The sequence below is a fragment of the Cohnella sp. 56 genome (genome assembly GCF_037963805.1).
Lineage (GTDB): Bacteria > Bacillota > Bacilli > Paenibacillales > Paenibacillaceae > Cohnella.
Genome location: NZ_JAZDQE010000002.1, coordinates 576715 through 634385, shown reverse-complemented (window position 1 = coordinate 634385; position 57671 = coordinate 576715). Strand labels below are relative to the sequence as shown.

Genomic DNA, 57671 nt, shown 5'->3' with positions numbered 1-57671 from the left:
GCTCTGCTCGGCGGCCGTGCGTTCCGTGTCCGCCGTATTCTGCGCGAGCGTGTCCTTGAGCTGACGCGTCTCGGCGGACAGCCGCTGCTCCTCGCTGCGGTGGCGGCCGGACTGCTCGGCGATGGACGCCCGCTCCTGCTCCATGCGGGCGATCGATACCTTCAGCTCGGTCAGCTGCGCCTGCAGCTCTTCCTTGGCGCTCGCGCTGCGCCGCTTGAGCTCCTCGGCCTCGCGGATCGCGCGCGAGAGCCGCTCCTCCTCGGCCGTGTGCTTGGCGAGCCGGACTTCGGCCTCGGTGCGCGCAGCGGCCAGCTCGGCCGACTCGCGGCCAAGCCCGCCCTCGTCCCCGCCGAGCGCGGCGAGCTGCGCCTCGAGCTGCTCGCGCTCCTCCGCGTGACGCTGCCGCCGGGCGGTTGCCTGCTGCGCCTCCATCCGCGCGCGCTCGCCGGCCTCCCGCAGCTGCTCGATGTTCTGCTGCGCGAGCGACAGCTCCTTCTTCAGATCGTCGAATTCGGCGCGCAGCTTGACCCTGGCCTGCTCCGCGGCCGTGATCTCCTTCGCCAGCTCCTCGAGCTGGCGCTGGCGGCCGAGCAGGTTCGAGGACTTGCGCGCCAGGCTGCCGCCCGTCATCGAGCCGCCCGCATTGACGACATCGCCGTCGAGCGTCACGACCCGGTAGCGGTACTGCAGCCGCGAGGCGATCCGGTTCGCGTGCTCGAGCTTCTCGGCGATCATCACATTGCCGAGCATGCTGCCGACGATGCCCGCATACCGCGGCTCGAAACCTACGAGCTCGGACGCCACGCCCACGAAGCCTTCGGATTCGGTCACGCTCCGGCGGTCGCCTTCACCGACATTGCGCGGCTTGATGACGTCCAGCGGCAGGAACGTCGCGCGTCCCGACTGCCGCTGCTTCAGATATCCGATCGCGGCGCGCGATGTCGCTTCGTTTTCCATGACGATATTTTGCAGCGCCGCCCCGAGCGCCGTCTCCACCGCGACCTCGAGATGCGCGGGCACGGTCACGAGCTCCGCCACCGCGCCGTGCACGCCGTGCAGATGACCGCGCTTCGCGGCCTTCAGCACTTCGCGCACGCCGTGCTGGAAGCCGTCGTAGTCGTTGGCCAGCTCCGCGATCGTATCGCGCCTGGACACGAGCGCCTCGCGCTTCTGGTCCCAGCGCCGACCTTCGCCCTGCGTCTCCTCGAGCCGCCGCTGCAGATCGTTCGCGCGCGCGCCCTCGGCGATATAGCGATCCCGCATGTCGGACACTTGCGCGCTGCTGGCGGCGACCGCCGCCTCAAGCTCGGCGCCGCGAAGCTTCAGCGCCTCGCGCTGCTCCTCGAGCTTCGCCCGCTCGCCGGCCGTGCGCGCCGTCCTGCGCGCGAGTTCCTCGCGCTGCTGCTCGCAGTAGCGGATATCGTTGCGCGCCTGGGCCATCGCGTTCATCGTCTCGAACAGATCGGTCTTCAGCCGCTCCTCGGCATCCTCGCTGCCGTCCGCGATCGCGAGCTTCACTTCTTCTTCGCGCAGCTTCGTCTGATTCGTCTCCAGCTCGCCCTCGATCTCGGCCAGGCGCCGCGCGAGCTGTTCGCCCTCGGCCTTGGCTACCGCCAAGCGTTCGGCGGCCAGGGACAGGCTCTCCTCGAGCTGCGTCCGGCTGCGGGCCAGGTTGGCCATCCGCTCGGTCAGCAGCTCGCCGTAGCCTTCGCTTTTCTCCGTCTCCTCGGTCGTGCGCAGCAGATGGTCCTGCAGCCGCTCGAGCGCCTCCTCCAGACGCTGCAGCGTCTGGCGCTCCTCCTCGAGCTGGGCGTCATGCGCCGATACGACCGTCGCCAGCTCGAGCTGCTCCTTGCGCAGCCGGTCGAGCTTGCCGTTCGTCTCCGCCCACGTCTTGTGCACCGTATCGATCTGATGCACGTACAGCGCGATTTCTTTGTTCTTGAGCTCTTCCTTGAGCAGCTTGAACGACTCGGCCTTGGCCGCCTGCTTGCGCAGCGGCTCAACCTGGCTCTCGAGCTCCACGACGAGGTCGTTGATCCGCAGCAGGTTGCCCTCGGTGTCCTCGAGCTTGCGCTGCGCTTCCTTTTTGCGCGACTTGTACTTGACGATGCCCGATGCTTCCTCGAAGATGCCGCGCCGGTCCTCGGAGCGCGTGCTCAGAATCTCCTCGATCCGGCCCTGGCCGATGATCGAATACGCTTCCTTGCCGATGCCGGTATCCATGAACAGCTCGGTGATATCTTTGAGACGGCAGGGCTGCTTGTTGATCAAATATTCGCTGTCCCCGCTCCGGTGAACGCGCCGCGTCACCGTCACCTCCGCGAAGTCGAGCGGGAGCGCCTTGTCGCTGTTGTCGAGCGTGAGCGACACTTCGCCGAAGTTGACCGCCTTGCGGGCGTCGCTGCCGGCAAAGATGACATCCTGCATGTTGCCGCCGCGGAGGCTCTTGGCGCTCTGCTCGCCGAGCACCCAGCGGATGCCGTCCGAGATGTTGCTCTTGCCGCTGCCGTTCGGACCGACGACCGCCGTGATGCCGCGTCCGAATTCAAGCTGCGTGCGGTCCGCGAACGACTTGAACCCGGCCAGCTCAATGCCTTTCAGATACATGGGAATCCCTCACCTTTACTCTCTCGCTGCCTGCGCCGCCCGCCTCCGCATCGTGCCGCAGCTGACGCAGCGCCTGCGCCGCGGATTGCTGCTCGGCCTCCTTCTTGGAGCGTCCGGTGCCCTGCCCGAGCCGGCGCTCGCCGATCCGCACCTCGACGACAAACTCCCGGTCATGCGCCGGGCCCCGCTCCTCGAGTATCCGGTAATCGAGCGTACCCAAGCCGAGATGCTGCACGCGCTCCTGCAGCTCGGTCTTGTGGTCCTTGATCGGCGCCTGGCCTTCCTTGGGCAGATGGGCAAACATATGCTCATCGAGGAACCGGTTCACCTCAGCGAGCCCCTGATCCAAATACAACGCGCCGACGAACGCCTCGAAGGCGTCGGCCAGCAGAGACGGACGGCTCCGGCCGCCCGTCTGCTCCTCCCCTTTGCCGAGCAGCACGACCTGCCCGAATTCGAGCGCCTCGGCAAAACGGACAAGCGACGGCTCGCAGACGATCGCGGCTCTAAGGCGCGTGAGCTCGCCCTCCGGCCGGTCGGGGTACATCCGGTACAGCGCTTCCGATACGGTCAGCTGCAGGACGGCGTCGCCCAGAAACTCCAGGCGCTCGTTGTGCTCGACACGCGAGCCCCGCTGCTCGTTCACATACGACGTATGGGTAAAAGCTTGCCTGAGCAGCGATATGTTGCGGAACCGGACCCCGGCCCGCTCCTGCAGCCGGTTCATGACTTCGCTCATGCGCGGCATCCTCCTTCGATAACTCCCTTGCCAACGTCGATTCTTAGAAAAAACGCAGGCGGCACGCCGCCTGCGTCATAGCCGATCGCTTAACTTCAAGCCTCGTATTTGCGCAAAATAATCGTCGCATTGTGCCCGCCGAAGCCGAACGAATTCGACAGCGCCACCTTGACGTCCGCTTGACGCGGCACGTTCGGCACGTAATCCAGATCGCACTCCGGATCCTGGTTGTCGAGATTGATCGTCGGCGGCAGCACGCCATTCTGCAGTGCGAGACCGACGATGACGGCTTCGACACCGCCAGCAGCGCCGAGCATATGGCCCGTCATCGACTTGGTCGAGCTGACGGCCAGCTTGCCCGCATGCTCGCCGAACGTGCGCTTGATCGCCTCGGTCTCCGACTTGTCGCCGACCGGGGTCGACGTGCCGTGCGCATTGATGTAACCGATCTCCTCCGGCGAGATGCCGGCGTCCTTGATCGCGCGCGCCATGCAGCGCGCGGCGCCGTCCGGATCCGGCTCGGTCATATGGTGGGCGTCGCCGCTCATGCCGTAGCCGACCACCTCGGCGTAGATGTGCGCGCCGCGTGCGGTCGCATGCTCAAGCGATTCGAGGATCAGCACGCCCGCGCCTTCGCCCATGACGAAGCCGTCGCGGTCCGTGTCGAACGGGCGGCTCGCCTTTTCAGGCTCGTCGTTGCGCGTGCTCATCGCCCGCATATTCGAGAAGCCGGCGACCGCGATCGGACGGATCGTCGCTTCGGCGCCGCCGCAGATCATGACGTCGGCGTCGCCGCGCTGGATCAGCTTGTACGAATCGCCGATCGAATGCGTGCCGGTCGCGCAGGCCGTCACGGCCGTCGTATTGGGACCCTTCGCACCGGTGACGATGGAGATCTGTCCGCTCGCCATGTTCGCGATCATCATCGGGATGAAAAACGGACTGACGCGGCGCGGGCCCTTTTCCATCAGGATCGTGTGCTGGTCCTCCCAGGTGCCGAGTCCGCCGATTCCCGAGCCGACGCTCACGCCGACGCGGTCGGCTTCGGCATTGACGCCGATCTCAAGTCCCGCGTCCTTCACGGCGCTGAGCGAAGCCGCCAGGCCGAACTGCACGAAGCGGTCCATCCGGCGCGCTTCCTTCTTGTCGATGCCGTGCGCCTCGGGCTCCCAGTTCTTCACCTCGGCGGCGATCTTCGTCGGATAATCGGCGGTATCGAACGCCTCGATCAGACTCACGCCCGACTTGCCGGAGAGCAGGTTGTCCCAAAATGTATTCAGATCCGTGCCCAGGGAGCTGACGACTCCCATGCCGGTTACTACTACTCGATGTGCCAAACCAAGCTCACCTCTTCAGCCAAAGCGTAAGCGGATGCGCCATCTGATAGCGCAGCATGCCGCTTCGCGTAGAAATCCGGGCCATTCGGACCTGTCGGAGCATCCGAATCCCCGGAGCGTTGATATTCGGTCTCGTTCGACCGGACCCGTACCGACAGCGGTCCGGATCCCGTCATTTATTGCAGCGATTCGTCCGGACCGGAAGAATCGTTCTAATAAATACGGAGTCCGCCGCGGCAACGCATACGGTCCGATACAGGCGGCTGCGGCCCGGGACCGTCCGCACGCGGATGGCCGCCGGGCCGCAGTTCCAAATCGATGCATAATGCGGAGAAGTCCCGCTATTCGAAGCGGGACCTGTCGGATCAGTTAGGCATGAGATTGTATGTAATTTACGACTTCTCCCACCGTCGTGATCTTCTCTGCATCCTCATCGGAGATCTCCAAGTCGAATTCGTCTTCGAGTTCCATTACCAGTTCGACGACATCGAGAGAGTCGGCGCCCAAGTCATCCTTAAAGTTCGCTTCGTTGGTGACTTCGGCCTCTTCTACGCCCAGGCGTTCGACCACGATGCGTTTAACGCGATCATATACATCGGACATCCGGTTCACCTCCCTTTTGGTATTATACGAGATCGATGGACAAAAAGCCAGCGCGTAAACGGTTCCGCGAAGCTCTCGTCCGGGTGCGCCGCACGCCCGCGGCCGGAAGCCGCCGGGGTACGGCAGCCTTTTACATGTACATGCCCCCGTCGACATGAAGCGTCTGCCCGGTCATATAGGAAGCGCTGTCCGAGGCCAGGTAGACCACGCTCAAAGCGATCTCCTCGGGGCGTCCCATCCGTCCGAGCGGGATGTCCTTAAGCATCGCCTCGCGGATGTCCGCGGGCAGCTTGTCGGTCATATCGGTCTCGATGAAGCCGGGCGCGACCGCATTGACGGTAATGCCGCGAGAGGCCAGCTCCCGCGCCGCCGACTTGGTCAGGCCGATGACGCCCGCCTTGGCCGCCACGTAGTTCGCCTGCCCCGCATTGCCCAGTACGCCGACGACCGAAGAAATGTTGATGATGCGGCCGTAGCGCTGCTTCATCATGGGACGGGTGACGGCCTTGATGCCGTTGAACACGCCCTTGAGGTTCGTCTCGATGACGGCGTCGAATTCTTCTTCCTTCATGCGCATGATCAGGTTGTCCCGCGTGATACCGGCGTTATTCACGAGAATATCCAGCTTGCCCAGCGTCTCGATCGCCGTCTGCACCATCGCTTCGAACTCCGCAGCCTTGCCGACGTTCGCCTGCGCCAGTACCGCCTTGCGTCCGAGCGCTTCGATCGCATCCGCAGTCTCCCGCGCAGCGGCCTCGCCGCCCGCATAGTTCACGACGACGTCGCAGCCCGCCTCGGCCAGCGCGATCGCGATCGCCCTGCCGATGCCGCGCGAGGCGCCCGTCACGAGCGCCGTCTTGCCGCTAAGATCAAACTCCGCCATACTATTACCCCTCTCGCGTTAGACATAATCACGGGCTGCGGCTCGGATTGGCCGCCGTCCCGTCGTTATCCGAGCTCGGCCTCGCTGACGGCCGCCGCGGAATTCACGGATATCGTGCGCGCGGACTTGTCGATCTTCTTGATGAGACCGGCCAGCACCGCGCCCGATCCGATCTCCACGAATGTGTCTACGCCCTCGCCGAGCAGATAGCGGATGCTGTCTTCCCACAGCACTGGAGAGTAGACCTGCTCTACGAGCAGGTCGCGCAGGCGCGCGCCCTCGGATACCGCGGTCGCGGTCACGTTGGCGACGACGGGCACTTCGGCGTCGCGGAAGGCGACTTCGTCGAGCTTGGCCGCGAGCCGTTCGGCCGCAGGGCGCATGAGCGACGAGTGAAACGGGCCGCTCACTTCCAGCGGGATGACCCGCTTGGCGCCGGCTTCCTTGCCCCGCTCGACAACCTGGGCCACGCCGGCCGCCGAGCCGGAGACGACGATCTGTCCGGGGCAGTTGACGTTGGCGAGCTCCACCTGCGCGCCGGACGCCGAGACGTCGCGGCATAGCGCCTCGAGCGCGTCGCGCTCGGCGCCCAGCGTCGCGGCCATGGCGCCCTGCCCGCTCGGCACGGCTTCTTCCATGTACGTGCCGCGCGCACGAACGAGCCGGATCGCATCGGCGAAGTCGAGCACATTCGCCGCGACGAGCGCGCTGTATTCGCCGAGGCTGTGCCCGGCAACGAAGTCAGGCGCGATGCCGCGGGCCTTGAACGCCTCCAGCAGCGCGACGCTCGTCGCGAGCAGCGCGGGCTGCGTGTTGGCTGTCTGGCGCAGCTTGTCCTCGGGCCCTTCGAAGCACAGCTCCGATACGGAAAAGCCGAGCGCCCGGTCGGCCGCCTCGTAGACGCGCCTGGACGCCTCGAACGCTTCGGCGGCATCCTTGCCCATGCCGACCGCCTGCGCCCCTTGACCTGGAAATACGAATGCAATCTTGCCCATACGTAAATTCAGCCTCCTCTATCCCTTTACCAGACCAGTACCGAAGCGCCCCATGTAAGGCCGCCGCCGAAGCCGACGAGCGCGATCGTGTCGCCAACGCTTACGCGCCCTTCCTCCGCCGCTTCGGCCAGCGCCAGCGGGATGGACGCGGCCGACATGTTGCCGTAGCGGTCCACGTTGATGACGCATTTGTCCGCCGGCAGCTCGAGCCGCTCAAGCGAAGCCTGGATGATGCGGATATTCGCCTGATGCGGCACGAGCAGGTCGATCTCGGATTTGTCCACGCCCGCCTTGCGGAGCGCTTCCTCGGCCGCGTTGCCCATGATCCGGGCCGCGAACTTGAACACCTCGCGCCCGTTCATCTCGATAAAATGCCGCTTGCCTTCGATCGTCTCCGCCGACGACGGATTGCGGGAGCCGCCGCCCTGAATGCGCAGATGGGGGCCGCCGGAGCCGTCCGCGCCGAGCTCGAACGACTTGAAGCCGCGGCCTTCGGGCACCTCACCGATGACGACGGCGCCGGCGCCGTCGCCGAACAGCACGCAGGTGTTGCGGTCCGAGTAGTCGGTAATGCGGGACAGCGTGTCGGCGCCGATGACGAGCGCGTACTTGTACGTGCCGAGCGCGATGAAGCCCGATGCGTTGGCAAGCCCGTAGATGAAGCCGGAGCAAGCCGCGGACAGATCGAACGCCGCCGCTTTTTTGGCGCCGAGCCGATCCTGCAGAATGCAGGCCGTCGACGGGAAAAACATGTCGGGCGTGATCGTCGCGACGATGATCAGATCGAGCTGATCCGCCGATATATTCGCGGAAGCCAGCGCGCTCACGGCCGCTTCGTACGCCAGATCGCTCGTCGCCTCGTGCGCCGCAGCGATCCTGCGCTCGCGGATGCCGGTGCGGCTGACGATCCACTCATCGTTCGTATCCACCATTTGCTCGAGCTCCTGGTTCGTCAGGCAGCGCTCCGGCGCGTACTTGCCGATACCCAGTATACCCACGGGAATTCCATTCATCGTCTTCTCTCTCACTTTCCGCCGAATTCCTCGGCCAATGCGGGGATAAGTCCGTTGTCGATCGCGGCCACCGTATGGCGGATCGCGTGCATCGTCGCGGTGGCGTCCGAGGAGCCGTGGCTCTTGACGACCAGACCGTTCACGCCGAGCAGCGGCGCGCCGTTGTATACTTTGTAGTCCATCATCTTGCCGACGCGCCTGAAGTTCGGACGCAGCACGGCCGCGGCGAGCTTCGAGCGCAGGCTGCTCGTCATCTCCTGCCTGAGCAGGCCGAACACCGTCTCGGCGGCGCCCTCGATCGCCTTGAGCAGGATGTTGCCGGAGAAGCCGTCGCATACGAGCACGTCGCAGCTGCGGCCGAGCACGTCCCGCGCCTCGACGTTGCCGACAAAGTTGATCGGTGCCGTCTCGAGCAGCTCGAACGCGGCCTTGCTCAGCTCGTTGCCCTTGGCCGCCTCGGTGCCGACGTTCAGCAATCCGACGCGGGGCCGGTCGAGCCCGTGCACCTTGTGCCTGTACATGCTGCCCATCAGCGCATACTGCAGCAGATGCTCCGGCTTGGCGTCCATATTGGCGCCCAGATCGAGCGTGAGCACACCTTTGCCGTCCGTCGTCGGGAACAGCGAGGTGAGGCCCGGCCGGTCGATGCCCTTCAGCCTGCCCAGAACGAGCAAGCCCGCAGCCATCAAGGCGCCGGTATTGCCCGCGGAGATCATCGCGTCGGCACTGCCCTCCTTCACCATCCGTGCAGCCACGTTCATGGAGGCGTCGGGCTTGCGCCTGACGGCGCGCACGGGCTCGTCGTCAGGCGTGATCACGTCGGCCGCCGGCACAATCGATATGTTCGCCGGCCTGCCGGCCGCGAGCAGCGGCTCCAGCGCGTCCGGCCGGCCCACGAGCAGCAGCTCCGCCTTCGGCCATTGGCCGGCCGCGGCGAGCGCGCCCTCTACCGTCGCGCGGGGCGCATGGTCGCCGCCCATCGCGTCAATGGCAATTTTCATGCCTCTCCTGCTCCCTCCTCGTCCGCAGCCCCTGCGGAGCGATAGATCACAAAATTGCCCTGGAACACCATCTCGTCGCCGACGTAGGTGAACACCTCTACCTTGGCTTTCCCCTTCTGAACGCCGCTCGACCGCACATACGCTTTTGCGATACATTTCTCACCGAGCCGGGCCGGACGGATGAAGCGGATGTCCGCCGAGGCGGTCAGCGCGATCTCGTCGTCGATGACCGCGACCGCGAGCGAGTTCGCCTGCGCGAACACATGATGTCCGCGGGCGATGCCGCTGCGGGAGAAGACATGCTCGTCCCGGATCTCGAACATCGAGATGCCGCTCTTGTCGAGCTGCAGGTCGAGGATGTCCCCGATCACCTCGTGCAGCGGGAGCGAGCGTACCGGGTCGTAGGATCGCTCCGCCATCAGCTTCAGGCGCTCGCGCAGCTCCGGAATCGCCAGCTCCAGCCGGTCGAGCCGGATCGTCTGAATACTGACCTTGAGCAGACGGGTCAATTCCCGGTCGGTCAGGAACGGATTGTCCTCGATGAGGCGGGCGAGCTGCTGATGGCGTTGCTTTTTGGGCATGCGTTCCATGGGCGACACCGCCTTATATGTTCATACTGATACCTGGTGCCAATCAGCGGATAAAGAAAAACGCGCCTTGACGCTAGTCACGCCGGGACGCGTTATTTCATTATTGCTTGATGATTTCGCGGGATTTGTACGTGCCGCAAACCTTGCACACGCGGTGCGAGATTTTCAGTTCTCCGCAGTTTTCGCATGCGACCAAACCTGGAACGACCAACTTGAAGTGCGTCCGACGCTTGTTTTTGCGGGCTTTGGATGTTTTGCCAAAAGGTACTGCCATGTTCCCACCTCCTTACCAGAGTCGAAAGCGAAAGCTGCCTTTTATCGGCATTCCTATTTCGATGTCGTTATGAACGTTCGGGATCGAACCAGCCTTTGAGCGCCTCCAGCCTCGGGTCGATCTTGGCCGGCCGCGACCGCTCGGGCTTGCCGTTCAGGTTCTCGCCGGTCTCCGGGTCGAGTCCTCTGCAGTCCTCGCTGCAGGTCGGCGACAGCGGCAGATTGAGCAGCAGTTCGTCCTGCAAATAAGGCCGAAGCTCCAGTCGATCGCCGTGGAACGGTACAAAATCCTCGTCGTCCTGTTCTCCAAGCTCCGCCACTTCCTGCGAGACTTGCTTGAAGCGCTCGCCGTACGGAATGTGAAGCGGCTCTTCGAACGCGGTCAAGCAGCGTACGCATGTCCATTCGAGATTGCAGTCAAGCGTGCCGTTCACTTCGACGAACTCGCCGAGCGGCTCGGCCGTGACGTCCGCTGCGAGCGGACCGGCCGGACGTACGCCAGGCACCTGCGACAGCAGATCGGCGACGTCAATCGTCTCGTGAAGGGCGATCTTGGTCTTGCCTGCCCTCAGTTCCTGTACATTGAGCAACATAATAATCACTCCAAACAAACAAAAATAATTATAGACGCGCGGGAACGCTTTTGTCAACATTTTACGCGTTGGGCCGGTGTCCGCTCCACAATCGGGAATAGGCGGGTGCTTCATGGTATCATAACATTAATTGACGCTTCAAAGGAGACTATCGTTCATGTCCACCGTCGGCCTCGTCGTCGAATACAATCCGCTTCACAACGGTCATCTCTATCATATACAACAATCGCGCAAAATAACGGATGCGGAAAGCGTGATCGCCGTCATGAGCGGCCATTTCCTGCAGCGCGGCGAACCGGCGGTCGCAGACAAGTGGGCGCGGACGGAAATGGCGCTGCGCGCGGGCTGCGACCTCGTGCTCGAGCTGCCGGTCGCCTACAGCGCCCAGCCTGCGCAGTGGTTCGCCTACGGCGCGGTGGCCGCGCTGGATGCGACCGGCGTCTGCGACGCCCTCTGCTTCGGCAGCGAGAGCGGCGACGTGCGCGCGCTGGCGCGCATCGCCGACCGGCTGGCCGCCGAGTCGGAAGCGATGCGGCTGCGCCTCGGCGCGCTGCTCAAGGAGGGGCTGCCGTACCCGACGGCGTACGCCTCAGCCGCGCGCGAGCTGCTCGCGGCTGAGGGCGACGCCGACGCCGCGTTCGGGCTTGCCGAGCCGAACCATACGCTCGGCCTGCATTACTTGCTCGCGCTGCGCAAGCTGGGCAGCCCGATGGCCGCCCACTCGATCCGCCGCGAGAAGGCCGGCTACAACGAGACGGCGATCACCGATGCGGCGATCGCGAGCGCCACGGCGCTGCGCAGGCTGATCTTCGAGGCGGGGGGCGCGCTGGACGGGCTGGCGCCCTTCGCGCCGTCGTCCACGCTCGCGGTGCTCCGCCGCGAGGCGGCCGCAGGCAAGGCGCCGGTCGGGTGGGAGGCGTTCGCCCGCCCGCTGTTCCACCTGCTCGGCGCGCTGCCCGCTGCGGAGCTGGCGTCGTACGCCGAGGTGACCGAAGGGCTCGAGCACCGCATCAAGGGTGCGCTGCGCGAGCTGCGGTCGTGGCGGGTGGACGAGCTGCTCGACCTGCTCAAGACCAGGCGCTACACGCGGACGAAGCTGCAGCGCATGCTGGCGCGCATCCTGCTCGGCCATCGCAAGGAGGAGCTGACAGCGGACAGGCTGGCGGGAGGCGTGCAGTACATCCGCGTGCTCGGCTTCACCGCGCGGGGCCGGGAGCTGCTGCGGCGGATGAAGAAGACGGCCGCCGTGCCGGTCGTCCAGTCGGCCGCGGACGGCGACTGGCCGTACCTGGCGATGGACGCGCGGGCGACCGCCGTCTACGCCGCGGGCTGTGCCTCGGCGCGGCCCGCGGACGCCTGGCGGGACTATACGGAGCCGCCGGTGCGGATCTAGCGGCGCGGAGTTGCTGAGTTGACGGAGGCGCGGCGGTGCGGTGGTACGGAGTTGCAGTGGTACGGAGTTGCAGTGGTACGGAGGTACGGAGATACGGAGTTGCGGTGGTACGGAATTGCAGTGGTACGGAGGCGCGGGTGCGGAGTTGCGGCGGTACGGAGGTACGGCGGTACGGCGGTACGGGCGGGCGTTGGCGGCCGCCCGCGATTCAACCATTCCGTACTTCCTCACAGCACCTTAATCTCCGATCTTTGTCACAACACCTTAAACCCGACCTTTCTCACAACCATTCTACCGCCGTGCCTTTTCACACTATTTTTGTCTTCGCATATTTTTCACCGCAATCCATCTGCGTTTGATACCGCGCTTCTCCCCGCCACCGCCACCGTACAAAAGATGCAAATCAGCATTTTTTTCATCCCGTTTTGCGCCAATCGTAGCGGATAGCTGCAAATATGCATCTAACGGCCGATCGGCGGCCCGAAATGACCGATCCCGGGACCAATCAGATGCTTTTTTGCAGTTATCTGCAAGGAAGCGGCGGTGCCGAGCAAAAATTACTGCTTTTCTGCATTTATTTCTATACATCCGGGGCCGGTTAAGGCCGCTCGCCCGCCTGACGGACAAGGCTGGTCTACCGCAGGACGGGCCCGCGTACATTGTACCATGTCCCATTCAGCGGCCGGCGCCTCGCCGCGCGCATCGCGCGCCATGCGTCCCGTCTGCCGGCCGTTAGTTCCGAATGGGCGCGAGGAGGACGCGCCATGCCGGGAACCGCTGCGCGCAAAAGTTCCTTTATCATCTCTCTCCTGCTCGGCGGCTGCGCGCTGACGCTTGTCGTCGGCATCGTCCGCTCGCCCGAGGAGGCGTTCAGAGCGTCGCTCGGCGGGCTCGGGATCTGGTGGCAGACCGTATTCCCCGGTCTGCTCCCGCCCTTGATGCTGGCCGAGCTGCTCGCGGCCTCCGGCCTGCTGCACGGCGTCGCCGCCCTGGGCAGCCCGCTGATGCGCCGGCTGTTCAGGCTGCCGCCCGCAGCGGGATGGGTCGCCGCCCTGGGCTGGACGGCGGGCGTGCCGGCCGGCGCCCGCGAGACCGCCCGTCTGCGCGACCGCGGACTGATTCGGGGCCGGGATGCCGAATCGCTGCTCGTGCTCTCGCATATGCCGAACCCGTTCCTCGTCATCGTCGTGGTCGGCAGCGGCTTCCTGCAGGCGCCCGTCTACGGCTGGACGATCGCCGCCGGCTTGTGGCTGTCCGGCATCGCCGCGGGCATCATCTGGCCGAGATTGTCCGGGCGTGCGCCTGCGCCGGAACAAGCGGACGCTCCCGCCGTTCGCACCCGGCCGCAGGCGGAGTTGCCCGGCCGTCCCGGTGACGCGGCAGCCGCCCCCGGCGCGGACGCGAACGCCACCGACGCAGCGGATGTCCGATCGGGCGGCCCCGACGATCTGTGGCTGCCGGATCGCCTTCAGGGCGCTCCGCTAAGACGGGCCTACCGGGCGATTCAGGAGGCGCGCAGCGCCGATCAGCGTCCGTTCGGCAAGCAGATCGCGGATGCCGTCACCCATGCGGTCGCCACGCTGTTCGCGATCGGCGGCCTCATGATGATGAGCGCCGTACTGCTGCGCATCGTGCAGACCGTGCTGCCCGGCACCGACGCCTGGCTGACGATCCCGAGCCTGTACGAGATGCACCTGGGCGCCTATGCCGCCGGCCGCTCCGCGCTGTTCGAGGCGGCGCCCGCCAAGGCCGCCGCCCTCATCGCCGCGGCGCTGGCCTGGAGCGGGGTCAGCGGGCTCCTGCAGGCGCGGGCCGCCTGGAGCGGCGGCGGACGGTTCCCTTGGCCGCCCTTCATCGCAGGGCGTCTGCTGCATGCGGCGCTCGCCCTGCTGTGCACCTACCCGCTCGCGCTCGCCGCACAGCGCGGCTGGCTGTCCGGGCTGACGCCGGTCTGGCAGGCGCTGGCCGGCCCGGCCGCCTCGTCGGTACCGGCGGCAGGACCGCTGCCGACGGGCTGGGCGCTGCTGCCGGGGACGACGCTGGCCGCACTCGCCTCGCTCGCGATATTCGTCCTGCTCTCCCTGCTGGCCGCCCTCATCTCGCCCCGCCGCCGCGGGAGCGGCAAGCGCCCCAAATAGCCGCAGCCCGTCCGACCGGCGGCCGCCAACGACGAAGGGCTCTACTGCGGATTCGTCCGCCGTAGAGCCCTTCGTTGTCGCCGCTTGCCCGGCTATCGCCTCGCCTCGCGTATATCCGCTTGCCGTCGCCGATTGCGATGCCGCTTTTCATTTGCCTACGGCAGTCTGCCCGCTCTCCGCCTCAGTCCCGCTCCTTGAACTTGCCGCGCAGCGCCGCCTCGACCGCCGGTGGCACCAGGTCCTGCACGGCGCCGTCGAACTTGGCGATCTCCTTGACGATGCTCGAGCTCAAGTACGAGTACTTGGGGTTGGTCATCATGAAGATCGTCTCGATGCCTTCGTCGAGCTGGCGATTGGTCGAAGCCATCTGCAGCTCGTACTCGAAGTCGGTGACGGAGCGGATGCCGCGCACGATGACCTGCGCCTGCTGCGAACGCATGTAGCGCACGAGCAGGTCGCGGAAGCTGTCGATCTTCACGTTGGGCAGATCCTTGGTCACCTCGAGCAGCAGGCTCGTCCGCTCCTCGACGGAGAACAGCGGGCTCTTGGTCGTATTGTTGAGCACCGCGACGATGAGGGTGTCGTACTGCTTGGCCGCGCGCCGGATAATGTCGAGATGGCCGAACGTGACCGGATCGAAGCTGCCCGGATACACCGCGATGCGATGCTCGCCTTCGGGACGGCTGGACTTGAGATTCACCTATGCTTCTCCTCCGTATCTGTAGATGGATATGGCGGTCTCGCCGTACCGGGCGAGCCTCCGCCGTTCGAACGGACCGATGCGCTCCCCGTATTCGAAGCCGGATTCGTGCTCGACGACCGCTACCGTATCTTCGTCGGCGAGACCCCGCTCCACAAGCTCGAGCAGCAGCGCGTCGCCGTTTTTCATCGCGTACGGCGGATCGAGGAAGACGAGCCCGAACGGCTCTGCGCCGCGCTGCTCGAGCAGCCTGATCGCCTTGCCCGCGTCCTGCCGGAACACCTCCGCCCGGGCCGCGAGCCGCGTCGCCTCCAGGTTGGCGCGCACGACCTCTATGCTCTTTGCGTTCGCATCGACGAAGACCGCATGCCCCGCGCCTCGGCTCAGCGCCTCGATCCCGAGGCCGCCCGTCCCTGCGAACAGATCGAGCACCCGCTCGCCGTCGAAGTACGGTCCGATCATGCTGAACAGCGCTTCCTTGACCTTGTCCGTCGTCGGACGGGTCGTCTGGCCGGGCACCGCCTTGAGCGGACGCCCCCGCGCCTCGCCGGATATGACTCTCATCAGAAGCTCGACCCCCGTGCGTATAATGCCAAAACTACAGCCGCGGATTTCGCCCGCGGCTTTCGATGGAGCTAATGTTACCATATCCCGCCGTCTCCGGGAAGCCCGTCCTCACCGTCGCCGCCCGGTCCGACCGCCGCTGCTTCGTTCCCCTAAAATGTGGGCGAGCGCACGTATATTTCCGCACGCACCGGCTATACTGTGACTACCGGCGTCGCGAGATGCCGGGGATAACCGCGGAGAAGGCTTACGTTTCCCCATAAGTTCTTCGTCCGGTTTCTCCTCTCCCATGTGACCTCCGTCGAAAGACGGGGGTCGTTTTTTTTATAAAATAAAAAGCTTGACTTCCGGTCCGAATAACCCGGGGCCTTGACAGCCGTATGCTATATTTATAATGAAAATTCGGGCGGTCGGGCAGCGCGGCGTGTGGCTGCCCCGCTGCTCCCTGGCAAGGAGGCGTTCGATGTATCAGCACAATCAGCAAAACTATGAAAACGTACCGTTCGGCAGTCAGGATTTAAGATACGGCGAGCTGGTCGGCTGCACGTTTACCCGCTGCACGTTCGCCGGCGGCTCGCTGGAGGAGCTGACTTCGGTCAAATGCCGCTTTGTCGCCTGCGATTTTCGCGGCGCTTCGCTGAACGGCTCCGTCCATACGGAATCCGCATTCGAAAACTGCAGCTTCGACAATGCCGATCTTTTCGCCTGCAAGTTCGACCGCTGCAAAATGATGGGCTCCACGTTTTCCGGTGCGACGCTGGACGGGATCACCATTGTTCAAGGCGACTGGTCCTATGCAAACTTGCGGAATGCCCGATTGGCCAAGCAACACTTGCGCGGGGTTAAATTTTACGAAGCGGACCTGTCCGGCGCCCAGCTCGAGAAGGCCGATCTGAGGGACTGCGATCTGTCCATGGCGTCGCTGTCCCAAGCCCGCCTGCAGGGAGCCGACGTGCGGGGCGCCAACATGCAAGGCGTCGACTTCAAGCAATTCGCCGTCGTCGGCCTGCGGATGGATCATGAGCAAGCCATATTGTTCTCGCAGTCGCACGGGGCCAAAGTCGGTTAGCCACAAAGCCGTCATTTCATTTCCTTCCCGCTTGTCCTGTATAATAGAAGCATTACGTACGGGGCGGTGAATCGACTGTGAACGGTCCGAAGGCGGTTGCGCTCGTGCTGGGCTATTGTCTGGCTGTGTTTTTGTTTGTCGTTGCCATTTACTTGACGATCCGCTTCTCCGCCTGACGCGCGGCGCTCATGCGGCCGGCCCTCGGGCGAGGGAGCTTGAACGGCCAGATCAAGCCTGGAGAAGGCATCTGCCCCCTGCTGCAGGGCGGATGTCTTCTTTGTTATGCGGGAGACGGCTTAAATTGCGGCGTATTGTGTCCGCCGGCGATTCAAGCGCCTGCATTCCGTGTAAGAAATTTATAACAGCACTGGCATGAAAGGAGGTGTGATGACGAATGAAGCAGCAACGTCTCTCTCTCAGAAACTATCTGGCGTTCTTGGTGACCGAGGTGTCGGAAACGCTGAAGCAAGATCCGCAGACCACGCCGCGTTCCCGTCGCTGATTCGTCATCGCCCTCTTATAATTGAAGCCGCCGGATTCCGGCGGCTTTTCGTCATGTGACGGCGCCGCCCCCCTTGGCGCGTCCAACAAAAATTGTCATCGGGCCAGGGACGGATAGACGGCTCCCCCCGCTTTTGTGGTAAACTAAGCAAATCAAAACCGTGCTTGAAAGGACGAACGCCCATGAACCAAGCCGCGCAATTCGCGGTCCCGATCCTTTTGGTCGCCTTCATCATGTATCGCCGGATCCGGCGGACAGTCGGTTTTCAGCTGCTTCGTCCGAGAAGGCTCCAGGTGCGGATCGGCATTTTTTCCGTCATCGGAATCATTCTGATCGCAGCCGGATTCGTCCACCCGATCGTCTTGGCCGCGGATGCGGCCGGCCTCGTGCTAGGCGGCGTGCTGGCCTGGTTCGCCATCCGCCACAGCATCGTGGAACGGCGGGCAGACGGGCTGTACTACCGGACCCACATCGTCATCGAATCGGCGGTCATCGCGCTGTTCATCGGCAGAATCGCCTATCGGCTCCTGTTCGCGATGCAGAGCACGCAGGACGCCGTCAATGCGGGCGGCCAGGCAGACACCCTTCAGCAGTACGGGCGCGATCCGTGGACGGCAGCCATCTTCTTCATCCTGATCGCCTATTATGCGGGCTACTACATCTATGTGCTGCGGGCCGCTCCCAAGCGGGCGGCCTGACGCGGCACTGGCGCAAGATTGCGATCTTTTGCGGCAAAGGAGCATCAACATTGAGAACGGCGGATCAAGTCAAACGCAAGTATCACGAGCTCTCGACGCGCAAGCAAGCGGTTGGGGCGTTGTACGCGGAGGCGGGCGACGAGGCCCGCCCCGAACTCCAGGCACAGTCCGAGCGCCTCGAGGAGCAAATGCTGCTGCTCGAATGGGTGCTGAGCGAGCCAATCGGCAGCTATCACGGCTGATCGCGCCACAACAGGCGGGTGCTGCCATTCATGGAGGATGGCAGCCTTGGCGGCAAAAGGTCGTGGCAGCTACGACGTCAGCGGCAATGACATCGCAGAACAGACAAGCCTTGCAATCCTTCCTCGAAGGTTGCAAGGCTTGTTTGCGGACAGCACGTCGAGCCCGGTGCCATGTCTGCCGCTCGGCCGCCCGCGCAAGAAACACAAACGATTAGAGCTCGACCATCGCTTTGATGACATGTGTCTCAGGCTTCAGCCAATCCGCGAACCGTTCGATCATGCTGTCCAGGTTGGCGCGATGCGTAATATACCGCCCGACGTCGAGGTTCCCGGCTGCCATGGACTCCAGCACCCACTGAAAATCCTCCCGGGTCGCATTGCGGCTGCCCATGAGCGTCAGCTCGCGCTTGTGGAATTCCGGATCGTGGAATGCGATGTCTGCGCTGACCAATCCGACCAGGACCAATCTGCCGCCGTGCGCCGCATAGCCGAAAGCGGCGGTCATCGATTGTGCATTGCCCGTAGCGTCGAACACAGCGCCGGGCAGCTCGCCGCCGTTCGCCGCCAGCAGGCGTGCCAGCGGGTCCTCAAGCGCCAGTACCGTCGCATCTGCACCGGTCCATGCCTGGCAGAACGCCAGACGATCCTCGTCGATGTCCATGGCGATGACCCTGGCGCCCCGCGCCTTTGCGAACGCCATGACGCCCAGCCCGATCGGACCTGCGCCGATGACGAGCGCGGTCTCTCCGGCCGTCAGGCCCGACCGGCGCACGGCGTGCGCGCCGATCGCCAGCGGCTCCAGCGTTGCCGTCTGGTCGAGCGTCAGATCGTTGGCGGCGATCAGATGTGTCGCCGGCACCGCGATTCGCTCCCGCATGCCGCCGTCAATGTGGACGCCGAGCACTTGCATATGCGTACAGCAGTTTGTCTTGCCGCTCCGGCAAGCGATGCAATTGCCGCAGTGCATGTAAGGAATAATGCCGACCTGATCGCCGACCTTCAGCTGCTCCTCGCTTGGATCGACCGCCTCCACGACGCCGGCCAGCTCATGCCCCAGTATGCGCGGATAGGAGAAGAACGGCTGCCTTCCCCTGAAGGCATGCAGATCCGTCCCGCAGATGCCGAGCCGCCGGATCGCGACGATAGCCTCCCCCGGCCCGCGGATGGGCTCTGGCAGATCGTCGGCCAGGCGGAAGCGTCCGATCTCCTCGCATATAATCCCTCTCAACTCGCCTCGCCTCCGATCTGCCGGTTGTATTCGGCACGTCCGCTCGGCCAGGTCAGGTCGCGCACAGGCGCCAGAATCTCGAGGACCTCCGCCAGCAGCTGCTCGTCGATCGGCTCCTCGGTCCATGCGGCGTTGTTCGCGATATTGACCGGATTCGCCGTGCTGACCAGCGTTGTCGGGATGCGCTCGTTCGCCGTCGAGAACTGTACGGCCAGCTTGGCGATGTCCGCTCCCCGATCCGCGCAATGCTGCGCCGCCTTCAGGCATGCCGCTTTGATATCGGGTCCGGCCGGATGCCAGTCCGGCGTGCCGCGCGTGCTCAGCAGCCCCATCGAGAGCGGCGAGGCATTGACCAGTCCGACGCCGCTCGCTTCGAACAAAGGCAGCAAGCTCAGCAGACTCGAATCGTTTAACGCATAATGGCAATAAGTGAGGATGCAGTCTACCTGAGCGCGCGGTACAAAGGTCTCGAACAAGGCAAGCGGAAGGCCCGAGATGCCGGCGAACCGGATCTTGCCGTCTTCCTTCAGCCGCTGCAGCGCGGGCAGCGCCTGTTCGAATATGATGTCCGCCGGTACGAACTCGATATCGTGCAGATAGAGGATGTCGATCTCGTCAACATGCAGTCGCGCCAGACTCTCTTCCACACTGGCGAATATCCGGCTTCGGGAAAAGTCGAATGCGTCTTCGCCGTAGCGGCCCGCCTTGGTCGACAGCAGGAACTTGTCGCGGGCGATCTCCTTCAACGCTCTGCCCAGCACGGCTTCTGCCCGAGTCGCCCCATAATAAGGCGAAACATCGATATAGTTGATTCCGGCGTCGATCGCGGCATGCACCGTCCGGATGCCTTCGGATTCGTCGGTGCTGCGGAATACGGAGCCGAGCGAGGAGGCTCCGAAGCTTAACGCCGAGACATCAAGCCCGGTGCGTCCCAATTTGCGATATATCACGTTGTACTGCCCCCCATTCTCAATTGTTGCAGTCAATAGAACGCCTACGCCGCCTAAGCGATGACGAAATGAAGCGATGCAAGCGTTCTCCTTTTATATTAACATCCGATATCAAAACTAAAATTGCTTAAGCTTGCACATTTATATCGTTTTTTGATATTTTGAGTATAAATCGCTTGTGTGCGAGGTGGAACGGATGAAGCCGGTTTACAAGCAGTTTAACGTTCCGCCGTCGTTTCCGTTTTCTATGGTGTACAGGGATACCAAGACCGAGCAGCGCGAACTGCCGGATCATCTGCATGACTGGCACGAGCTGGTCTATGTCCACAGCGGCAAAGGCACCTTCTTTATCGATCGAACCTTTTACGACATGCAGCCGGGCAGCCTCTTCATCGTGCCTGGCAACACCATTCATCGCGCTTTTCCCGACGCTGTGGAGCCCGTCACGTCGACCGCCGTCTTCTTCCAAGCTCCGCTTGTGATGCAGCCTTCGCTCGGCGAGCCGTTCTCCTATTTGCAATGCCTCGAGTGGAGCCGGATGAACCGGCGGCACCACCTCCCGTGCGGCACGGTTCTGCAGGCTGAGCTCGAACGCATCCTGCGTGAGATCGACGAGGAGCTGCGTGCATCGGAGATTGGGGTACGGCACGCCGTGACCCTGCTGACGCAGCGGATATTGCTGCTCGCGAGCCGGGAGCTCGGGGCGGCCGGCGTCGCGCAGACGAGCCCGCCGAAGGCGGTCAGACCGCACTGGATGCGGGACGCGCTGCTGCATATCGACGAGCACTATACGGGGAAAATCGGACTGAGCGAGTTGAGCGAGCGGGCATCCGTCAGCCCCGCGCACTTCAGTCGGGTATTCCGGCAGCTCACCGGCATGAACGTCACCGGCTTCATCGCCGCCAAGCGGATCGTGAAGGCCAAGCAGATGCTGCAGGAGACCGGCCACACAGTCGCCTGGATCGCCGCCGAATGCGGCTTCGACAGCTTGCCTCACTTTCACAGCCTGTTCAGACGCGCGGTAGGCCAGACGCCGGCTGCCTATCGCCGTGCGGCCGATCAGGATCCGCCTCGCTATCCGTGACGGGGGCGGCTCACCGCCATACTTGGTAGCGGCTGTCTCCAAAGCCTCGCATACGGGGATGGCGGGCGCGCAAGCCGCTCACGGCTTAACCGCCCTGCGAGATGAATGCCGACACCCTCCAAGCAATAGGCTCATATCTCCGATTTCTTTCTGGCCCGATATTGCTGAGGCGTTACGCCGACCGTTCTTTTGAATAAGTTGGAGAAGCTGCCCAGGCTGGTATAGCCTACTTTTTCCGCAATGCCGGTTATTCTGTATTCCGTTTCCTCCAGGAGCCGCTTGGCCTCTTGAATTTTTTCCTGGATGATGGCATCCGACAGCGACAGCCCCGTCTCCTTCTTGAACATCCGCGACAGATACGCCGGATTCAGATAGACATGGGCCGCCAATTCCTGCCGGGAGATCTCCTGGCTCAGACGCGAGCGAATGTATTGTTTTATTTTAACCACTGTGGATGAGGACAGGCTGTCGCTCTCCCTCAACAGCAGCACGGTTGCATCGAGACATTGCTTCGTCCAGCTTTGCAGCGCCGGCGGCTGTTTGGGGTAGTTCATCTTGTCCGTCAAGCTTTTTAGCGTCTCGGAGTCCTGAACGCTCAGACCTTTTTTCGCCAAGATCGTGTGGATGATCAACAGGATGCCGTGTGTGAATTGATCGTGCATTTCCTTCGTCCAGGCGTTCGCGCCGCGATTGCCGAACCATAGTCTCGTGCGCCGATCCAGCTCCCCGGCTTCGCCGAGCTCCAGAAGCGTGGCCCAATCGGCGAACATATCCATGGGAGCCGCCGTCGGCGTCCGTTCGGCAATGGAAGCGGGGGCAGCTTGTACCGGCATGAATACTTGCCCGCAGCGATTCATATTGCGCTGCTCCCGCTCGGACACGAAGGCGTAGGCGCCAACGAGATCGGGCAATCGTACGGACGGACTGATGTAGATGGACAAGGCGCATTGCAGCAGGCGCTCGCACTCACTCAGAAATTGTCGGCAATTGCGCTCCAGCGCGCCGACGCTCGCGGCCCCGTCGTTCCTCTCATATACGATCGCTAAATTATGGCCTGCATGAGTTTGAAAAACAACGCCGTCCAGCCCGCTTAAAATGAGCTCCCCGGCCATATTGCGAAGCGCGTACTCCATGATCGCTTCATCCCGTGCGCTCAGATTCTCCTTCCACTGCTCCACCCCGATCAGCACCAGCGTAAACCGGGCGTCCGGCTCGAACTGCAAACCGCTGGCCTCGGCCGATCTTCGCAGCGATTCGGGCAGCAGCGAAGTGCGCTGGCTAACAATATCCTGCCAGAAGCGCTCTACCAGCACCGGCATATGCCGGTCCCATTTGCTGCGATATTCTCGAATCAGCGCTTCGAACGTCCGGCGCTCCCGCTGCCGGCCGATCTCGGCCAGAGCGTCGCTTGCGACGCGTGTCAATTGATCATAGTCGACGGGCTTGAGCAAATAGTGGAACGCCCCGTGATGGATCGCGAGCCGCGCATATTCGAAGTCCGCATGACAGGTGAGCATGATCGTCAAGGTATCCGGCGAATGCTGTTCGGCCCATGCCAGCAGCTCCAGCCCGCTCCGCCCCGGCATCTCGATATCGCAGATCAGCAATTCGACGCCGTGACGGCTCAGGCATCCGATCGCTTGCTCCACGTTTTCCGCCAAGGCGACATCCGTGAAGCCCAGCTGGCCCCAGTCCACCCCGTGCTGCAAACCGATCAGGGCATAGTATTGATCGTCTACGATCAGAACCCGACACACCGCGGCATTCACTCCTTCCGCTGACAAGGTATTTTCATCTCCACAATGGCTCCGCTCTTCGAATCGTTGCTGAAGCTCAGAGTCGCCCGTTCGCCGTACACCATTTTCATACGTCTGCGTACGTTCCAGATGCCCAACTGCCGATCTGTCGGCTCATGCTCGTGCCACCTGTGATTAAGCATGTCGAGCTGCTGCGCGGACAAGCCGGCGCCGGTGTCCCGGATATGGATGACCATGCGCGACGACGGCTGCTGCCCGGGTTCTTCGCTCACCGTGACGCCGACGCTGAACGGGCGAAGGTTATTCGTAAATCCGTGCTTCATGGCATTTTCCACGAACGGCTGGATGAGCAGGGGCGGCACGAGCGCGCGCTCGAATTGCTCCGGCAGTTGTTCGTCGTAGGTCAGCTTGTCCGGGTACATCACCCTTTGGATCTCCATATAGTTGCGTATATGGTTCAGCTCGTCGGCCAGCGTGATCCAGGTATCGTTGGTGCTCATCGCAAATCTGAAATAGGAAACGAGGTGACTGACCATCTTCTTAATGAGCGGGTAGCGCTGAAGCTCTACGAGATGATAGACGACATTCAGAGAATTCATGAAAAAATGCGGATTGATCTGGGCTTGAAGATGTTTAAGCTCCGCTTGCTGCGCCTTCATCTTCTCCTCGTAGACGTCGATCTTCAGATGGCCGATCTGTGCCGCCATCCGATTGAACTGCTGCGTGATCAGCCGAAACTCCCTGGCGTTCTCCTCCCTCAGGCGGAACTCCAGCTGTCCCTTCCCGAGGATGCGCATGCCGCTGGCAAGCTGCTGGATCGGCTTGAATACAAGCCGGCTCAGCAGCATGAGCAATATCGCGAGGATTACGATGACAACCGCCGGAATCGCTTGAATGACGCGCTGGAACAGCGGGAGCTCGGCGAGCAGCGACTTCTCGTCCAGCAAAATGAAGACGTTGAGCGCGGCAAACTGCGAAGGTTTATTGACGAACAGATAGGCGTTGCCATCCTGCAGGCGGATCGATCTGCCTGCCCGATTCGACGCCCGGCTCAACCGTTCGCGGATGCGATCCAGATCCTCGCCGGCGAACTGTCCCCACAGCTGCCGGCCGTCGCCCGAGAGAATGCCGACCAGCTCGTCGCTTCTCGCCGACTCCAGCTGCAGCAGCGGCTGGGCCAGCGAATCGATGCTGACGAGCACACCGATCAGCAGCCTGCCGGTTTTGTCCTGCAGCGCCTTGAACAGCACCGGTTCGCCGCCGATATTTACGATCTCCCATTTCAAGGACGGCGGCGGCGCGAAGCTTCGAAGCCGGGAGGACAGTCCCGAACGAATATGTTCTTTTTCCCGGTAATACTCCTTGTGGCTGCTGAGAAACAGCTCGTCCCGCTCGAAGTGGTATACGAATACGGTGCGAATGACGGAATAATAGCTGACATCGCTGTACCACTGATCCATCAGCTTGCGGATCGAGACGTAATAATTGACGCTGTCCGGGTCGCTCTCCGAATACAGCTCCAGCAATGTGCTCTCGTTGGCCGTCCGGAGCAGATAGGTGCCGGTCTGCTCCAGCAGCTCGTCGAGCGCGCCCAGATGAAGCGTCAGCGTATCCGATGCGGACTTGGCCACCTGCTCGCGCACGACGTTCGTCGAATAAATATTGGTATAGTAGAGGAAAAGAAAAAGCGGCGTCACCAAGACGAGAACGAGCGCGCTCACTTTGAATCGCAACGAAAATATCATGGTCTGTCCCTTCCCCGTCCCCAAGACGCCTGTCCGCGCGAAAAAGGGGAGCCCGATTCGGCTCTCCCCTCGCCCGCTTAGGGCTGCTTCGTCTTCCACTCATCGTATTGCTTCTGAACCTCGGCGCGCACCTTCTCGATGCCGTTCGCCTTGAGCTTGGCATTGTATTCGGTCAGTACCCGATCCGCATCCAGGCTGCCCGTCTCCAGAATCGGCCGATATTCCGTAATGATGTTATTGATGACGGACACTTCTGTCTTGACGGGATCTGTATTGAAGCTGAAGCCGAACGACTTCACCTTGTGGGCGCTCTCGTTGTACGCCTTGAACTTCTCCCATTTGTCCGGGCTCTCGCCCTCCCACAGATAGGTGAGCGTCTGGTTCCCGAACATCCACTCGATGCCCGGCGCCCAGCCCGTATCGGCGCGGGTGGCGACGCCGTCGGGCAGCTTGATGAAGTTGTCCTGACCCGCAACCTTTACATACTGTCTGCCTTCGACGCCGAAATCGATCAGGTTGACCAGCGTCTTGTCCGTATGCAGCAGGTTCAGCAGCATCATCGTCCGCTCGGGATCGACCGATGTGCGTCCGATCGCCATCATGGAATTGCTGACGCTGGCCGTGCTGATCTCCGGCTCGTTCCCCTTCAGCTTGACGAGCTGGATGCCGGTGGCGCTGGAATCCTCCTTGTCCGAATCCGGCTTGTCGGAGCCGAACTTCATCCATGTCTTGCCGGCCTTCAGCGCGTCCTCGGCACTTGTCTTCGTCGTCGCCGCGTCCTTGTTGATGTAGCCCTTCTTGAACCAGTCGTTGTACAGCTTGATGCGATAGATCGCCGTGTCGGACTCCATCGTGCTGATCACCATCTTGTCCGTCTTCGTGTCCAGGACGATGCCTGCCGGCGCACCGGCGACGAGTTCGTAGCGGAAGTTCTCCGCCATGCTCGGCTTCGTCTTGTCGAAGTAGCCCAGCGTATCCGAGCCGCTGCCGGACAGCCAGATCGGCGCAAGTGCCGGCTCCTTCTCCTTGATGATCTCAAGCCAGGGCTCCAGGTCCTCGAGCGTTTGAATGGCGCTTACGTCGAAGCCGTATTTGTCGACGATGTCCTTGCGCAGCATGATCGTATGGCTCTCCCCGATCTCCTTGTTCGTCGGAATCGCATAGAGCTTGCCGTTGACGCGTCCTCCGTCGAGGAAGCGAGGGTCCAGCGAATCGGTGATGCCTTTGCCGTACTTGGCCAGCAGCTCGTCGAGCGGCAGAAATGCGCCCTTGGCCACATTGTTGGCGAAATCTCCCCAGTTCGGGGCGAAGGTCAGGTCGACCTGCTCGCCGGACTGGTAAGCAAGCGCCATCTTCTCCGACCAGGAGGACCAGGGCAGACCCTGGAAGTCGATCTCGGCATTGATTTTTCCCTTCAGATACTTGTTGATCTCCTCCACCACCGCTTTGGTGTCATTCTGGGGGAACCCGCCTACCGTGTACACCTTCAGCTTGCGGTACGCGGAGATGTCCGGACCGTCTGCCCCGGCTTCGCCCGACGATGCGCCGATGCCGGTCGCCGGCGGCTTCGCGCCGGGAGAGCCGTTCGAGCTCGCTTGGTCCTTGCTGCATGCCGTCATGGCCGGCGCGGTCGCCAGCAGCAGCGCCAGCGCCAAGCCCCAACCTCTTGCTTTCTTCATTTCATTGTGCCTCCCTAATCGAATCAATTTATTTTCTAACCGGCTGCTAAGCCAGCGTTAGACGAACGGATCAGCCCTTGATCGCTCCGACGGTGAGCCCCTTGGTGAAGTACTTCTGGAAAAACGGGTAGACGAACAGGATCGGACCGATGGACACGACGACCATCGCCATGCGAAGACTCTCCGTCGGGACCGATTGCTGCACCATCAGGGCGACGCCGCTTCCAGCCAGCTGATTTTTGAAAAACTCGGCTTGCCGGATCATCTGAATCATCACGTACTGCAGCGAGAATTTATCCGTATCGTTGATGAACAGCAACGAGTTGAACCAATCGTTCCAGTACATGAGCGTCGTGAACAGGCCGATCGTAGCCAAAACCGGAAGCGAGATCGGGAGCACGAGCTGGAAAAAAATTCGCCACTCGGACGCCCCGTCCAGCTTGCCCGACTCGATCATCTCCTCGGGGATCGTCTGCTGGAAAAAGGTGCGCGCAATAAAGATATAGAACGCGTTGGTAAGGCCGGGAAGAATGAGCGCGACGAGGGAATCCCTCAGGTTCAAGTAATTGATATACAGCAGATAGAACGGCACCAGCCCGCCCGAGAACAGCATCGTGACGAGGAGGTAGATGTTAAACGCCCTTTTGAACGGAAAATCCTTGCGGTAAACGGGATACGCGTACAGGGCGATCAACAGCACTGCAAGCGCGGTCCCGATGCAGGTAACGGTTAAGGTAACGCCGTAAGCTCTGACAAGCGTCGCGGAATGGGAAAAGAGGTAGCGGTAGGCGGATGCGTCGAGCTCGTCCGGCCAGAACTTGTAGCCCTTGAGCGTGAGCAGCTTTTCGTTCGAAAGGGAGATGGCTACGATCAGCAGCACGGGCAAAATGCATGCGAGGCTGAAAACGATAAAGACGGCGTGAAGCGCAAGCTCGGCGGGCCTGGAAATCCTCTGACAGCTGGCTGCGGTCGATGTTTTGTTCATATCGATGCTCCCGTTCTAAAATAATGCCGTGTCCCGGTTCAATCTGCGGGCCAGGCTGTTGGCTCCGATGACGAGGAAAAAACCGACCACCGATTGATAGAAGTTCGCTGCGGAGGACATCCCGAGGTCGTTGAGCTGAATCAAGCCCCGGTACACATAAGTATCGATGACGTCCGTCGTCGAGCGAAGCGCGCCGGAATCGAGCGTCACATGATAGAACAAGCCGAAGTCGGAGCGGAAGATGCCTCCCAGATTCAGGATCGTCAGGATGACCATGACGGGCGTGAGCAGCGGGATGGTAATGCCGGTGATCTGCCGCCACTTGCCGGCGCCGTCCATCGTCGCGGCCTCGTAGAGCTCCTCGCTGATGCCGGTGATGGCGGCCAGATAGATGACGCTGCCGATGCCGACGGAGTGCCACATTTTCGTCAGCCACAAGATGTAGGGCCAGGCTTGCGGATGCATGTATGCGTTGACCGAGTTTTGTCCGAACAAGGGCAGCACATACTTGACCAGGAATCCGTATTCCGGATGGAGGAAGGCGTATACGATATAGCTGACGACGACCATCGACAAAAAATTCGGCATGATCATCACCGTCTGATAGATACGCGATGCGAGCTTGGCCCGGACTTCATTGACGGCGATGGCAACCCCCACCGAGAGAATCAGACCGGATACGATAAAGGCGGCATTGTAGGCGATCGTGTTGACGGTCACCCGCCAGGCGTCGGAGGTGGCGAAGAGGAAGCGAAAGTTGTCCAGTCCCGCCCAGGGACTGCCCAGTATCCCGTCGATGTAGTTGATTTTCTTGAAGGCGATGAAGACGCCGAACATCGGGATATAACAATTGACGAAGAACACGATCGCCGTCGGCAGCAGCATCAGCAGCAGCGCGCGATATTGCACGATGTTGCCGAACAGCCGGGCGATGCGGCTCCTCGGCCTGGCTGGCCGTTCAGGGGCCGACTTGGCTTCTTCGTTTGCGTGAGACGGGTTCAGCATGCCTATAACCTCGCTCCAATCGATCAGAATAGTTTCATTCTAATGGAGGCCGAGGCCGGTTCTCTCTCTTGCAGATGACCTTGTTTATTCGAATGTGACTTCTTGCGCCAGCTCTCCGCATGCCAAAAAAAAGAAGAGCCGGCATCGATGGTACCGAGGCCGAGCTCTTCATCGTCGGAACATGCGCCGCTCAGCCGGGCCCGGCTATCGCACTCGGCGGCGCCTCCTCGAGCACATCCCAGAACGAACGCTTGGGTCTGTGCTTCTCATCGAACAGAAAAGGCCAATTTTTGCGGCCATGAACGGGAAAGTGGTCCAACCAGGTATAATCGTCGGCCGCTCCCCAGAAGGTGACGGATTCGATATGGGCGCTGCTGGCTTTGAAAAGCCGGAAAATTTGCGCATAACGGTCCGCCTGCTTCGCGAGCAGCTCCTCCGTTGGCGCGGTCAGATCGGTTCGTCTGTCCGCGAAGCGAAAAACGGACAGGTCGAGCTCCGTAATATGCAGCCTGACGCCGAGGCTGGCATATCGCTCGATAGCGGCCCGGATGTCGTCGATGGACGGCTCTTCCAGGTTCCAGTGCGCCTGAAGGCCGACGCCGTGAATCGGCACGCCTTTCTCTCGCAGCGACTGGACCAGGGCGAAGATCTTCTCCCGCTTCTCCGGCACGGACTCATTGTAATCGTTGTAGAACAGCAGCGCGTTCGGATCGGCCGCATGGGCGTATTCGAACGCCTTGGCGATGAAGTCCTCGCCGGCGATCTCCAGCCACTGGGACGGGCGCAGGAACTCCCCTTCCTTGTCGGAGACGGCTTCGTTCACGACGTCCCAGGCGTGGACGATCCCCTTGTACCGGGAGACGACGGTCGCGATGTGCGCCTGCATCCGCGCGAGAAGCGTATCCCGGTCGACCGGCGTACCGTCCGCATGCGCGAACATCCAGTCCGGCGTTTGATTATGCCACACAAGCGTATGTCCGCGCACGGCCATGCCGTTGGCGGTCGCAAAGTCGATGAGCCGGTCCGCCGCCTCGAACGTGTACTGACCGCTGGCGGGCTGTAGTTTTTCGAATTTCATTTCATTCTCGGCGGTCAGGCTGTTGAAGTGATGCCGGAACAGGTCCGCTTGGGTCGTTAAAGTCGAAGGATTGACTGCCGCGCCGATGCGGAAGCAGGCGCTGTACGCCTCGTGCAGACGCGGGATGTCGGACTTGGGATGATGCGTCATTTTGTTTTTCCTCCCATACGCTTAATGCGGCAGCTTCGAAGGATCGACGACTGCCCAGAACGCCGGCTTCGCATGATAGTTCTGATCGAATAGAAACGGCGCCTCGGTGCGGACGATCGGGAACGAGCTGAGCCAGGTATGGTTGTCGGCGATCCCCCAGAAGGTGACGGCGCTGACCAGACCCTTGTTGGCCTTAAGCATGTCGAAAATGTCCCGGTAGCGGTCCGCTTGCCTCGCGAGCACATCGGCCGGCACCTCCCTGCCGTAATCGCTGCGATCGTCCCATGTATAAAGGCTCATGTCAAGCTCGGTGATGATATTGTCAAGCCCCAGCGCCTTGAATTTGTTGAACGAGGCGAGCATGGCGTCCACGGAAGGCGTTCGCAGATTGATATGCGTCTGATGGCCGACGCCGTCGATCGGCACTCCTTTGTCCAGCAGCTGCTTCACAAGCTCGAAGAGGCGGTCGCGCTTCCTCGCATCATCGGTCCCATAGTCGTTGATGTAGAGCTTGATATCGCCACCGCCCGCTTCCCTCGCGACGCGGAACGCCGTCTCGATGTAGTCCGTGCCCGTGATCCGGTACCACTCGCTCGCCCGCATGCCGTCCGGATCGCCCGGTTCGACGACTTCGTTGACGACGTCCCAGGATTTGATCTCGTCCTTGTAGCGGCCGACGACGGCACGCACATGCGCTGCGAGCCGCTTCAGCAGCAGCTTCTTGTTCGCCTCCCGCTTCGCCGGATCGGTCTCGTCGACCATCGGACTGCCGTCTGCGGCGAGGAAAAACCAGCCCGGCGTCTGGTTGTGCCAGACTAGCGTGTGATAGCGAACGGCCATCCCGTTGTCCTGCGCGAACTTCACAATCCGGTCCGCCCGCTCCCAGGTGAAGGCTCCCTCGGACGGCTGGATCGCATCCGGCTTCATCGCGTTTTCCGCGACGAGCGCATTCACCTGCTTTTTCAGCAGCTCCGCCGTCAGCCCCGTCAGCTGGCCCGGCTCGACTGCCGCGCCGATCGGAAAATAAGCCGCATAGGCTGCTGCAACCGACGGGATATCGGTCTCCACGGACGGCGTCAGCGCCGGTGCCTCCGAGGGCTGCGCCGCCGGCGACGAAGCCGGCGGCGCTGGCGCCGGGCTCGCCTGGGCGGCGGATGCCACGGTCGCAGACGGCGAGGCGCCAGCGCTCTGCGCCGCCGGGCCAGCGGCTCCGGCCGGCTTCGCCGCTTGCTCGCCGCCACGGTCACGCCAGGCCAGGGCAGCGCCTCCTGCGACGATCAGAACGGCGATCACGGCAGCGAGCATACGCTTGCGGGATCTGCGCATCAGCCGACCACCCCCGTGCGCTCGATCCCTTCGACGAAGTAGCGCTGAACGAAGATGTACATCAGAATGAGCGGCAGTATCGCCAGCAAAATGCCCGTATCCTGAACCATGCTCATATAAAACGGGTCGGCCTTCGAGTTGACGCCGTCGGACAGGAAGGAGGACAGGTTGTACGGCAGAGAGGACAGCTGGATCGACATCACCTTCGCCGTCGTCAGGTAGGTTGTCGTAAAAAAGCTGTCGTTCCACTGCCAGACGAACGAGAACAGCGTCACCGTGAGCATCGCGGGTATGGCGTTCGGCAGCATGATGCGCGAGAACGTCTTGCCTACCCCGGCGCCGTCGATATAGGCCGCCTCTTCGACCTCCTTCGGAATCCCCCGGAAAAACTGCCGGAAAATAAAAATATAAAGTCCGGCTTTAAGCGAATTGGCGGTCAGGGAGGTCAGGATAAACGGCCAGTACGTGTTTAACAGGTTGAGCGATTTGCCGCCCGTCAGGAGCGGGATCAGTCCCATCAGCGAGAAGTCCTTCAAGTTGAGGTATACGGGAATCAGAATCGTCGTCGGAGGTACGAGTATGGTCAGAATCACGCCTCCGAACAGCAGGCTGCTGCCCTTGAACTTCAATCTGGCGAACCCGTAGCCCGCCAATGCGCACGAGAGCGCGGTCAGCACCGTCGTCATGACGGATAGGCCGAACGTATTGCGCAGCGCTGTCCAATAATCCATGATGTCGATGGCTTGCTTGAAGTTATCGAGCGTAAAGTGCTGGGGAATCCAGATGACGATCGGCGAATACAGATCGGTTTTGTCTTTGATCGCGGTGGATATTTTTTGCAGGATCGGATACAAAATGACAAACGACATGCCCGCGATCAGAACGAGCCGCACGAACGACCAGGTCCATTTTTTCCAGGATTCCAGGGACAGCACGCGCAGAGCGCGCAAGGCGCGTATGGCGCGCATGGCATTCCTCTCCTTTATTCGTAATAGAAGACCCGCTTGGAGATCGCGTAGGAGCTGACCACCAGAATGAGCGCCACTGCGGCAAAATAAATCCATGCCATGGCGGAGCTGAGCCCGAAGTTGAAGCTCTTGAAGCCGGTATCCCGGATCAGGTCGGTCATCTCGTTCATGGACACCGAATCGACGATCGTATACACGACATTAACCAGAATCAGCGGGCTTACCATCGGGAATGTAATTTTCCAGAACGCCTCGTAGCCGGTCGCGCCCTCCATCCTGGACGCCTCGTACAGCTGCGGAGAGATCGTCTGGATGCCCGCCAGGAAGATCAGGATCTGGACGCCCGATTGGCTGACGATCTGATAAATCCGGTTGACCGCGTTCGTCAAGTAATTCACGATGCTGTCGCTCATGCCCGCCTCCATCAGCAAGCGCTCGAGCTCGAAGCTCTGCAGCGCGCTTGTGACCTTGGCGCCCGCGTTGGCGTCGTTGACGGCCTGCACCAGGCTGGTGCTCTCCAGACTCATGATGATGCCGGATGCCAGGATGACGGGCAGGAAAAAGATCGCGCGAGCGGCCGTTCTGCCGATGAACCTCTGATTGAGCAGCACGGACAGAAACAAGCTGAATATGACGATGAGCGGCACGTTCACGAGCATACCGAGAATCGACTCCGTCAGCACACGGTTGAAGCTCGTGTTGACCGTCAGAGCCTCCTTGAAGTTTTGAAGGCCGGAGAAGGCTGCCGTCACGCCCTCCGAGTTGGCCGTTACCTTGCTGAAGCTGTATCTGAGCGATGTAATCAAGGGCACGAGGAAAAAGAACAGGAAGCCGAGCAGCCACGGCAACGTGTACAAAAATCCATACAGCGCTTTTTGCTGCGCGTACGTCCTCCGGCCCGGCCTGAGCTTGCCAAGCGCATTTCTCAAGTGGATGCACCGCCCGTCGCATAGCTTTCCGCCGCAATGGTATGGCCGTCCGCTACGATCGCCGCGCGATTATAGTTGACGATGACATAATAGCCGCTCTCGTATACCGTCTTATAGACGCCTGCCTCCAGCTGCTCGTGCGAGACGATCCGCTGCTGCTGCACCCGGCCCAAAACCCCGTTCACTTCCCTGTAGATGGCCTCGGCCTGATCCAGCCATTGCTTGTAATGGACCGCGTACAGCTCGTTATTGTCCGTGTCCTTCACCTTGTAGTTCGGCTCGTAGATCCATTCGAAATGAACGCCCGAGCCGAATTCCAGCGTCTTCAGGATATATTGCTGCGGATCCGTATACGTGGAGAGATTGTAGGGGGCCCCCGTATAATCGATATAGCCGCGCACGACCATCTGGAAAAACGGGACCTCCTCGTCCTCGATCTTGAACCGGCTGCTCGTCATCGGCGCGTTCGTCAGATCGGAGACATAGGGCAGCGAGTAGGCGTTGCCGCCGTTCGCGAGAATCTTCAGATTCGCGGAGCGAATGTCCGCCAGCGCCTGGCGCGAGATGCCCTGGGACGCCGTACGGTCGATCTCCCTGCCGGCGCGGTAGTCGCTGTTCAAGTCGGCGGCCAGGTCGCGCAGCGAGAGCCCGCCGAGCCGGAAGGCGGCCGCTCCCTTCAGCGTGCCGCGTACGTACTTATCCACAAATCTCGGCGAGACGACATACGCAGGCGATCTCGTGCGATCGCGGCGGTTCAGCGCCGGTTCGAGCGGATAGACGGCCGCGGGTTCGTCCCGCAGCGTTCGCGCAGCCTCGCCTGACACGCTGAAGCTTTTCGCCGAGTTGGCCGTCGCGACCGCGACATCCGGAAAAAGCGATATGCCGTTGTTCGCGGCGAAGGCGACGAGCTGCTTCAAGCCTTTGCTGCCGCCGACCGCGCCGTCTGCCTGGATGCGGTCCGGTACGCGATGATCCAGGCCTCCGTTGAACCAGCCGGCGAATTTTAATTTAATGTTGCCGATGTCCCGCGCTTGCAGCTCCTGCACGATGCGCTCCGCCTGATCGAAGCTCGTCAGCGGCTCGAGCGCCGTGTACGGTATGCCGAGCATATGCTTCTTTTTGGCGATGGCCCCGTCCAGCTGCAGGTAGAACGGAACTGCCGCCTCCGGAGCTTCGCTGGTCTCCTCGCTCCCGGGCAAGCCGCCCTTCTGCAGAAGGTACTGCTGGTAGTACCTCGCCATCCCCTGATACGACGCCTCCTCCCGATCCAGAAAGGCGTAGCGCACCGCGAAGTCCGATGTCGTCGGAGCTTGCTGGAACTTCGGCAGGGAGCGCTCCTGTCCGTTAGCGGTCAAGTACACCTTGGTCTCGTTCACGACATAGAAGCTCGGAGAGACGGCGTTGTAGCCGTTCAGTCTGCCGCTGACATCGGCCGTAATCGTCGCAACCGCTTCGCCCTCCTCGATGATGCCGAGGAATGCCTCGGCTCCGTCGATCATTCCGTATACCGGCAGCCGCACCTCTTGCTCGCGGGCGGCGTCGTCAAGACGTGCGATCGTCTGGTCCGCTCCGTACACCTGCTGCTGATACGGCGGGTATTGGGTCTTCCCGTTATTGAGACGGATGAGCGCGCCCGAGCCGTCCGGCACGAGGATCGCGCCCTCCGCTTGGACGTCCGCCGCGCCGAAGTAGCTCAAGAGAGCAATGGTGTTGATCGGATACGCATCCGGATAATGAATGCTTGCAGCCGGCACTCTCGCTACGAGGCTGTCATTCTCGAGCGTATACTCGATCGAAGCGAGGAAAATACGCGGCTCCGGCTTCGTCTGATTCAAATGAAGCGCCTCGATGTCCGCCAGCAGGTCCGCTTCCGTATACCCCGCGGCCTCGAACGCCTTGAGCGCGCGCTCCAGCTGAAGCCCCTTGAGCGCGCTGTCGTTTCTGACGTATACCGCCTTCTCCGCATCCTCCTTGTAGCCGATCGCCAGCGCGCGCTGGCCTGTCTTGTCCAGCTTGCCGGCGATTTGCCCGAAGCGGTCCTTGCTCAGCATCATGGGCAGGTCGTCGAACGTTTTCTCGGCGGTTCCGAATTGATAGTCGACGCGGACGCCGTCTTCGATCGGCGTCATCCGAAGCTGCTTGTGAAGGACGCTGTCCGAATAGGAGTTAACCGAATTGAGCTGACCGAAGCTGTTATAGAAATCGATCCTCAGCTGCGCGGACAGCAAATCCTTGTTAATGCCCGAAGCCAGCTTGTCGGATTCCCGTGCGGGCGGGTTGCTGTACCATATTTTTCCGCTTCTCTGGTCGAGAACGGCGACGACACCCGTCTGATCGTCGGCGAACAGCCTTAGCCGGCCGCTCTCGGCAATCCCCTTCATGCCTGCCGCCTTCGGATCGGTGAAGGAGGCGCTCAGCGCCTTGCCCGGCTCGAACGCCGCGGCGACCGGCACACTCCCTTCCGCCGGGGCGCCGGATAAGGCGCCGCCGGCGCCGGCACAGCCCGCCGTCAGGCAGCAGGCCAGCAGAGCCGCGCTCAGCCGGATGCCCTTGCGCTTGATCATGTGTTAGCCTCCTCCCTTACTTCCGCAGCTCGAACTCTTGGTAGATGGTGGATGCGAATCCGACGATCTGCTGGATCAAGCTGAAGAACAGCAGACCGAGGAAGGCAATGAATCCGATCGCCACGACCGTCAGCGCCATGGTGAGGAGCGTCTTGGACGGCGAGTATTGATGAACGGTCATGTTGCCGATGAACAGCAGGAATACGCACCATAAAGCAGACAGATTGCCAAAGAAAAAATAGAAGGGCGTTTCCTGATCGGATATCAGATTGCTGAGCCAGATCCAGGGGAATTGCAGCAGCACCATCGGCAAAAACGCATAGCAGGTCGAGATAAAAATTTCGACGAATTTCCCCTCGCCCTCCATCAGCGTCGTCAGCGACCAATTGGCAACGCACCAGAATAATACCGGGAGCAGGACGTATACGATTTCCATAAAGCTGTTCAAATCGTGCGGATTGTTATAGTTAACCAAAAATCCGGTATATTGGGCCTTCAGCACATTGGTGAGGACCAGCAGAAACAAAATGACGCATGAGACGGCCAGACTCGCGGTGCGGCGCTGCTCGTACTTCAGCTCCCAGAAGCCGTTGAACGGATGGAAGATCAGGTAAAAAGGATATTTAAACGACGTTATGTTCAACGGAGCTCACCTTCCTTTTCCCGCTCATTTTCCGCAGCTTCCTCCACACAATCGCGAGTGCGGCCAGTACGAGAAGCCCTGTCATGACCTGGGGAAAATACGCGCGCATGACTTGCTTGCGGTAGAGTAAAAACGTCTTGGAATAATGACTGCGGTCCTCGCTTCGTTTGAAATATTGCAGCGCTGCGGCATAATCTCCCTGCCGGAGCAGCGCTTTGCCGACGCCCGAGTACGCGAACTCCAGGTTCGCATTCATGTCGATCGTCCTCCGGAACAACTGATAGGCTTGATCCTCGTCCCCGCGGAAATAGCTTCGCACCGCTTCGTTAAGCGTTCTTCCGTACTCCGTCGTCCGGAAGACGGTGATCTCTCCGAGCGCCTTGTCGAGCACGAGGAAGTCGTCCCCGAGCCGATCGATCGCCGTCGGCGTATCGAACGCCCCGAGCTGGTTGCCGATGCCGCCAAACACATACATGAGATAGCCGTCCCCGTTGTACGTAAAGATCCGGCCCCGGTTCGCATCGAGAATCGAATACATATCGCTGTCCGTCACGTCGATATCGACCAGTCTCGCCGGTCCGTCGGCTGTCGTGTAGCGGATATCGCCTTCGGGCGGGAAGTAGCCGTTTCTTTTCAGAATGTCGTTGCCGCGCCCGTTCAGCTTGCGGACGCTGCCGCTTCGCTGGCCGTTGGTGGCATAAAGAAAGCCTTCGTCGTCAATGTCCAGATTCGTAAACTCCGTAGGCGTGAACATCACCATCTGGCTTCTCTGCGCCCGTGTCGAGAGCATCTTCCACAAATATTCGGACGGCGTGAACGTCACCTTGTTGGCGCCGACGAACGACGTGAACGTGCCGTCCGAAGCGAATTCCATGAAGCCGTCGAAGACACCCGCCGCCATCGCGTACATCCGGTTCGCCTTGTCGACGACCAGACGCGTCGGCTTGAACTGGAAGTCGGCCGCCAGCAGCTCCGACTCCGGATGATCGACGATCTGCACCAGCCGGTCGTCGGCATCCAGCTGAACGATTCTCTGGTTGCCCGTATCGGCGATATACAGATGCTTGTTGCCTGCGACGAACAATCCCTGCGGATTGCTGAAGGCGTCGGCCGCGCCGTCCTGCTCGAAGGCGTCGACGATGCGGACGAGCCTGAAGCCGGCGTCCAGGACGACGACGCGGTTGTTGCCGCTGTCCAGCACATAGATCGTACCGTCCGGCGCCACATCGAGGTCGCTCGGCTTGTTGAACGTCCCGGCGCCGAGATCCTTGCCGGTCAGGAGCGCCGCCGGCTCGTAGGCGTCGGGCGAGGCGACCGTATCTCCCCAGTAGGTGTAGTTGTAGGAGGAGGACGTATCCGCCGCAATGGCATGCGCGCCTCCCAGGCCGATGCCCCCTAGACAAACGAAGGCGATCCATAGCGATCTGCGTACCCGCAACAGTGTGCTGCTCATGGCGTGCCCCCCCTTAATCCTTCATCCCGGAGGTCGCCATCGTCTGGATGACGCTGCTCTGCGAGATGATGAACAGCGTGATCGGAACGACCATGAGAATCAATGCGACGGCGGCTCCGACGCCCGTCCGGGCGATTCCCCCAAGCGCGATCTGGCCCAGGGCGTAATGAAGAGTCTTCAGATTCTCGCTGTAGATGAAGCTCCCTCCGTCGCTGCCCCACAGCATCGGGAATTGCAAGATCAACAGCGTCAGCCAAGCCGGCTTGACGTTGGGCATCACAATGGACCAGTAGATCCGGTATTCGCCCGCGCCGTCGATCTTGGCCGCTTCCAGCAGGGCGTCGGGAAGCTGCTCGATGAACTGCTTCATGAGGAACAGGCCCAGCGGAAATGCGAGCGCCGGCACGATAAGCGACCACTGGGTATTGATCCAGCCGAGCCAGGACATCACCATGTAGTTGGGAATCGCCGTCACCTGGGCGGAGAACATCAGCGACAGGACGACGATCGTGAACAGCGCACGCGAGCCCGGGAACCGGTATTTGGCGAGCGGATACGCCGCCGCCGAAGCCAGCAGAATATGCCCCGCCGTACCGACGATCGTGATGAGCAGCGTATTGGCGATATATCTGGACAGAGGCACCCACGAATTGCCCATGAGGGCGGCCAGGTCGAGGAAGTTGTCCCAGGTCGGATTGCTCACCATGAATCGCGGCGGGAAAATGAACAGTTCGTCGAGCGGCTTAAACGCGTTGCTGACTGCGAAGATGAGCGGCAGCGCCATAAAAATGCCGAACACCGCAAGCAGCAGAAACAGCAGAAAGCTGACGGTGAGCGAACGGTTGATCTTGCGGGACAGCCGGAAGTGCGTCAGGGCTCTCAGACCCACCTCACTCACCTACCTTTCGAAGAAGCTTCTGCGTCAGCATGTTCGTGCCGAGCATGATGCCGAAGAGCACGGTCGCGATGGCCGAGGCGTAGCCCATCTCGAAGCGGATCGTCCCGTAATCCATCAAGTGCGTCACAATGGTGTGGCCCGCATAGTTGACGCTGGGAAATCCGGCGAGAGAGATCGAGATGTCGGCTACCGCGAACGAGGCGGTAATCTGCATGACGGCGCCGAACAGCAGCTGCGGTCTCATGGAAGGCAGCGTGATGAACCACAGCTCCTGCCACCGGTTTTTGATCCCGTCGACCGCCCCGGCCTCGATCAGCGTCCTGTCGACCGTCTGGAGACCGGCGATGAAGGCCAGGAAGCTCGTGCCGAGACTGAGCCACAGCTGAACGATCATGATGATCGGGAGAATGTACTTCTCGGTCGTCAGCCATTGAACCGGGGCCAGAATGAAGCCGTATTTGAGCAGGAAGCCGTTCAAATACCCGTAAGCGTCTCCCGAGAAGAAGATCAGCCAGATGAAATAGACGTTGCCCGAGATCGACGGCGCATAGAACACCAGCGTCATGAATGCCCGAACCTTGGGCGACAGCTCGTTGATGATCCATGCGAACACAAAGCAAGCGATATAGCTGACCGGTCCCGTAATGACGGCGAACAGGAACGTGTTTTTGAGCGCGATCATAAACACATCGTCGTTCAGCAGCAGACGCGAGTAGTTCTGCCAGCCGACGAATCGCGGAAACTCCAGCATGTTGAAGTAGAAAAAGCTCAATAGGAGCGAAAACGCGACGGGGAGGACGGTGAACATAAAAAACAAAAGCATGTATGGGCTGAGCAAAACGTAGTGATGCTTGTTTCTCTTCAGCTCCCGCCACAGCAGCGCCCTTCGGGATGTCCTGGCTCCCCGCACCGTCTGCGGGACTGCTTGGCTGGTCGTATTGGCTTGCATCGGTTTTCACCCCCGGGCTATTACGGCAGCTTGAATTCCTTCCGCTTGATCGCAATCTCGTCGTTGATGTACAAGATATAATCGGACAGCGCTTCGCGCGGATTATCCCCGGCGTTCACGACCTTGCGGAAGGCGTTGTCCAGATGACGGGCGGTGAAGTAGCCGCCGGGCACTTGCGGAATTCCTTTGACCCACTGCCATTGCTCATCCAGATTGCGATAGTCCTGGACCGGCCAGGGCAGCTCCTCGAGCGCCTCCACATTTGCGGTCGGATAACGGGCCGATTCGCCCAACAGCCCTTCCATCTGACGTCCGTAGGCAATCTGCGTCTCCTTGGAGGTCCACCACTTCATAAAGGTCCAGGCCGCATCCTTGTCCCTGGCACGCTCGAGCATCAACACCGCGGTCGTATGACTGGCGACCTCGTGATTGACGGTGCCGTCCGCCGTCTCCGTGCCCGGAACCATCGTGAAGTCCCACAGCCCCTTGATCTCGGGCGCCATGACCGTCAGCAGGTTGTAGGTCGTGTAGTCGGCGATGCCGATCGGCATCTCACCCGTCCGGAACCGGTTCGGGAAGTCGGCGATCACCGGGAACTTGTAGTTCGTATAGAACTGCGTCCACTTCTTGAACTGTGCCATGGAGACATCCGAGTCGAGGGCGCTTCCCTTGCCGTCCGCCGCATAGAACTGTCCGCCGTTCTGGTACAGCAGCATGGAGAAGGTCGGATTCGGCACCTGGATGACGCCCTGCGCCGGGTTCTCGATCGGCAGCCAGAACTCCATGTTGTGCTTCTGCAGCACGGAGATCAGATTGTAAACCTCCTGCCAGGTACGCGGAGGCGTCAGGCCCAGCTCCTGCAAAATATCCTTGCGGTAGAACAGCATCGGGAACGTCTGCTGCTCCGGGAGCGCGTACAGACCGTCTCCGTACCGGTAAGGCGCAAGGCCGCTGTCGCGGAACCTCGAAGCCACCGCTTCAAAATCCGGAAACTGGCTCAGATCGGCCGCCGCTCCCCGCATCGCATAGTTGACGGGCACATCCTCCCCGATCTGCATGGCCACGTCCGGCCCTTCGCCGGCCAGTGTGGCCGGAAGCAGAATATTGCCGGGCACGAGGCGGAGATTCACGGAGATGCCCGACTCCGATGTGAACGTATCGTCGATCAGGGACTTCATGACCTGGGCTTGATCCCTGCCCGTCGTGATCCAGACCGTAACGGATCGATCGCCCTTGGAGGTATTGCCGATGCTGTCGTAATCCTCGGTGTACGATGCGAGCAGCGCGCCGAGCTGCTGCCCGGCCTTTTCCAGCAAGGTTGCCTTCGTTCGCGGCAGTTTGCTGTCCGGCGAATAGACAACCAGATAATCGAGTGTCAGCGGCTGCTCCCGGACGGTCAAAATCCAGGTGCCGAGCCCGCCGATGTTGAGCTTGAAGTCGGCCAAGCGCTTGGCGACCGTCTCCGGCTTCGCCGCCATCTGGTTCAATTGATGAATAAGCGTATACAGGACGGCTACCTTATCGCTTCTCTCTCCCGTCGATCGCTCCAGATAGTCGGCGACCCCGGCGATCGTCTTCGCTTGCTCCCGAAAAACCTGTATCATATCGGGGATTCGCTTCTCGAGCTGATAGTCGCGATAAGGGTCCGGAGTATTCGAGGTAATCATCAGAATCTTGCGGTACATCTCGTTGAGCTGCAGCACGCTGGATTCGATCGTTTGCAGCAGCGGGGCGATCTCTCCGAGCGTCACCGTCAGCCGAATGCGGTGCTTGCCCGGCGTCAAATGGAACAGATAGGGCTCGTCGCCGCCCAGCACATCCGTCTGCCAGTCCATGCTGAAGCCGAACTGCAGCCTTTTCATCTCTTCAAACGGGTATTCGCCGTCGATTGTCAGGCTTCGGGTGACATAGATTCCGCGAAGCTGATCTTGCTTGCGCTTCAGCGCGAGCTGGTACAGCCCGTCCTCCGGAACGTCCACCTCCCATTCGATCCATTGACCGGGGAGCTTCCATTGGACGCCGCCGATCGTGTTCATGCGAATTTTGGATTTGTCAAAGGGTACGACCGTCGGACTCGAATGGTCGGCGAGCGGCGCGAGCATCGGAGACGATTTAAGCGCCGCAGCCTCCGCCTGCACGATCAGCCGCCGGCCCGCCACGGGCTTCAGCCCCTGCGCCTCGTAGTCCCGCCTGATGCTCGCATAGGCTTTTACCTCCTGCTCCCGATACAATTCCAGATAATCGATCGCCATCGGCTCCCGCAGCGATTCCAGCGCCAGCGTCTGGACTCCCTGCTCGAAATAGAACATATAGGGGTCCTCGTAATAGCCGTCCCGATCCGAAAACGCGGCAAGCTGCCAGGATGGCTTCTCGACCTGCCGCGGACGCTGGTCGTTGCCCCGGTCGTCTCTGGCAATGGATGCGTCCCGATCCCCCCACAGCCGGTTAAACAGCAAATCGTCCGCCCCCGCAAAAGGAACGGTCCCGTTTATCATGAATCGTCTCTCCGCGCTCGAGCTTTTGCCTTCGATCGGAAAATAGTGAATGCGGACGCTGTACAGCCCCGCTACCGGCACATGCACCTCCCAGCGGATAGAGCCGGCGTCCGGCGTCAGAACGGCCTCGCCGTCCAGCCCCTCGTAGCCGCTCGCGATCTCGAAGCCTGCCCCGTCCGTCCCGGCGAAGCGCTCGCCTTCGATGCGCACTGTGCGATCGGGACGCGGCGCATCGGCGTGCTTCGACAGATAGCTGTCATAGGTCCCTTCGGCATCCGCCGCCGTAATCGCCTGAAATTCGGCCATCGCATATGCCCGGCCGTCCGGAGACTGGCCTGGCGGATTGACGATCCGCACGCATACGACAACGATAACGATAACGACCAGCAGCGCGAGGACGTTTTTTTTGTTCAGGACGTTCAACGGTCTTCTCTCCCTCCTGCGGCAAGCTTCGCCGCCTCAGCAACAGTTCCCGCCGGAGGACAGGCTCTGGCTGGGAACTGTCGTCTGCCGGCGGATTACTTTTTGAATACTTCGTCGATCGCCGCCTGGAACGGCCCCTTGTACTTTTCGATGACCGAGGATACCGACGTGCCGGCCAGAACCTCGCCGTTCATATCGTAGTAAGGCAGCTTGGGCATGAAGGTCGCATGATCGAGCACGCGCATGCCTTCGCCGGCCGTTCTGGCATTGTTGATATCGTTCTCATCCGTGAAGTTGCTCTCCAAGGACGACTGATCCGGGTAATCGTACATCGAATCGATATCGTTGATCTTCTCCCAGATGTACACCAGCTGCTCCGGATGCTCGACCTTCTTCGGAATCGTGAGCGTCTGGTACGCGCCTTCGACCGAGTGATAGCCCGATGCGGCTGGGCCTTTGGGGAACGGGAGGAAGCCGATGTCGTAGTCCTTCATGTCCGTCTTCAGCCCGCCGATCTCATACATGTAGCCGGCGTACATCAGCGTGTTGCCCTGACGGAAAAATTGCCCCGGCTCCGTCCAGTCTCCGCCCTCCGTCGGCCTTGCGACCTTCTCGGTCGCGATGCGCGACAGGAAGTTGAGCACCTCGACCGTCTTCGGATCTTCCAGATTCTGCTTGTCGCCTGCAGTCAGACTCGTCTCGTTGGAGACCAGCGCGTGCTCCATAAGTCCGGCCTGGGCCAGTCCCCACGTATCCAGCTTGCCGTCGTTGTTCGTATCCTTGTTGGCATCCTTGGCGGCCTGAATGAACGTATCCCAGTTCCAGTTGTTCTCGTTGACATAATCCTGCAGCGACTTGACGCCGATCTTGTTCATCAGCGTGCGGTTGTAGAAGATGCCGGAGATGAGGTTGGATTGTTCCGTGAAGCCGTAGCTTCTGCCTTCGTAATTCATGAATTCGTTTGCCTTCTGGTTGAACACCTTCGAGTTTTTCGTATACTCGTCCAGCGGCCACAGCAGATCCTGCTTCACCAGCGCAGGGATCGTGTAGTTTTTGCCCAGACGGACGATGTCGCCGATCGGCTCGCCTGCCAGGAGAGACGCCGTTACCTTCTCCTGATACTCGCCGTAGTCGATCGTGACGAAGTCGACCTTGAAGTTGTGCTTCTTCATCAGATCGTCCAGGTTTTTCTTCCTGGCGATGTTGTCCGGATTGTCCTCCGGAATGGTCATGTCAAACCAGGATACGATCTTGATCGTCTTGCCGCCCATATCGAAGTCCATCGCCGGCGCCGAGGCCTCGGCGCTGGCGCTCGCGGATTCGGAGCTTGCGGCGCTCGGCTGCGCGCTGGCCGTGCCGGAGGACGGACTGTCGCTCGGACTTGCCGTATTGCCGTTCTTTCCTCCGCTGCACGCGGTCAATCCCATTACCAGCATCATGCCCGCCAACATGGCAATTCCTTTTTTGGTTCGCATTTTTGGCCCCCCTGAGTGTGTTGAGAGTGGATTCAACGAGAAGTGTAGCGCTTTCATATACCCCCAACAACCCGACTCCGGCTAGCTGTTTAACCCTACCATTTATAGGTTTTCGGCTCCTGAACGCCCCCTTTGTTTAAGAGGTAAACAAATGCATCCTCCTGAAAGAGATGCACATTGTCGCGCATGCCGCCGGTCAATCATAATGAAAGCGCAGTCATGTGAGGCTCGGCAAACGCGCTCCTGTGCGCGATCTGTTGTCCGCCGTCTGTCGAGTCAAAAACAGTGAAAGCGAGGATGGCGTCATGTACAGGGTGCTGCATATAGATTCGGATACGCGGTCCAGAGAAGCGACAGAGCGCATGATCGATTGGACGGAATCGGGCTTCTCGCTGCAAGCCAGAGCCGTTCCTGAGACAGAAGCCCGATCCTTATCGGATCTCCATTCGTTCTCGCTCGTCCTTATCAATATGAACCGATCCCATTCCGAGAGCTTTCGCCTGTGCGAGAAAATCCGCCATAGAAGCCGCGTTCCGATCATTCTGCTGGGCGGCAGCAACGATTTTAATCTCGCGCGGCAAGCGCTGATCTATCAGGTCAGCGATTACTTGCCCGCGCCGGTGAAGGAGACCGACCTGCTGGCAAGTCTGCAGGGCGTAAAGCGGGAGCTGGAGCTTCGCGCCTCCGGCGGCATGCCGCCTCCACTGCCGCTGCCGCTGCCGAGCAAACGAACGAGACAGCCTTCGATCGTCGAATTCGTGAAGCGGTACGTCCAGGAGGAGCTGCATCGGAGCATCACGCTGAAAAGAATATCCGATGACCTGCACTTTAATTGCGCTTATCTGGGGCAGAAGTTCAAGCATGAGGAGAATATGTCCTTTAATGCGTATTTGCTTCAGCAGCGCATGGAAAAGGCGAAGCGCCTGCTCGAGCAGACCGACATGAAAATCTACGAGATCGCAAGCGAGGTCGGCTACACGGAGACCGACTGGTTCTACAAGAAATTCAAGGAATATGCCGGCATCAGCGCCAACGAGTACCGCAAGCAGCTGTTCGTGACGGCGTGAGCGGCATAAAAATAAGAGCGGCAGCCCGGGAGACGCTTTTCTCCCCGACTGCCGCTCTCTTACTTGTCCCCGCGCTCTCCCGACTGCCTGATGAACTGCCAATCCCCCATGCGGAACAGATTGTCGTCCGACTGCCCACGGAATACGAAGTATACCCGATGAACCCCCCGGACGCCCTTCACCTCCCCTTTGGCCTCGCTCCACGCCTCCCCTGCCGATGCAGGAACGACGACCGTGCCGGCCAGCTGCCCGTCCGGTTCGTCCAGACGAAGCTCGATCGAGGCGGCTTCGCCGGCCTGCGATACATACACCTGAAATGCCGTGGCCCCCTGCTCGCCGAAGTCGACGTTCGACAGTGCGATCCAATCCCCGTTGCCGAGTCCGGTCACAACCGTCTGCGAGCCTCCGCCGCTGCCGGGAGCGGCCTCGGTCGCCACTCCAGCGCTCCAGCCCATGGTGGCCGCCGCATGGCGAATATAAGGATCGAACGGCTTCACCGCCGGGACGCCTTCGTAATTCGCTTGTATGTCCTGTATCGTGCCGTCATCGTTAAAGACGACTTTGTTCAGATGGGTCGACCGGTAGCCCTTCGGAACGCCCATCGCCTTGGATAAGGTCTGGGCGTGATAGGCGATATACCAATCCTCGTGAAATTGGAAAATCGCATGGTGATTGTTTCCGCCTACGCCAAAAAACGCGCCCGGGTTTTGCAAAATCGTGCCCCGGTACGTCCACGGCCCCATCGGGCTGTCGCTTGTCATATAAGCGATCTCTCCGGCCGGCGGGCTCCCCTCCGGACGAGCGCCGTTATAGAAGTTCGAGCAGTACGTATAGTAGTACGTTCCTTTATATTTGTTGATGCCGGCATCCTCGAACATGAACGGGGCAGGGATCGTCGCGGCTGTTCCGACGACACTGATCATATCCGGCCCGAGCTCCATGACGCGAGCCGTATTCGGCAGCTCATCCTTGCCTTCGGGGACGCCTCCGCCGAAATAGATGTAAGCCCTGCCGTCGTCGTCGACCAGGACGGCGGGATCGAACAGCCATGTCACCGTCTCCACGCCCGGTGTCGAACGGGTGATCAGCGGCTTGCCGATCGGGTCCGTCCACGGCCCCGCAGGACTGTCGCTCGTCAGCACGCCGATGCCGCTCGCATTGTTCGCGAAGTACAGGAAAAACTTGTTTTTGCCGTCGATTTTTTTGTAAACCGCGGCCGGCGCCCACGATTGGGTCGCCCATCTGGCCGCACCCTGCGGTCCTGCCGCAGCGATCTCTCCGTGATCCGTCCAGTTGACCAGATCGTCCGACGAGAGCATGTTCAGCTTGTTGATATTGCCGTAGGTGTTGTCCTTGACCTGACCGTCCCCGTCGTATTCGAGCACGTCGTTCGTCATGTACAGATAGACGCGATCCTCATACACCAATGCATACGGATCGGCGCCGAACCTGTGCGCGGCCAGCGGATTGCCGTTCGGCGGCAGCTTGCCGACGGCGGGCGTGACGGCCGTGCGGCTCGGAGCGGCGGGCGTCGCGGCCGCCTCCTGCGTTTGCTTGCCTGGCTCGCTGCCGGCCGCGGACGCAGGGTGCCGCGTCTTATCGACTTCACTCATTTGTACAGCCTCCTTGTTATTCGTCGCGATATACCCGATAGCCGCAGCCCCGGCGACGATCAGAGCGGCGAGGACGACGAGCGCCTGGTTGATTCTGGACACGGGACGGATGCCTCCCTAACCGATCGGAATCGTGTCGCGATATTCCTGCGGCGTCATTCCGGTCGCTTTCTTGAAAAAACGGGTGAAGGAATGCGCCGCCTCGTAGCCGACGGCAGCCGATACCTCCCGCACCTTGATCTCGCCGTCCTTGAGCAGCTCCATCGCCCTGCGCATTCGGCATTGATCGATATACTCGGACAGGTTGACGCCCTTCTCCTGCTTGAAAAATCGGGACAAGTACGTCGGGTTGAAATGATTGATCTCCGCGAGTCGGACGAGGGATAGATCCTCGCTCAGATGCTCGTTGATATAGCGGCAGATGCGCTCGATCGCCCGGGCCGCCCTCTCCGTCTCGTCGGGCCGCTTGATGTCGAAGATGCGCTCCGCCACCTCGGACAGGTAGCGGTACCCTTCCTTCATCGACTCGTGCTCGTCCAGACGCATGATCTTGCCGTATTCGCCGATCTGTCCCTGCAGATTCCAGCGGTTGATGAAGGACAGCAAGGCGAGCGCGACCGCGTAATACGCCTCGACCGCCGCCTGCACATTCGCCCCCGGCAGCAGCATTCGCCTCGACAGCTCCCCGAAGCACTCAATAAACTTCTCCCGCCGGTCCCCCTCCAGATGCGCGGCCAGAATCTCCGCCTTTTGCGCGATCCGGTCGTCCTCGCCTTTGTCGCTTGCAGGCTGCTCCGCTCCCGCGTCGGTCAGGATCACGGACAGTCCGTCGCCGATTCTCAGCTGCTGCAGCTGCCTGAGCCGCGCGTATTGAGAGGCGACGTCCTCCCACCGGCATGGGGCTCCGCCGACAGTGATGGACATCGTCAGACCGAGCGTCTCGAGACACGATTCCTGAATGAGCTCCAGCGTCCCCTCCAAATACCGGATCATATGGCCGGAGAACGCTGCTCCCGCTTGCTCCGATGGCTGGAGGAACCACAGCAAATCCCCATGCTTGTCCACGATGCCGAGCGACCGGAGCCGCTCCGCCAGATAGGAGTGCCAGAGCAGGCGCGACGAACGCAGCAGCTCGCTTCTGCGAGAATAACCCGCGCCTTGGGGATACCCGTAGTGGGCCAGCACGAGTACGACAGGATGCTCCGGGTCCAGCGCGACGTTCAGGGCGCGGAATTCCTGCGCGAGAACACCAGTCTCCCCGTTGACTGCCGCCACGCCCTCCTGAAGCATGTGCCGGAAATAATCGGCTTGCGCCATCGCCTCGATCGCATACCGCTGCCGGTCGGTTTGCCGGACAAGCTCGCTCATCCGATTGCTCTCCTCGATCTCGCGAAGCACCGTCCGCACGGTCTCGGTCACCTTGTCGTAGCCTTCCGTCTTGAGCAGGTACCGGGCGTCCGGCATCTGAATGGCTTGATAGACATAATCGAATTCGCTGTAGCCGGTCAGGAAGATGATTCGGCATCTCGGCCAGTACGCCTGGATATGCTCCGTCAGCTCAAGCCCGCTCTTGCCGGGCATGCGAATATCGGTCAGGACGATATCGATGCGGGATCGTGACAGCCAGAGCAGAGCCTCGTCGGCCGAGTAGGCTTTGCAGACGTCCAGCCGCTCCGGCATCAGCCTGGAGAACACTTCGTACAGGCTGTCGGTAATAATCTCCTCGTCGTCGACAATCAGCAATCTATGCAAGTGCCTTCTCCCCTCCCGTATGGATTCGCGCCTCAACCTTCAAGCCGTTCAATTCACTCCGGGACAGGAACAGTCCGCTGCGCTCCCCGTAGATGAGGACGATGCGGCGATGGATGTTGATCAGTCCCGTCATCTCCTGCGTGTCGGGCGGATGTCTCAACCGATGATGCAATTGTTCGATCTCGCGGTCGCTAATGGCGCCTCCGTTGTCCTCTACGACGATCCGGCATTCGCCTTGCGACCATGCGAAGGAAATGCGCAGCATGCCGTCGCTCGTCATTTTCTCGAGGCTGTGCTCGTAAGCATTCTCGATCAAGGGCTGGATGATCAGACGAGGCACGCGAATCGTCTCCAGCTCCTGCGGCAGCTCCTCGTGGACGACACTGATCCGTCTGGCGAACCGCAGCTTCTGAATCTCGGTATACATGCGCGAGTGCTTGACCTCCTCGGACAGCAGCACATTGTCTTCGCCGTTGCGCGTGATAAAGCGGAAATATTCGCCGAGCATCTGCGTGAATTGCTCGATCCGGTCGACATCGCCGATCTTGGCAAGAGAATTCAGGATAAAGAAGCTGTTGTAAAGAAAATGAGGATTGATCTGGGACTGCAATTGCTTCAGCTCGGCCTTCTGCATCATCAGCTTCTGCTTGAAGTCTTGATCGATCAGCGCTTGCAGCTTGCGCAGCATATGGTTGAACCGGCTGAACAAATAACCGAATTCATCCTCCTGCTTGTGCTCGATTTGGATGTCCAAGGCTCCACCTTCCATTCTCCTGAAGCTCTGAATGAGATACAGCATTGGCCGATGCACGTATCGATACGTCGAATACGCATAGATGACGACGGCGAGGAACGATGTAATCGAGAATACCCACACCCAAGTCTCGAACTTGCTCAGGGGGCGGCTGACGGCGGCCTCCGGCAGATAGGTGGCCACCGACAATGCCAAGCGTTCGGAATGCGCCTTGTCCAGATGGTAGCGTTCGCCGTTAACGAGCCAGAGGGAAGCCTGGTCGCCCGATTCGCCCAGCGCCTCTTCACCTTCCCTGAGCATCCGATCGGCTTCCTCGTCGCTGCCGAGCGCGAACGCCGACGAATCCATAAGCAGAAACGAACGGCTGGCCGGATACATATTGACCTGCTGCAGCGACTCCTTCAACTTTTCCGTGTCCAGCTCGATCTGCACGATATACAGGGGCGCTTCCCCCTTCACCCCGGTCTGCTTGGCTGCGCTCAGATACAGGGCATCGTTCCAGCGGATGAGCCGATCGTTGTCCCTGCCGGTCATGCGGCTGAAATAGTCGTAACCGGGCGCTTCAAAGTCGTGCACCGCGTTGCCTGCGGATATCGTCTTGCCGATGGGACGAACATGAACGGCGATGTCCTTGACATAGGGGCTGCCGCTCTTGAACGTGGTCAGCCGATGAACCATATAATTGAGCGACGCCCTCCGCTCCACGCTGTCCATCATCTCCCAGGTGACGGCCAGCCGGTTCAGCTCGTTGTCCTCGACAATATCGAACTGCTGGATTTCCATCCATTCGATCTCCCGGTTGAGATCCTTCAAATAGTTCGTCAGCTGAGCCAGGGTGGCGCGGGACAGATCCTGACTGGCATTTTTGTAGCTCCAATTGTACAAATACAAGCCAAGCAGGATGACCGGAAGAAGCACGATCAGATACGTAATGACCAGCTTGACGAAAATGCTTTTGCGAAACGATCGCGCAGGGAACTTCAGCAAAAAAACGCCTCCGATGCTCGGGGTTCGTTCATGGCGCCCGCGTGCCTCTGGCGGCATACCAGGCGTTGACCTCGGCCGTCATCCGGTCTCCGCCCAGGCGGCGCCACTCGTCCACAAATCGGTCGAAGTTATCGATCGGCCGTCCCAAAATAATGTCGATATAAGTTTCGTTAAGCAGATTGTCCAGAATGACTTTCTTTTGGATCATCGTCGGCGTGGGACCGCCCACGAAGCGCTCGTACAGCAGCTGACCGTTTTTTTCATACTGATCCAGAATCGCGAACGCGCCCTGCGGCCCGTAGGTTCTCTCCCAGCCCCAGCCGGACATCTTGTCCGCACCGCCCGCAAGGTACGTATCGATGTTTTTTTGAATCGCTTTGGCTTCGGCCTTCAGAACGGAAGCATCGCCGGTCCGGCGGGCCAACTCCAGCTGACGATAGGCGTTCAGATTTTTTTTCGCCGGATACGGCGTGACAGGGGACTCCCCCCATACGGGCAGCGGCGTGCTGTAGTAGGTTTCGTATTCGGCAGTTGCCCCCCAGTTTTTCTCCAGATGCAGATTGATCAGCTTCACGATCGCTTCGGGATGCTTGTAATCGCTCCGGACGGCAAAAAAGTATTCGGTGCTGAATGAGAGCGGCACGCTTGGCGGATCGCCCGTGATCGAGACGATCGGATACGCTTGCCACCTTGCCTCCGGGTTATTCTCGACGCTCCCTTGAACCCAGAAGGAGGCCCACTGCTCCCCGTAGACGAGGCCGAGCCGGCCGGCCGCCGCGTCGCTGCGCACCTTGGCCCCGTCCTTGATGCCGAACTCGCTGTCGAGCCGGCCGGCGCGATATTGCTCCTGCAGCGCTTGCAGCGCCTGCTTGGCTTCAGGCTGGATGCCTCCGAACACGAGCTTGCCCGATTCGTCCAGCATCCACAGCTTCGGATAAGCCTTGAAGCCTGCCATAAATCCCGTGATGCCGGCGACCGGATCGAATAAATAGTTGGTGACCGCCAGTCCATAGGTGTCGTCCTTGCCGTTGCGATCCGGGTCTTGTTCTGTAAACGCTTTCGAAATGGCGAGAACGTCGGCTATCGTTCGCGGCGGCTCAAGCCCCAGGGCATCCAGCCAATCCTGACGAATCCACAGGAAGTTGGCGCGCTCGATGGAGGAGGAGGTATCGGGAATGCCCATCAGCTTGCCGTCGACCGTGGCCGCCTCGAAGGGGCCGTTTCCTTCCTCGCTGAGCGTCTGCTTGGTGAGCGGGGTCGCATATGACTCGTACACCGATGTCAGATCCTGAATCTTGCCCGCATCGGACAGCTGCCGAAGCTGCAGCGCGTTCACCCGCACCACATCGGGAATATCGCCGGAAGCGACATTCACACCGAGCTTCTGCGCGTACAAATCTCCCTTGGCCAGCCAAGCATATTTGATCTTGATCCCCAATATATCCGCATAGAGCCTGGTCCAGCGGTTGTCCTCCATCGATTCGCCGGGCAGCTGGCCGAACAGCTTGTCCATATCCTCGCTCGTCTGCCTGACGAAGGTCGTCTCGACGGGAGGCGAGAACGGACTTAAGCCCGTTTCCTCGTATACAGGGTATGGGCTGGCTTCGGCGGCGGGATCGGGAGTGTCGTCATTCCAGCAGGCGGACAGCATTAACAGCAGCGGAACGAACGGCAGCAGCGGCTTGCCCAGCGCTTTAATCTTGTTCACGGCGACCTCCCCGGGGATAAATTCGACAACGGGACTCTATGTCGATCAAAAAGGTGTCTTTCCTATCATGCCGGAGCCGCCGCCATCCGTTCAAGGGGCAATTTATGATTTTGTTACCCAACCTTTACGCATGCGGCGGCGAACCGCTGCAACCCGCTGCGCGCCATATAATCCAAGAGGCCATTCGCCCATAATCAAACCGGTTTTCACCATTCCGGAGACGATAGTAAACTGTTGACTGCAAGCGCATACAAATCGTCAAAGGAGATGAGCAATGATGAGAAAAGGCAAGGCAAGCTGGTGGATGAAGCTGCTTCTGATGGCGGCGGTGCTGCTGTCGCCCTCGCTGCTGAACGGCCGCACGGCCGAAGCCTGGACGGGCATGCCGATGTCCAAGCTTCATGTCAGCGGCAACCAGCTGGTGAATGCCGGCGGGCAGCCGGTGCTGCTTAGCGGATGGCATCAGCCGTCCGGCGCTTATTGGACGTACCAGGACAGCAGCTATTATCTGGATCGGAACGGCGGCAACCGCCATGCCGCGACACTGGCGTATTTGAAGGATATTACGGACACCTTTACCTCCACCTCGGGCAAATACGGCAACAATCACGGCTGGTACATGAACCAGGTTCGCCTGTTCATCGACCGGGAAGACATGGGCGACGTCGCGGCCGGAACCTACAATTTTGCCGGGCTGCAGGCCGTCACCCAGAACGTCATCATTCCGTACATTAACTACGCCAGGACCAAAGGCGTCTATGTCACGCTCGGGCTCGACTTCACGCTGCTGAACAATCAGGCGACCACGCAGGCCAATCTGGACAAGTTCAATCAGATCTGGGGTTATCTTGCGTCTCAATCGGCGATCAAGAGCGCGGACAATGTCATGTTCGAGCTCATCAACGAGCCGGTGCTCTCCTATGCGAACGGCGGCTGGGGCGGCAATCCGGCCGAAGCGGATTTTGTCGATCACTGGAACGCGCTCAAAAACTTCCAAAACTCAATCATCTCCACCATCCGCAGCAAAGGGGCGGACAATGTCATCTGGGCAGCCGGCCTCGGCTGGGATCAATACTACCAGCTGTGCGCCTCCTATCCGTTGACGGACCCGTTGAACAACGTCGGCTATGCGGTGCACTGGTATCCGGGCTATGGCGCACATGACGACTACGCGCCCCTGCAGCAGATATGGGACAGCACCATCAAGCCGTGCGCGGACAACTACCCGATCAATATTACCGAGACGACCTGGTTCAAGAAGCAACCCGGCGATTCCTCCTACTGGGACCTTTTTAACGGCTCCAACGAGGGCTTCGGCAAAAATACGAAGGCGATCTTCACCGCCGCCGGCAATGTCAGCATCGCCGTTCATATGAACGGCTTCCTGCTGGAGCCCGGCGCGAGAAGCTCGTTCGCCGATCCGACGGCCGGCTTGAAGTATGACGGCAATACGGCGCGCGACGGCATGGCCCGCTTCCTTTTCGAATGGTATTACGAGCGGGCGCAGCTGCATCCCTGGAACGGGTTATGGAACGGCATCCAATCCGGGTCGACCTACAAGATGATCAACCGGGCATCGGGCAAAGCGCTCGAAGTGCCGGGCGGCGCCAATACCAACGCCCTCCAGCTGCAGCAGTATACGGACAACGGCGCGACAGCGCAGCAGTGGGTCGTCACGGATGTGGGCAGCTACATCAATTATTACAAGCTGCGCAGCGTCAGCTCGTCCGACGGCAAGGTTATGGACGTGCGAAACGGGACGAAGAACAACGGAGAAGCGATTCAGCTGATGTCGGACCTGGGCAATAGCGCTCAGCAATTCCGCTTGTTCAAGCTCAGCAACGGGTATTGGAGCATCGTAAACGTGAACAGCGGCAAAGCCCTCGAGGTCGCCGGATCGTCGACGGCGAACAATGCGCTGATCCAGCAGAACCTGTACCGCGGCAATCTGAACCAGCAATGGCAGCTGGTCAAGATCAATTAGCCATGATCAATTAGCCACAACAAACACCGCCGGACGGCAAAAGTCCGGCGGTGCTTGTTGTCGGCATCGTAGCAAGACGTGCCCAACCCAGGCTGCGGCCCGCCCTTACTTCCTTGCGGCTTCGCGGTATTCCTGCGGCGTGACGCCCAGCGCTTTTTTGAAAAACCGGGTGAACGACTGGGACGCCTCGTAGCCGACCCGCACGCCCACCTCCAGCACCTTCAAATCGTCGCCGCGCAGCAGCTCCTTGGCCCGCTCGATTCGCGCCGCCTCGATATATTCGGACAGATTGACGCCGCTCTCTTGCTTGAACAGACGGGACAAATACGACGGATTGAAATGGATATAGCCCGCGAGGCGCACGAGCGACAGATCCTCGTCCAGATGCGCTCCGATATAGGCCTGAACCTTCCGGATCGCTTCGGCCGCGCGGTTGCGTTCGCCAGAGCTTCTCAGCTCGAACAGCGTCTCGGCCGTCGCCCGGAGGAAGGCGAACGCTTCCTCGCAGGACACAAAGTCGTCGTAGCGCATGAGCGCAGAGACGCCCGTCACCTGGCTTTCCAGCTCCCACCGGTTCATGTAGGACAGCAGGATCAGCGAGATCGTATAGTACAGCTCCAGCAAATACGAGGCGCCATTGTCCGGCTCCGACGCCGTCAGCTCGTCCAGCAGCTGGAGAAACTCATCGCGTCTGCCGGCGTCCAGATGCGCGGACAGCGCGTCCGACTTGTCCCGCGGCGCGCGCTCCTTCGTGCAGCAGGAAGCCTCCGGGTTCACCGTCTGCACCATCTGCGCGCCGTCGCCGGTTCGGGTATGCCGCTGCCGCCTCAGCTTGTCGTAGGCCGAGGACAGCTTCGTCCATTCGAAGGGGCGATCTCCCAGCGTGACGGCGACGGACAGCTCGAGGCTGTTCGCGCAGGCCTGCTGGACCAGCTCGAATTGTCCCTCCAGATGCGGCAGGATGAGCGCTCTCTCCTCCGCCTCGCCCCCGTCCGCCCATTCCCCGGACGGCTGGAGCAGCCAGACCGGGTCGCCGTAGCGGTCGAGCATGCCGAGGCTGCTCACCTGGCCGTCCAGCAAGCGCTCGGCCAGCAGTACGACGCCCATCGCCGATTCCTGCCGGTCGGCATAGGACGCAGCCGCGGACGCGGTCAAGGACAGCTCGCCCTGTGCCATATAGACCGGTCGGCCAGGATCGAGCGGGATGCCCAGCTTGCCGAAGTCGTCGCCGAGGCTGGGCATCGCCGGCTTCGCGCCGTGCAGCAGATGCCGGAAGTACTCGCCTCTCGCCAGCACCTCAAGCGTCGTCAGCCGCTCCTGCGCCTGCCGCACCAGCTCGCTGTGCTGCAGACTGTCGTCCAGCTCCGCGATCGCCTCGCCGACGGCCCGGATGACCTTCGGATACCCTTCGGTCTTGAGCAGATATTGGACGCCCGGCGTCTGAATCGCCTGATATACGGCGTCGAAGTCGGAGTAGCCGGTCAGGAAGATGATCCGGCAATGCGGCCAATTGCGCTTGATGGCGGTCATGAGCTGCAGGCCGTCGATCCCGGGCATGCGAATATCGGTCAGCACGATATCGATCCGGGTGCGTTGAAGCCAGCCCAGCGCTTCCCTGCCGGAATACGCCTTGCACAGATCCAGCCCCATATCGCGCCCGGCAAGCGTCTCGTACAGGCCGTCGGTAATCATCTCTTCGTCGTCGACGATCAGCAATCGGTACACGGGACTATCCCCTCCTTTCGTGGAAAGTACAGCGTCACTTGCAATCCGCCCAGCTCGCTGCGCGCGACCCGGACGCCTGCGTTCTCTCCAAACGTAATGGCCAGTCGGCGATGGATGTTGACCAGCCCCGTCGTCTCCGCCTGCTCGTCCCGGCCCGCCAGCGCCGCGCCCAGCTCGCTCAGCTTCTCCGGCGTCAATTCATCGCCGTTGTCCTCGACGATAATCCGGAATTGATCGTCCTCGCTCTCGAAGCGAACGACGATCAGCCCGTTCTCCTCCTTGCGCTCCAGACTGTGCTGGAATGCATTCTCGATGATCGGCTGCACGATCAGCCTCGGCACGATCGTCTCCATGGCCGCCTCCGGCAGCTCCTCGAACCGCGCCTGGATGCGCCGGGAAAACCGCAGCAGCTGAATATCCGCATATGTGCGGGCATGATGGATCTCCTGCGCGAGCGGGATCTCGTCGGAGGCGCTTCGGGTCACGAAGCGGAAGTATTCGCCCAGCTGGATCGTGAATTGCTCGACCCGCTCCATATCTCCCGTCCGCGCCATCGTGCTGAGGATAAACAGGCTGTTGAACAAAAAATGAGGATTGATCTGCGACTGCAGCTGCTTCAGCTCGGCGCGCTGCGCCATGAGCTTCTGCCGGTAGGCCTGATCGATCAGCGAGCGCAGGTTCGCGACCATCTGATTGAAGCGGCTGTACAGATAGCCGAATTCGTCCTTCGACGCATGCGTGATGACCTGCTCCAGATCGCCGTTCTCGACCCGGCGGAAGCTCTTGACGAGCCGCAGCAGCGGCTTGTGGATGAACTTGTACGTGGACATCGTATAGAGCACGACGATGACGAGCGCCGCGACGGCGAACAGCCAGGCCCATGTATAAAACTTGTCCAAGGGCTTGCGGATAACCTCCGACGGGATAAACCTGTAGATCGCCATGTTCAGCTTGTCCGAGCCGGCGTACACGGTGTAGTACTGATTGCCGCCGAAGGCGCGCGTCTGAACGTCGTCGTCGGACATCCCATGCGCGCCGACGTTCAATACGCCCTCCTGCACGAAGGACTCGACGGAGCCGCTCGCGAGCTGGATGCCGCCGTTCGCCGTGACGAGCAACGTGCCGCTGCCCGGATAGGTGTTGAACTGGGCCAGCGCTTCCTTCAGCTTTTGCTGATCGAGCTCGATCTCGACGACGAACAAGGGCCGCCCCTGCGGGCTGCCGCTCGGCTTCGACGCGCCGAGGAACAGCCCCTTCCGCCATTCGACGATGCGGGTGTTGCGCCTGCCGTACACGGTGCATATGGCATCGTACCGCTCGTCATCGAGCGGGCTCACCCCGTCGACGGACGAGACGGCCCGCCCGATCGGGTGGATGTAGACGCTTACTTCCTTGATATACATGCTGCTGTTCTGAATGAGATACAGTCGGTTGCGCAAGGAATTCATCTTGTCGGTCCGCTCGATGACCCGCATCCGATCCCAGAGGAGCGACAGCTTGTTCAGGTCCTCGTCCTCGAGCAGCCCGAATTGCAGCAGCTTGATTCGCTCGATCTCATTCTCCAGATCGGTCAGATAGAAGGCCGTCTGGGAGGCCGCCGTCTTGGCGATATCCGCCCTCGCCGTGTGAACCGACCACTGGTAGAGATACGCCCCCAAAATAATCAAAGGCGTCAAAATGAGCAGAAACGTAAAAATCAAACGGAGGAACAGGGTGTTGCGGATCGAAAACATCGGCGTTTTGAGCATGGTGCGCCTCCAACCCCTATTCTGTACGAGTCGATTCGTACGATTCCTGCACGCCGGCGACTACAACTGCCTTAGGTTGCGCATCGACTTACGGACGTTTGTTCAGGATGGAGAAGTAATCGTTGACTTCCTTTGTGATCTGTTCGCCGCCGAGCTTTTTCCAATCCTCCACGAACCTGTCGAACTCCTCGAGCGGCGCGCCGAGAATAATTTTGACGAACACTTCGTTTTGCATTTTGTCGAGCGTCGTCTGCCGCTCGACCATCGTCGCGGTCGGAGCGCCTTCGAATTTATCGTACAAAAACTGATTGTCCCTGTCGTATTGATCGACGACGCGTTCGGCGCCGTCCGGGCCGTAGATGCGCTCCCAGCCCCATAGCGCGAAGCCTTCCTTGGAGCCCGATTCATACATGTCCAGCTTTTTTTGAATGGCCTTCGCTTCGCCCGTCAGCTTCGATTTGTCGCCCGTCCTGCGCACCTCGTCCAGCCGCCTGAACAGCTCCAGGTTTTTTTTCGTCGGCGCGGGCTGCACCAGCGACAGCTGCCACACGCTCTCCGCATCCGGCGGCGCATAATAATATTCGCTCTCCTGGGTCTCGCCCCAGT

At 60.9% G+C, this 57671-nt stretch carries 46 protein-coding genes (2 of these 46 only partly in view); 8 read left to right on the top strand and 38 right to left on the bottom strand.

The window, feature by feature from the left end; translation table 11 throughout:
• The 11 genes from smc to VQ071_RS05605 form a co-directional block, all read right to left on the bottom strand.
• A protein-coding gene (smc, locus tag VQ071_RS05655) for a chromosome segregation protein SMC (protein ID WP_340512886.1) crosses the window boundary here: on the bottom strand, positions 1-2610 show its 5' portion. 966 nt of this gene lie to the left of the window's left edge; 2610 of the gene's 3576 nt are visible here — the first part of the coding sequence; the start codon lies at positions 2608-2610; its stop codon lies off the left edge, out of view.
• A complete protein-coding gene (gene rnc, locus VQ071_RS05650) occupies positions 2591-3349 on the bottom strand; it encodes a ribonuclease III (RefSeq protein ID WP_340512885.1) in 759 nt (252 codons plus the stop codon). The genes smc and rnc overlap by 20 nt, the downstream gene beginning before the upstream one ends.
• 95 nt (positions 3350-3444) lie before the next feature.
• Positions 3445-4686 (bottom strand): beta-ketoacyl-ACP synthase II, encoded by a 1242-nt coding sequence (gene fabF / locus VQ071_RS05645; protein WP_340512884.1) that lies wholly within the window; start codon positions 4684-4686, stop codon positions 3445-3447.
• 369 nt (positions 4687-5055) lie between these two features.
• Positions 5056-5289: an acyl carrier protein gene (acpP, locus tag VQ071_RS05640; protein ID WP_090117455.1), complete on the bottom strand. Its 234-nt coding sequence runs from the start codon at positions 5287-5289 to the stop codon at positions 5056-5058.
• Positions 5290-5419: 130 nt separating this feature from the next.
• Entirely contained in the window at positions 5420-6172 is a 753-nt protein-coding gene (fabG, locus tag VQ071_RS05635; RefSeq protein ID WP_340512883.1) for a 3-oxoacyl-[acyl-carrier-protein] reductase, read from the bottom strand.
• 65 nt (positions 6173-6237) lie between these two features.
• The gene (fabD, locus tag VQ071_RS05630) at positions 6238-7167 is read right to left on the bottom strand and encodes an ACP S-malonyltransferase (protein WP_340512882.1); all 930 of its coding nucleotides are present in this window, start codon (positions 7165-7167) and stop codon (positions 6238-6240) included.
• A gap of 26 nt (positions 7168-7193) precedes the next feature.
• Positions 7194-8180 carry a beta-ketoacyl-ACP synthase III gene (locus VQ071_RS05625; RefSeq protein ID WP_340512881.1) on the bottom strand — a complete coding sequence of 329 codons (987 nt, stop codon included), beginning with the start codon at positions 8178-8180 and terminating at the stop codon, positions 7194-7196.
• An 11-nt stretch (positions 8181-8191) separates the two neighbouring features.
• Positions 8192-9181, bottom strand: coding sequence for a phosphate acyltransferase PlsX (gene plsX / locus VQ071_RS05620; RefSeq protein WP_340512880.1), 990 nt, complete (start codon positions 9179-9181; stop codon positions 8192-8194).
• A complete protein-coding gene (fapR, locus tag VQ071_RS05615; protein WP_340512930.1) occupies positions 9178-9762 on the bottom strand; it encodes a transcription factor FapR in 585 nt (194 codons plus the stop codon). The genes plsX and fapR overlap by 4 nt, the downstream gene beginning before the upstream one ends.
• A gap of 109 nt (positions 9763-9871) precedes the next feature.
• Complete coding sequence (gene rpmF, locus VQ071_RS05610) at positions 9872-10045, bottom strand: 50S ribosomal protein L32 (RefSeq protein ID WP_340512878.1); 174 nt, start codon at positions 10043-10045, stop codon at positions 9872-9874.
• 67 nt (positions 10046-10112) lie between these two features.
• A complete protein-coding gene (locus tag VQ071_RS05605; RefSeq protein ID WP_340512877.1) occupies positions 10113-10637 on the bottom strand; it encodes a YceD family protein in 525 nt (174 codons plus the stop codon).
• A gap of 157 nt (positions 10638-10794) precedes the next feature.
• On the opposite strand from VQ071_RS05605, the gene VQ071_RS05600 reads away from it, so the two are divergent.
• Both VQ071_RS05600 and VQ071_RS05595 read left to right on the top strand, forming a co-directional pair.
• Entirely contained in the window at positions 10795-12030 is a 1236-nt protein-coding gene (locus tag VQ071_RS05600; RefSeq protein WP_340512876.1) for a nucleotidyltransferase, read from the top strand.
• Between the two features lie 764 nt (positions 12031-12794).
• Positions 12795-14168 (top strand): hypothetical protein, encoded by a 1374-nt coding sequence (locus tag VQ071_RS05595; protein ID WP_340512875.1) that lies wholly within the window; start codon positions 12795-12797, stop codon positions 14166-14168.
• A gap of 181 nt (positions 14169-14349) precedes the next feature.
• Here the strand turns inward: VQ071_RS05595 and coaD are convergent, their stop codons facing one another.
• Positions 14350-14868: a pantetheine-phosphate adenylyltransferase gene (gene coaD / locus VQ071_RS05590; protein WP_340512874.1), complete on the bottom strand. Its 519-nt coding sequence runs from the start codon at positions 14866-14868 to the stop codon at positions 14350-14352.
• A complete protein-coding gene (gene rsmD / locus VQ071_RS05585; RefSeq protein WP_340512873.1) occupies positions 14869-15432 on the bottom strand; it encodes a 16S rRNA (guanine(966)-N(2))-methyltransferase RsmD in 564 nt (187 codons plus the stop codon). It abuts the gene before it with no gap.
• A 463-nt stretch (positions 15433-15895) separates the two neighbouring features.
• Here rsmD and VQ071_RS05580 point away from each other — a divergent pair, with 463 nt between their 5' ends.
• From VQ071_RS05580 to VQ071_RS05570, 3 genes are all read left to right on the top strand, one after another.
• Positions 15896-16501, top strand: a complete 606-nt coding sequence (locus VQ071_RS05580) for a pentapeptide repeat-containing protein (protein ID WP_340512872.1) — start codon at positions 15896-15898, stop codon at positions 16499-16501.
• Positions 16502-17185: 684 nt separating this feature from the next.
• Positions 17186-17701, top strand: a complete 516-nt coding sequence (locus tag VQ071_RS05575; RefSeq protein WP_340512871.1) for a hypothetical protein — start codon at positions 17186-17188, stop codon at positions 17699-17701.
• Between the two features lie 50 nt (positions 17702-17751).
• On the top strand, positions 17752-17943 hold the full coding sequence (locus tag VQ071_RS05570) for a hypothetical protein (RefSeq protein WP_340512870.1): 192 nt from the start codon (positions 17752-17754) through the stop codon (positions 17941-17943).
• Between the two features lie 211 nt (positions 17944-18154).
• On the opposite strand, the gene VQ071_RS05565 is transcribed toward VQ071_RS05570, so the two are convergent.
• Together VQ071_RS05565 and VQ071_RS05560 are read right to left on the bottom strand one after the other, a co-directional pair.
• Complete coding sequence (locus VQ071_RS05565) at positions 18155-19171, bottom strand: zinc-binding alcohol dehydrogenase family protein (RefSeq protein WP_340512869.1); 1017 nt, start codon at positions 19169-19171, stop codon at positions 18155-18157.
• Positions 19168-20121 (bottom strand): aldo/keto reductase, encoded by a 954-nt coding sequence (locus VQ071_RS05560; RefSeq protein WP_340512868.1) that lies wholly within the window; start codon positions 20119-20121, stop codon positions 19168-19170. The genes VQ071_RS05565 and VQ071_RS05560 overlap by 4 nt, the downstream gene beginning before the upstream one ends.
• Before the next feature lie 196 nt (positions 20122-20317).
• Here VQ071_RS05560 and VQ071_RS05555 point away from each other — a divergent pair, with 196 nt between their 5' ends.
• Positions 20318-21205, top strand: a complete 888-nt coding sequence (locus VQ071_RS05555; RefSeq protein ID WP_340512867.1) for an AraC family transcriptional regulator — start codon at positions 20318-20320, stop codon at positions 21203-21205.
• A 131-nt stretch (positions 21206-21336) separates the two neighbouring features.
• Here VQ071_RS05555 and VQ071_RS05550 read toward each other — a convergent pair whose 3' ends face one another.
• The 16 genes from VQ071_RS05550 to VQ071_RS05475 all read right to left on the bottom strand — a co-directional run bounded on the left by VQ071_RS05550 (position 21337) and on the right by VQ071_RS05475 (position 43727).
• A complete protein-coding gene (locus tag VQ071_RS05550; RefSeq protein WP_340512866.1) occupies positions 21337-22962 on the bottom strand; it encodes a response regulator in 1626 nt (541 codons plus the stop codon).
• A gap of 8 nt (positions 22963-22970) precedes the next feature.
• Positions 22971-24707 carry a sensor histidine kinase gene (locus VQ071_RS05545; RefSeq protein WP_340512865.1) on the bottom strand — a complete coding sequence of 579 codons (1737 nt, stop codon included), beginning with the start codon at positions 24705-24707 and terminating at the stop codon, positions 22971-22973.
• A gap of 77 nt (positions 24708-24784) precedes the next feature.
• Positions 24785-26386 carry an ABC transporter substrate-binding protein gene (locus tag VQ071_RS05540; RefSeq protein ID WP_340512864.1) on the bottom strand — a complete coding sequence of 534 codons (1602 nt, stop codon included), beginning with the start codon at positions 26384-26386 and terminating at the stop codon, positions 24785-24787.
• 70 nt (positions 26387-26456) lie between these two features.
• Positions 26457-27371, bottom strand: a complete 915-nt coding sequence (locus VQ071_RS05535) for a carbohydrate ABC transporter permease (RefSeq protein ID WP_340512863.1) — start codon at positions 27369-27371, stop codon at positions 26457-26459.
• A 15-nt stretch (positions 27372-27386) separates the two neighbouring features.
• A complete protein-coding gene (locus VQ071_RS05530) occupies positions 27387-28376 on the bottom strand; it encodes an ABC transporter permease (protein ID WP_340512861.1) in 990 nt (329 codons plus the stop codon).
• Between the two features lie 190 nt (positions 28377-28566).
• Positions 28567-29604: an endo-1,4-beta-xylanase gene (locus VQ071_RS05525; protein WP_340512860.1), complete on the bottom strand. Its 1038-nt coding sequence runs from the start codon at positions 29602-29604 to the stop codon at positions 28567-28569.
• Between the two features lie 21 nt (positions 29605-29625).
• Positions 29626-30930 (bottom strand): endo-1,4-beta-xylanase, encoded by a 1305-nt coding sequence (locus VQ071_RS05520; RefSeq protein WP_340512859.1) that lies wholly within the window; start codon positions 30928-30930, stop codon positions 29626-29628.
• A complete protein-coding gene (locus VQ071_RS05515) occupies positions 30930-31898 on the bottom strand; it encodes a carbohydrate ABC transporter permease (RefSeq protein ID WP_445293258.1) in 969 nt (322 codons plus the stop codon). The genes VQ071_RS05520 and VQ071_RS05515 overlap by 1 nt, the downstream gene beginning before the upstream one ends.
• Before the next feature lie 14 nt (positions 31899-31912).
• Positions 31913-32827: a carbohydrate ABC transporter permease gene (locus VQ071_RS05510; RefSeq protein WP_340512858.1), complete on the bottom strand. Its 915-nt coding sequence runs from the start codon at positions 32825-32827 to the stop codon at positions 31913-31915.
• Positions 32824-35391 carry a DUF5696 domain-containing protein gene (locus tag VQ071_RS05505; protein WP_340512857.1) on the bottom strand — a complete coding sequence of 856 codons (2568 nt, stop codon included), beginning with the start codon at positions 35389-35391 and terminating at the stop codon, positions 32824-32826. The genes VQ071_RS05510 and VQ071_RS05505 overlap by 4 nt, the downstream gene beginning before the upstream one ends.
• Before the next feature lie 16 nt (positions 35392-35407).
• Positions 35408-36034, bottom strand: coding sequence for a Yip1 family protein (locus VQ071_RS05500; RefSeq protein WP_340512856.1), 627 nt, complete (start codon positions 36032-36034; stop codon positions 35408-35410).
• On the bottom strand, positions 36015-37487 hold the full coding sequence (locus VQ071_RS05495; RefSeq protein ID WP_340512855.1) for a hypothetical protein: 1473 nt from the start codon (positions 37485-37487) through the stop codon (positions 36015-36017). The genes VQ071_RS05500 and VQ071_RS05495 overlap by 20 nt, the downstream gene beginning before the upstream one ends.
• 13 nt (positions 37488-37500) lie before the next feature.
• Positions 37501-38370 (bottom strand): carbohydrate ABC transporter permease, encoded by an 870-nt coding sequence (locus VQ071_RS05490; RefSeq protein WP_445293263.1) that lies wholly within the window; start codon positions 38368-38370, stop codon positions 37501-37503.
• 7 nt (positions 38371-38377) lie between these two features.
• The gene (locus VQ071_RS05485; protein WP_340512853.1) at positions 38378-39334 is read right to left on the bottom strand and encodes a carbohydrate ABC transporter permease; all 957 of its coding nucleotides are present in this window, start codon (positions 39332-39334) and stop codon (positions 38378-38380) included.
• Positions 39335-39354: 20 nt separating this feature from the next.
• The gene (locus VQ071_RS05480; protein ID WP_340512928.1) at positions 39355-42135 is read right to left on the bottom strand and encodes an extracellular solute-binding protein; all 2781 of its coding nucleotides are present in this window, start codon (positions 42133-42135) and stop codon (positions 39355-39357) included.
• A 212-nt stretch (positions 42136-42347) separates the two neighbouring features.
• On the bottom strand, positions 42348-43727 hold the full coding sequence (locus VQ071_RS05475; protein ID WP_340512852.1) for an ABC transporter substrate-binding protein: 1380 nt from the start codon (positions 43725-43727) through the stop codon (positions 42348-42350).
• A 305-nt stretch (positions 43728-44032) separates the two neighbouring features.
• Here VQ071_RS05475 and VQ071_RS05470 point away from each other — a divergent pair, with 305 nt between their 5' ends.
• Positions 44033-44794 carry a helix-turn-helix transcriptional regulator gene (locus tag VQ071_RS05470; RefSeq protein WP_340512851.1) on the top strand — a complete coding sequence of 254 codons (762 nt, stop codon included), beginning with the start codon at positions 44033-44035 and terminating at the stop codon, positions 44792-44794.
• A 59-nt stretch (positions 44795-44853) separates the two neighbouring features.
• On the opposite strand, the gene VQ071_RS05465 is transcribed toward VQ071_RS05470, so the two are convergent.
• From VQ071_RS05465 to VQ071_RS05450, 4 genes are read right to left on the bottom strand one after another with little or no spacing between them, the layout of a single operon-like run.
• Positions 44854-46509 carry a glycoside hydrolase family 43 protein gene (locus tag VQ071_RS05465; protein ID WP_340512850.1) on the bottom strand — a complete coding sequence of 552 codons (1656 nt, stop codon included), beginning with the start codon at positions 46507-46509 and terminating at the stop codon, positions 44854-44856.
• 15 nt (positions 46510-46524) lie between these two features.
• A complete protein-coding gene (locus tag VQ071_RS05460; protein ID WP_340512849.1) occupies positions 46525-48159 on the bottom strand; it encodes a helix-turn-helix domain-containing protein in 1635 nt (544 codons plus the stop codon).
• Positions 48152-49900, bottom strand: a complete 1749-nt coding sequence (locus VQ071_RS05455; RefSeq protein WP_340512848.1) for a sensor histidine kinase — start codon at positions 49898-49900, stop codon at positions 48152-48154. Before VQ071_RS05455 ends, VQ071_RS05460 begins: the two co-directional genes overlap by 8 nt.
• A 28-nt stretch (positions 49901-49928) precedes the next feature.
• Positions 49929-51551 (bottom strand): extracellular solute-binding protein, encoded by a 1623-nt coding sequence (locus tag VQ071_RS05450; RefSeq protein ID WP_445293262.1) that lies wholly within the window; start codon positions 51549-51551, stop codon positions 49929-49931.
• 334 nt (positions 51552-51885) lie between these two features.
• On the opposite strand from VQ071_RS05450, the gene VQ071_RS05445 reads away from it, so the two are divergent.
• The gene (locus VQ071_RS05445) at positions 51886-53592 is read left to right on the top strand and encodes an RICIN domain-containing protein (protein WP_340512846.1); all 1707 of its coding nucleotides are present in this window, start codon (positions 51886-51888) and stop codon (positions 53590-53592) included.
• 105 nt (positions 53593-53697) lie between these two features.
• Here VQ071_RS05445 and VQ071_RS05440 read toward each other — a convergent pair whose 3' ends face one another.
• From VQ071_RS05440 to VQ071_RS05430, 3 genes are all read right to left on the bottom strand, one after another.
• Positions 53698-55317 (bottom strand): response regulator transcription factor, encoded by a 1620-nt coding sequence (locus VQ071_RS05440; RefSeq protein ID WP_340512845.1) that lies wholly within the window; start codon positions 55315-55317, stop codon positions 53698-53700.
• Positions 55302-57065, bottom strand: coding sequence for a sensor histidine kinase (locus tag VQ071_RS05435; protein WP_340512844.1), 1764 nt, complete (start codon positions 57063-57065; stop codon positions 55302-55304). The genes VQ071_RS05440 and VQ071_RS05435 overlap by 16 nt, the downstream gene beginning before the upstream one ends.
• An 88-nt stretch (positions 57066-57153) precedes the next feature.
• Positions 57154-57671 carry the 3' end of an extracellular solute-binding protein gene (locus tag VQ071_RS05430; RefSeq protein ID WP_340512843.1) on the bottom strand. The gene runs 1210 nt beyond the window's last position, so only the last 518 of its 1728 coding nucleotides appear in the window; the start codon falls outside the window, past its right edge — the gene reads right to left on this strand; its stop codon occupies positions 57154-57156.

What these genes read in the sequence shown, in the direction of transcription:
- fapR (WP_340512930.1), bottom strand. Translation starts at nt 9,762, where the DNA reads ATGCCCAAAAAGCAACGCCATCAGCAGCTCGCCCGCCTCATCGAGGAC.
- fabD (WP_340512882.1), bottom strand. Translation starts at nt 7,167, where the DNA reads ATGGGCAAGATTGCATTCGTATTTCCAGGTCAAGGGGCGCAGGCGGTC.
- VQ071_RS05625 (WP_340512881.1), bottom strand. Translation starts at nt 8,180, where the DNA reads ATGAATGGAATTCCCGTGGGTATACTGGGTATCGGCAAGTACGCGCCG.
- VQ071_RS05605 (WP_340512877.1), bottom strand. Translation starts at nt 10,637, where the DNA reads ATGTTGCTCAATGTACAGGAACTGAGGGCAGGCAAGACCAAGATCGCC.
- VQ071_RS05575 (WP_340512871.1), top strand. Translation starts at nt 17,186, where the DNA reads ATGAACCAAGCCGCGCAATTCGCGGTCCCGATCCTTTTGGTCGCCTTC.
- VQ071_RS05485 (WP_340512853.1), bottom strand. Translation starts at nt 39,334, where the DNA reads ATGCAAGCCAATACGACCAGCCAAGCAGTCCCGCAGACGGTGCGGGGA.
- VQ071_RS05435 (WP_340512844.1), bottom strand. Translation starts at nt 57,065, where the DNA reads ATGCTCAAAACGCCGATGTTTTCGATCCGCAACACCCTGTTCCTCCGT.
- VQ071_RS05530 (WP_340512861.1), bottom strand. Translation starts at nt 28,376, where the DNA reads ATGCTGAACCCGTCTCACGCAAACGAAGAAGCCAAGTCGGCCCCTGAA.
- VQ071_RS05450 (WP_445293262.1), bottom strand. Translation starts at nt 51,551, where the DNA reads ATGCTGTCCGCCTGCTGGAATGACGACACTCCCGATCCCGCCGCCGAA.
- rsmD (WP_340512873.1), bottom strand. Translation starts at nt 15,432, where the DNA reads ATGAGAGTCATATCCGGCGAGGCGCGGGGGCGTCCGCTCAAGGCGGTG.
- plsX (WP_340512880.1), bottom strand. Translation starts at nt 9,181, where the DNA reads ATGAAAATTGCCATTGACGCGATGGGCGGCGACCATGCGCCCCGCGCG.
- rnc (WP_340512885.1), bottom strand. Translation starts at nt 3,349, where the DNA reads ATGAGCGAAGTCATGAACCGGCTGCAGGAGCGGGCCGGGGTCCGGTTC.
- rpmF (WP_340512878.1), bottom strand. Translation starts at nt 10,045, where the DNA reads ATGGCAGTACCTTTTGGCAAAACATCCAAAGCCCGCAAAAACAAGCGT.
- VQ071_RS05480 (WP_340512928.1), bottom strand. Translation starts at nt 42,135, where the DNA reads ATGGCCGAATTTCAGGCGATTACGGCGGCGGATGCCGAAGGGACCTAT.
- VQ071_RS05515 (WP_445293258.1), bottom strand. Translation starts at nt 31,898, where the DNA reads ATGCGCGCCATACGCGCCTTGCGCGCTCTGCGCGTGCTGTCCCTGGAA.
- VQ071_RS05505 (WP_340512857.1), bottom strand. Translation starts at nt 35,391, where the DNA reads ATGATCAAGCGCAAGGGCATCCGGCTGAGCGCGGCTCTGCTGGCCTGC.
- VQ071_RS05535 (WP_340512863.1), bottom strand. Translation starts at nt 27,371, where the DNA reads ATGAACAAAACATCGACCGCAGCCAGCTGTCAGAGGATTTCCAGGCCC.
- VQ071_RS05520 (WP_340512859.1), bottom strand. Translation starts at nt 30,930, where the DNA reads ATGCGCAGATCCCGCAAGCGTATGCTCGCTGCCGTGATCGCCGTTCTG.
- VQ071_RS05555 (WP_340512867.1), top strand. Translation starts at nt 20,318, where the DNA reads ATGAAGCCGGTTTACAAGCAGTTTAACGTTCCGCCGTCGTTTCCGTTT.
- fabG (WP_340512883.1), bottom strand. Translation starts at nt 6,172, where the DNA reads ATGGCGGAGTTTGATCTTAGCGGCAAGACGGCGCTCGTGACGGGCGCC.
- VQ071_RS05525 (WP_340512860.1), bottom strand. Translation starts at nt 29,604, where the DNA reads ATGACGCATCATCCCAAGTCCGACATCCCGCGTCTGCACGAGGCGTAC.
- VQ071_RS05540 (WP_340512864.1), bottom strand. Translation starts at nt 26,386, where the DNA reads ATGAAGAAAGCAAGAGGTTGGGGCTTGGCGCTGGCGCTGCTGCTGGCG.
- VQ071_RS05600 (WP_340512876.1), top strand. Translation starts at nt 10,795, where the DNA reads ATGTCCACCGTCGGCCTCGTCGTCGAATACAATCCGCTTCACAACGGT.
- VQ071_RS05445 (WP_340512846.1), top strand. Translation starts at nt 51,886, where the DNA reads ATGAGAAAAGGCAAGGCAAGCTGGTGGATGAAGCTGCTTCTGATGGCG.
- VQ071_RS05475 (WP_340512852.1), bottom strand. Translation starts at nt 43,727, where the DNA reads ATGCGAACCAAAAAAGGAATTGCCATGTTGGCGGGCATGATGCTGGTA.
- VQ071_RS05470 (WP_340512851.1), top strand. Translation starts at nt 44,033, where the DNA reads ATGTACAGGGTGCTGCATATAGATTCGGATACGCGGTCCAGAGAAGCG.
- VQ071_RS05595 (WP_340512875.1), top strand. Translation starts at nt 12,795, where the DNA reads ATGCCGGGAACCGCTGCGCGCAAAAGTTCCTTTATCATCTCTCTCCTG.
- VQ071_RS05580 (WP_340512872.1), top strand. Translation starts at nt 15,896, where the DNA reads ATGTATCAGCACAATCAGCAAAACTATGAAAACGTACCGTTCGGCAGT.
- VQ071_RS05495 (WP_340512855.1), bottom strand. Translation starts at nt 37,487, where the DNA reads ATGAGCAGCACACTGTTGCGGGTACGCAGATCGCTATGGATCGCCTTC.
- acpP (WP_090117455.1), bottom strand. Translation starts at nt 5,289, where the DNA reads ATGTCCGATGTATATGATCGCGTTAAACGCATCGTGGTCGAACGCCTG.
- VQ071_RS05545 (WP_340512865.1), bottom strand. Translation starts at nt 24,707, where the DNA reads ATGATATTTTCGTTGCGATTCAAAGTGAGCGCGCTCGTTCTCGTCTTG.